The organism is Parvibaculum lavamentivorans DS-1 (assembly GCF_000017565.1).
GTDB classification, from domain to species: domain Bacteria; phylum Pseudomonadota; class Alphaproteobacteria; order Parvibaculales; family Parvibaculaceae; genus Parvibaculum; species Parvibaculum lavamentivorans.
Genome location: NC_009719.1, coordinates 1,808,541 through 1,863,849, shown reverse-complemented (window position 1 = coordinate 1,863,849; position 55,309 = coordinate 1,808,541). Strand labels below are relative to the sequence as shown.

Below are 55,309 nucleotides of genomic sequence, written 5' to 3'. Positions count from 1 at the left end.
GTCTGGGACATCGCGGCGGGGCGCCTGCCGGCCGAACACATCCTGATGGATATGCCCGGCGTCTTCCTTCCCGTCGCCGTTTCGATCTTTCTCGCCTGGTGGTGCGCACCCGCGCGCGCGGCATGATCTGAAGGAGAAACCCTTATGCTGAAAGCCTTTATCGAACGCCTGATCCGCCAGCAGGAAATCGCGACCGGCGAAAGCGCGGATTTCATGCGGGATATTTACGGCGCCGCACCGGGCGGTTTCTGGCGGTTTGTGCTGTTCGTGCCGATGAGCCGCTTCCGGCCCACCCTCCCTCTCGACGCCTACTGCGCGGTGCGGATTGCCGCCGTCCATGCCGAGGATTGCGGTCCTTGCCTTCAAACTGTCATCAATCTGTTACTCGCCGCCGGCGCAACGCCGCAGGTCCTCCGCGCCGCCGTCGCGGGCGACCTCGCGGCGATGGACGAACGCACCCGGACCGCGTTTGAATTTGCCCGCGCGATCGCGGCACGCGACATCCATGCCGACGACCTGAGACCCGTCATCGAACGCTGGTGGGGAAAAGCGGGAATAACCGAGATCGCCCTCGCCGTCGCATCGACACGTGTCTTCCCGACGGTCAAGCGCGCAATGGGATATGCTCAGTCATGCCAGCGCGTCGTGATCGAGGGCGAGGAGACGAACGCGCGCCGGAGGGAGGCGGCAGCCGCATGACCGCAACGACGAAGCCGGCCACGCCGGACGAGACATTCGAGCGCCATCGCGGCCGCGCCTTCGCCGTCGCCTACCGCATTCTCGGCTCGGCGAGCGACGCGGAAGACGCGGTACAGGAAGCCTGGCTGCGCTGGCGCGGCACTGACACGGCGGGCATCCGCAACCCGGAAGCATGGCTCGTGACCGCCGTGGCGCGGCTCGCCATCGACCAGCTCCGCACCGCCCGTGCGCGCCGGGAAACCTATGTCGGACCCTGGTTGCCCGAACCCATCGTAACCGCCGCGCGCGAAAGCGAACCGACACCGGAGGACCGCCTCGCGCTTGCCGACGATATTTCGATCGCGCTTCTCCATGTGCTCGAACGGCTCGCGCCGGAAGAACGCGCCGCCTTCCTGCTGCATGACGCATTCGACTACGACTATGGCGAACTGGCGGCCCTGCTCGGCAAGTCGGAAGCCGCTTGCCGCCAGACGGTAAGCCGGGCGCGCCGCCGTGTGCAGGAAACGCATCCCCGCTTCGACACGAGCGCGCGCGAACATGCGCGCCTCGCGGCCGCCTTCAGCGCCGCGATTTCAAGCGCCGATCCGAAGGCGCTGCTGGATTGCTTTACAGAGGATGTCGTTCTTCTTTCGGATGGCGGCGGCAAGGCGCTCGCGGCCCTCAACCCCATTTACGGCGCCGATCACGTCATGCGCTTCTTGCTCGGCATTCTGAGGAAACGGCCGGACGGCTTCAGGCTGGAACCCGCCATCGTCAATGGCTTGCCTGGCTTCATCGCTTACGACGACACAGGCGTCCATTCGACGCTCGGCTTCGCCGTCATCGACGGAAAAATCTCGGCGCTTTATATGATGCGCAATCCCGACAAGTTGCAGCGGGTCGACCTAAGGCGTTAGGACGCCTTGCCTTTCTTTGCCAGCGGATGATGCGTCTGCACCAGTTCCTTCAGCCGCTCATCCAGCACATGCGTGTAAATCTGCGTGGTTGAAATGTCGGCATGGCCGAGCATCTGCTGCACCGCGCGCAGATCCGCGCCATTGGCGAGAAGATGGCTGGCGAAGGCGTGGCGCAGCGTATGCGGCGAAACGCGGCTCGCATCGAGCCCGGCCGCAACGGCGAGGTCCTTCAGCAATTGCGCGAAGCGGTGACGCGTGAGATGTCCCTGCCTGCCGCGCGACGGGAAAAGCCAGGGCGAAACCTGCTCGCCAAGACGCAACGAGCGAAGCGGCAGATAGGCATCGATTGCGGCGCGCGCGGTTTCCGAAAGAGGCACGAGCCGCTCCCGCCCGCCCTTGCCGCTGACGGCGAGAAAACGCTCCTGCCCGCGCACGGCGGACAGAGGAAGGCCGACCAGCTCCGACACGCGAAGCCCGGTGGCGTAGAGAACTTCCATGAGACAGACAAGACGGGCGCGCTTGTAGGCAAGCACGCTTTCTTCCTGCGTGCGGCCATCCTCCGCGCGCTGGGCGGCCGAGAGAAGCGCGTCCACTTCCTCCACGGTCAACGTCTTCGGCAAGGGCCGTGCCCGGCGCGGACCTTCGATCGAACCGCAAGGATCGTCGGTGCGAACCCCTTCAGCGAACAGGAAGCCGTGAAACTGGCGAATGGCGGAAAGACGCCGAGCCGCCGTCGAAGCGGAAAGGCCCTGGTCCGAGAGGTTTTCGAGATATTGCCGGATGTCGTTCGCGGATGCCTGAACGAGATCGCGGCCGCGCGAAACGAGGAAGCCTGAAAAATCCTTCAGGTCGCGCTCATAGGCGTCGAGCGTGTTGCGCGCGGCGCCACGTTCGGCACTCAACATTTCCAGAAAAGCTTCGAGATGATGCCCGCGCTCCTGAGACTCTTTCGACATGTAACTCACCTCTTTACTCAACCGCGGCCGGCATTGCTCCGTGCTAGCAAAGCTTCAAGCGCGAGAAGCCGGGCCTCGTTTTCCAGATTGACAGCTTTGAGACTGGCGGCTGCCTGTGCCGCCGCCCTCGGATGGACCGCCCCCGGACCGCTTTCGCCCAACGCATCGAGCGCCAGCATTACCGTTTCGCCGACCGCGCCCTTGCGGCCAGCCGCCTGCAACCGATTGAGAAGAGCCTCGGGCGGCACCGTGCCGCCGAGTGCATCGCGCGCATTCAGCAACGCTTCCCACACCGCAGGCATTAACTGAAAGCCGAGCGCATCAAGCAACATTGCCTCGCTCGCGGCATAAACCTTCGTCGACTTCACGCCCGATTTCAGATCGGCAATGATTTCCGCCGAAGCCTGCTCGCTGTTGAAAGCCTGTGGCGAACCGCCTGCGACCCGCATCAGACCCGACAGCTCGCGAACATCGCGACCGATCATCTGGCCTCCTGAAGCCAATAGAGAGAACCATTCCTGCGCCTTGCTGCGCTCGCCGATCGCAAGGAAAGCACGGGTCGCGGCAGGCGCCAGTGGCCGCAACGCGTCGGACGGCGTCAGACTCTCAAGCTCAGGATATAGTGCTTCAACGGTCGGATAGTAGAGGCCTGCCGATTCGGCCGTCGCAAAGGCGAGCTTGAAGAGCTGGATCCGCTCATCGGCCGCAACCGCACCGCCAATTGCCTGATAGATCATCGCACGCCGCAGCGGCGAGGCTTCGGGGATATCCGATGTGAGAAGACCCGCCATCTGTTCCGGCGTGAACTGCGGCTTGCTGTAATAGGCGGCAAGCTCCCGGCCCGGAATGAGGCCATAGGCAGCGGCACGCTCGGCGGCCGCGACCTTCATGTCATCGGAAACGGAGGGATCGGCGAGAAGCTGCGGCAAGAGGGCCGGCTCCGCGATTTCGACCGCGTTGGCGGGAAGCTCGCGCTCCGCGAGCCGGTAGAACGAGGCATCGATGATGCTCAGCCTGTTCGGCTCCGGCGCGCGCAGCATGATGCCGGCATATGCCTGCCCCGCAAGCGAGTAGAAAAGCGCGTCGTCGAGCCCTTCCTCCCGTGCGAGATCGACGGTGAGGCTCGCTATTTCCGGATTGCCCGCCGATATCTGGCAATAGCTGCTGAGCTTGACCGTGAAAGCGGCCATCGCGTCATGGGCGGGATCATTACCCGGCGGAATGTCCTTCAGCGCGTCGCAGGCGAGCCGGGCATCGCCTTGCGCGAGCGCCGCCTGCGCGAGACCGGCCGCGACAGCCGGACTTCTCGGACTTCCGGCCGCCTTGCCGAGTTCAACCGCGGCTTCCGTTTCGCCGGCCGCGACGAGCCGGTTGAGCCTTGTCGCCACAAGCGAGGTGCCCCCGCCGCCTTCAGGCGGCTGGGCGCCGGTGAGAAGAAGCCGCCGTGCCAGGTCGTTCATGACCGGAGAGCGGGTCGCCACCGGCAGGCGCGCGAGATACTGATCGATATCCGCCCGCGAGGCACCCTGCCACATCGAGGGGCCGAAACCGCCTTGCTGCTGGCTGATGAGGCCGGCGCTCGCGGCATCGACGCCCGACAAGGAACCGATTTCGATACCGGAATTGGCGCTGCCGGGAATGGCGCTCAGGACACGGACACTTGGCTCCGTCGCCTGCTGGCCCGTGGGAAAGAATTGCGAGGGTTTGGAAGGCTCCACCTGCTGCTGGACGGAGGACGGACTGGTCGCGCCATAGCCGGAAGGAACGATGCGCTGGGGGCCGCCTGACGAAGAAGCATTGCCGGAGGGCTCCGCCAGAGATTGCGGCACGGGACCGCTCGGCCGTGCGCCCTCAGGCGCCTGCAGCACATTTGCTTCCTGCGCGAAAGCCGGGCCGCCGGGCAGAGAGATCGAAGCGAAAAGCGCAAAGCCCGCGGCGAGCCGCCGGCCGGACTTAACGCGAGAATTGTTCATTGGGGAGAACCTTCTCCACAGTCTGAACCTGAGGCGCGACGGCCTGGTCCAGATAAAAAAGCCCACCCGCGAAAACCGCCAGAATAAGGACGGCGACGACAAGAAAGCTGGTAGCACGGCTCATGATTCTTCCTCTTTTTGGGCCTCCAGGGGCCCTCCGGGTTCATGCCGCCGGGACAGCCCTTCAGCCTTAGGGCCCGCTTGCGGCAAAATTTGGGCGCGACGTAACCGCCGGAAAGCCTTATCTACAGCCCCTACAGGCTGCAACCATGTTAACAATCGTCTAGGATCGCGTGTTTTCGGGCCGGGCAGCCGCCGGAGACTAGACCAGCAGGGTTAAGGCCGTAGAAACGCGGCCGAAAGAGGATGACGAGCGAGAGCGGACAATGGAAAAGGGCTGAGTCGGAAGCGGGCGAAATACTCGCTCCCGTGCCTTTGGCCGAACGCTCCATCGTGCTGGTGGGCCTGATGGGCGCCGGAAAGACCACGGTGGGCCGCCGCCTGGCCCGCCGCCTGGACCTTGCTTTCGTGGACGCCGATGCCGAAATAGAGCAAGCGGCGGGCGAGACCATTCCCGAGATTTTCGAACGCCATGGCGAACCCGCCTTCCGGGCCGGGGAGCGCCGGGTGATCGCCCGGCTTCTCGGCGCCGCGCCGCAGGTGCTGGCGACCGGCGGCGGGGCCTTCATGGACCCGGTAACGCGCGCCAATGTGGCGGCGCGAGGCATTTCGATCTGGCTGAAGGCCGACCTCGACGTCCTCGTCAAACGCGTCGGCAAGCGCGGCGACCGGCCGCTGCTGCAGACGGGCGATACGAGAGCCACGATGAAGCGGCTGATGGACGAGCGCTACCCTGTCTATGCCGAGGCCGACATCATTATCGAAAGCCTCGAAGGCCCGCATGAGGCGGTCGTCGAGGCGATTCTCGAAAAGCTGGAGGAATTCCGCGCGGTGCATGGCGAGCATGCAGATGCCGGAGCCGCAAATGACTGACACCATCAAGAAAGTGAATGTCGCCCTTGGCGACCGCGCCTACGACATTTTCGTCGGACCCGGCCTTATTGCGAATGCAGGCGCCTATCTGAAGCCGCTGCTCCGGCGCAACCGCGTCGCCATCGTGACCGATGAGACGGTGGGCAAGCTGCATCTGCCGGCGCTGGAAAAAAGCCTCGACGCGAACGGCATCCGTCATTCGGCGATCAAACTGCCGGCGGGCGAGAGCACGAAATCTTTCGCGCAACTGGAAAAGCTGACCGACTGGCTGCTCGGCGAAGGGATCGAACGCGGCGACCTCGTGATTGCGCTGGGCGGCGGCGTGATCGGCGACCTGACCGGCTTCGCGGCCTCCATCCTCAGGCGCGGCGTGGACTTCGCGCAGATACCGACCACGCTGTTGTCGCAGGTGGACAGCTCCGTCGGCGGCAAAACCGGCATCAACACGAGACAGGGCAAGAACCTCGCCGGCGCCTTCCACCAGCCGCGTCTCGTGCTCGCGGACACGGACGCGCTGGCGACACTGCCGATGCGGGAGTTTCTCGCGGGCTATGCCGAAGTCGTGAAATACGGGTTGATCGGCGACCGCGATTTCTTCGAATGGCTCGAAGTCAATCTCGACAGGCTGAAGGAAGGCGACGTCGAGGCGCGTATCCATGCGATCGTCAAAAGCTGCGAGGCAAAGGCCGCGATCGTTGCCGCGGATGAACGCGAAGGCGGCGTGCGCGCGCTTCTCAATCTCGGCCACACCTTCGGCCACGCGCTTGAGGCCGCGACCGGCTTTTCAAACCGCCTCGTGCATGGCGAAGGCGTATCCATCGGCATGGCGCTCGCCTTTGAACTTTCGGCGCGGCTCGGCTTCTGCACGGGGCAGGATGCGGCGCGCGTGCGCCAGCATCTGGCACGCGCCGGATTGCCCTCGCGCCTTTCGGACATAGAGGGCCCGCTTCCCGATGCGGACGGCCTGATCGCCCTGATGGGGCAGGACAAGAAGGTTGTGGACGGCACGCTCACCTTCATTCTTGCCCGCGGCATCGGCGATGCCTTCATTACGCGCGACGTCGATCCCGGCCGCTTGCGCGCTCTGCTGCGGGAAAGGGAGCCCGCCTGACATGTCGATGGGACTTGGCGTCATACTTGGCGCGATCATATTGCTGCTGCTTTTTTCGGCTTTCTTTTCAGGTTCGGAGACGGCGCTTACCGCCGCCTCGCGCGCGCGGATGCACCGCCTGGCGGAAGAGGGAAATAAGCGCGCCCGGACGGTGCTCTGGCTGACGGAAGACCGGGAACGCCTGATAGGCGCGGTGCTTCTCGGCAACAATCTCGTGAACATTCTCGCCTCGGCATTGGCCACGAGCCTTTTCCTCGCGCTTTTCGGCGATGCAGGCGTTGTCTATGCGACGCTGGTCATGACCGCGGTGGTTCTGATTTTTGCGGAAGTAGCGCCGAAGACCTTCGCCATCACCAATACCGACCGCGTGGCGCTGGCCGTCTCTCCCGCGTTGCGGATCGTCACGGTTCTCTTCGGCCCCATTACGGCGGCAGTCCAGTTCATCGTGCGGCATTCGCTTGGCGCCTTTGGTCTCAATGTCGACGCGAACCAGCATGTTCTCTCCGCGCACGAAGAACTGCGCGGCGCCATCAACCTCCATCATCACGAAGGCAGCGTGGTGAAGATCGACCGGGACATGCTGGGCGGCATTCTCGATCTGCGCGATCTGGAGGTGAGCGACATCATGGTTCACCGCAAGAACATCGTGATGATCGACGCCGCGCATCCGAACCGCGAAATCATTTCGCAGGCGATGGCGAGCCCGCATACGCGCATACCGCTCTGGCGCGACGAACAGGAAAACATCATCGGCATTCTCCATGCCAAGGACATGTTGCGCGCGCTTGCCGGCGCCGGGTGGCAGCCGGACGACATCGACATCATGTCGATCGCGACAAAGCCGTGGTTCGTGCCCGACACGACGACGCTTCAGGACCAGCTCAACGCCTTCCTGCGCCGCAAGATGCACTTCGCACTGGTGGTCGACGAATATGGCGCGCTGATGGGGCTCATCACGCTGGAGGACATTCTGGAGGAAATTGTCGGCGATATTTCCGACGAGCACGACATCGAGGTGGCGGGCGTGAAGATGCAGCCGGACGGTTCGGTCGTCGTGAACGGCTCGGTGCCGATCCGCGACATCAACCGCGCCTTCGACTGGTCTTTGCCGGACGATGAGGCAACGACCATCGCCGGTCTCGTCATTCACGAGGCGCGCACGATTCCCGAGGTCGGGCAGACCTTCACCTTCCACGGCTTCCGCTTCGAGATATTGCGGCGCCAGCGCAATCAGGTCGCCCAGTTGCGGATCGCGCCGGCGCGGAGCATCAAGGCAGGCGCGGCGGATTGATATCAGGCGCGCGCCGCTTCTTCCGGCGTCATCGTCTTCATGGAGAGGGCGTGGATGGGATTTCCCATCTCCTCCTTCAGCGCCGCGGAGATGAGCCGCTGCCGCTCCACCCGCGACTTGCCGGCGAAACCGGCGGAGACCACCGTCACCTTGAAATGCGTCTCGACGCCCGGGCGGTGACCGGCATGTCCCTTGTGAAGATGCGACTCGTCCACAATCTCCAGCCGCTCGGGCAGAAGGGCGGCTTCCAACTTGCGGCGTATGGTTTCCGCGACGGACATGCAACACTCCGATACGCTATTCGTTAACACTGCGCGCGCCATGCTTCCTTGTTTTGCCGGCGCCGCCAACCCATAATTTGAGCGTGAAGTTGACCTCGAAATATTTCGATTCGATCAGGATCGCCCCGCGCAAGCGGCGTGGCGTGGAACAGCCGCCGCATGTCCGCAGGATGAAGCGGGAGGAGGCGCCGAAGCATTGCGCCTGGGCCGGCTGCCGCGAGACCGGGCTTTTCCGTGCGCCAAAGGACCGCGCGCCGGCCACGCCCACGGAAGCAGGCGCGGCGGGCGCCTATGTCTGGTTCTGCGAAACCCATATCCGCGAGTTCAACCAGAATTACGACTTCTTCAAGGGCATGAGCGACGAGGATGTCGCCACTTTCCAGCGGGACGCCCTGACCGGCCACCGCCCGACCTGGAATTTGGGGGTGAACGCCGCCAATGCCGCCTTCGGAACCCCGTTTGCGGCCCGTATGAGGCGCGCTTCGCCTTTTCGCGATCCCTTTGGCTTTTTTGACGAACCCCCGGGCTCCGCCGAGCGCGAGCAGGCCGAAACGCGACGGAAGCCGCGTGCACTGGAGCAACAGGCGCTCGACACGCTGGACCTCCCGGCATCCGCGTCCTTGAATGAGATCAAGGCACGGTATAAGGAACTGGTAAAAAGGCACCACCCGGACGCCAATGGCGGGGACAGGTCTGCCGAGGAGCGTCTGCGCAAGGTCATCCAGGCCTACGATTACCTCCGGAAAAGCGGCTACTGCTCATAGGCAGCGGCCCGCACAGGCAGGCTAGGAGAGACGTCCATCCGGACGGTTCGCGGCCCGAAACATCGTGCCGCACACATATTTGAATAGCCGGTCCCGATACGGCCGGTCCTGAACATCTTAAGTACGGAAGTAGGCCAAGGATGAGCTTCGAAGCGAGAAACGGCATGTCGGAGAATCTCCCGGACAAGAAAGTGTCCGTCCGCGAGACGTTCAAAATCGATCTGGACATGGAAGTGCCGGCCTTTTCGGAGCCGAACGAGTATGTGCCGGATTTCGACCCGGACTACCTGTTCGACAAGGACACGACGCTCGCGCTGCTGGCCGGCTTCGCCTTCAACCGCCGCGTGATCGTTCAGGGCTATCACGGCACCGGCAAGTCGACCCATATCGAACAGGTCGCCGCCCGCCTCAACTGGCCCTGTATCCGCATCAACCTCGACAGCCATATCAGCCGTATCGACCTTGTCGGCAAGGACGCGATCGTGCTGAAGGAAGGCAAGCAGGTCACTGAATTCCGCGAAGGCATCCTGCCCTGGGCGCTGCAGCACCCGGTCGCGCTCGTGTTCGACGAGTATGACGCCGGCCGCCCGGACGTGATGTTCGTGATCCAGCGCGTGCTCGAAGCCTCGGGCAAGCTGACGCTGCTCGACCAGAACCGCGTCATCCGCCCGCACCCGGCTTTCCGCCTCTTCGCGACGGCAAACACCGTCGGCCTCGGCGACACATCCGGCCTCTATCACGGCACGCAGCAGATCAACCAGGGTCAGATGGACCGCTGGAACATCGTGACCACGCTGAACTATCTGCCGCACGCCGAAGAAGTGAACATCATGCTCTCCAAGATGAAGAGCTATGAGACGGAAGAAGGCCGCAAGCAGATCGACGCCATGGTCCGCGTCGCCGACCTCACGCGCTCCGCCTTCATCAATGGCGACATCTCGACCGTCATGAGCCCGCGCACGGTGCTCACCTGGGCCGAGAACGCGAAGATTTTCGGTGGCGATGTCGGTTTCGCATTCCGCGTGACCTTCCTCAACAAGTGCGACGAACTGGAACGCCCGACTGTCGCGGAGTTCTATCAGCGCTGCTTCGGTCAGGACCTCCCGGACTCCGCAGCGAACATCAAGGTCGCCTGATAAGGCAGCTCGCGACCGCTGAGCGATTGATTACGCCATGAAGTCGAAGGAAAGCCCCGTCGAACCGTTCAAGCGTGCGCTCACGATGACGATGCGCACGATCGCGGAACAGCCGGAGCTCAATGTCAGCTTTGGAACGGAAGCGCCGGGCCTGCGCGGCCTGCGCGCGCGGCTGCCCCTGCCGAGCCGCACCCTGCCGCCCGAAGAAGTGGCGCAGGTACGCGGCGTCTCGGACGCCTATGCTCTCCGCCTCGCCCATCACGACGAGAAACTGAACGCGAATTATCAGCCCGAAGGCGGCAATGCGCTGGCGGTCTTCGACGCTGTCGAGCAGGCACGCTGCGAGGCGATCGGCGCCAACCAGATGGCCGGCGTTTCCCAGAACCTGACCGCCGCCCTCGAACAGCGCTGCGCCGCGCGCGGCTATGATCGCATCACCTCACGCGAGGAAGCGCCGCTTTCCGAAGCCGTCGCGCTGATGGTGCGCGAGAAGCTGACGGGCGAAGCACCGCCGCAATCGGCGCAGAAGCTCCTCGACCAGTGGCGCCCCTGGATCGAGGAGAAGGCGGGCTCCGACCTCGACCGGCTTCAAGACCTGATCGAGGATCAGGCGGCCTTTGCGCGCGCCACACGCGACATCCTCGTCGATCTCGACATGGGCGACGAACTGGGCGAAGCACCCGACCAGTCTTCGGACGATGCCGACGAGCAGGAAGGCGACAGCGAGGACAGCTCCGACCAGAGCCAGTCCGGCGAAGCCGAACAGCCCGAAGGCGCTTCCGCCGACCAGGTCGAATATTCGGAAGGCGAAGGCGAGGAAGGCGACGAGCAGACCGTCGAGGTCGAATCCGACGACGCGCCGATGGACGGCGACACGGACGAGACGAGCGAGGGCAACCAGCCGTGGCGGCCGAACCAGCAGGGCGACGACCGCAACCGGCTCTCCTACAAGATTTTCACGCCGCAATTCGACGAAGTCATCATGGCGGAGGATCTCTGCGACATCGATGAACTGTCGCGGCTGCGGCAATATCTCGATCAGCAATTGCAGCAGATGCAGGGCGTCGTCTCGCGGCTCGCAAACCGCCTGCAGCGCCGCCTTCTCGCGCAGCAGAACCGGACATGGGAGTTCGATCTCGAGGAGGGCATTCTGGATGCAGGGCGCCTGACGCGCGCCGTCGTGGACCCGATGCAGCCGCTTGCCTTCAAGGTCGAACACGATACGAATTTCCGCGACACCGTCGTGACGCTGCTGCTCGACAATTCAGGGTCGATGCGCGGACGGCCGATTACGGTCGCGGCGATGTGTGCCGATATTCTGGCGCGGACGCTCGAACGCTGCGGCGTGAAAGTGGAAATCCTCGGCTTCACCACACGCGCCTGGAAGGGTGGGCAATCCCGCGAGCGGTGGCTCGCCGAAGGAAAACCCGCGCAGCCGGGCCGCCTGAACGATCTCCGGCATATCATCTACAAGGCGGCGGACAGCCCCTGGAGGCGCGCGCGGCGCAACCTCGGCCTGATGATGCGCGAAGGATTGCTGAAGGAGAATATCGACGGCGAGGCGCTGATCTGGGCGCATAACCGGCTGCTCGCGCGGCCGGAGCAGCGCCGCATTCTGATGGTGATTTCGGATGGCGCGCCGGTCGACGATTCGACGCTGTCGGTGAACGCCGGAAACTATCTGGAAAAGCACCTGAGAAGCGTCATCGACCAGATCGAAAACCGCTCGCCGGTCGAACTGATCGCCATCGGCATCGGCCATGACGTGACGCGCTACTATCGCCGCGCCGTGACCATCGTCGATGCCGAGCAGCTCGGCGGCGCGATGACCGAAAAGCTCGCCGAACTTTTCGACGACGAAGCGACATTGCGCCGAGGCGAATTGAAAGCCCGTGGACAACTGGGGCCGAAAAAGGCCGGTGGCGGAGCGCGCGCGGCACGCGCCTTCCGCTAGCTGCCGGACGCTGCCCTGGCGGAAATCCTGTAGCTGCAGCGCCTTCCGCCATCGAGCAGATATTCGTCGCGCTCGACGACAGCATCCGGCCCCAGCACCATGCGGAAAATCGACAGTTCCGACCGGCAGAAGCCCTGACAGGCCGTGGCGGCGGCGCAGATGGGGCAATGATCCTCGATCAGAAGAAGATCGTCGCCGTCTCTCTCGACCCGCGCCATGTACCCGTCGCGCGCCCGCAGCTCCGCCAGCGCCTCGACGCGCTCGGCAAGCAGAGCCTTGCGCGTCGCACCCTCATAGAGAAGCCGCATATCCCGTTCACGCTCGGCGATGAGGCGATCCAACCCCTCCTCGCCGAAGACGCGGCGGATATCGCCGATCATCTTCACCGTGAGATCGGCATGAGCGTCGGGAAACCGGCCATGCCCTTTCGGGGTCAGTTGCCAGAACTTCCGCGGCCGACCCACGCCTTCGATCTGATCGTAATTCTCGATCACGCCGTTCTCCGACAGCGTATCGAGATGCCGCCGGACACCCATGGACGTCATTTCCAGCGCCTCGCCCAGCATGTCCGCTGTCTGGGCGCCATTCCGCTTGAGCAGATGGAGAATCCGGTCCGAGGTAGAATTCATGATGAGATTTTAGCTGATCCTCTCATTTTATCAACAACTATGATTATAAAATAATCAATGAAAATCAATGGGTTACTGGAGGAGAAAAATATCTGTTTAATTTATAATCTATATAGTTTATTTATTTTGAAGTTCCTTTGGAGAAGCTACAGATGTCTCCACTTGTTTCCCTCTCGCCTATCCAGCCACGCCACAAGCGAAGCCTCGGGGCAGCCATCATTTCAATGGGGATGGTCAACCTGTCGATGGGCATCGCCTTTCCGCTGACAGCGCTCATTCTGGCGCGGCAGGGCGTCGAACCCGGCATGATCGGCCTTTCCACCGCCGCGCAGGCCGCACCCGTTTTTCTGATTTCGCCTTTCGCGCCGCGCATCATGCGCCATTTCGGCCCCGCCAATGTGATGATGGCGGGCCTGCTGCTGGCCGGCGTCTCGTTCGCCTTGATGGGCCTCTACGCCAATCTTCTCGCCTGGTTTCCTCTTCGCTTCCTGCTGGGCTCCGCCGGAACGCTTCTCTGGGCGACCAGCGAGGCATGGATAAATTCCCTCGCCAGCGAAGAACGCCGAGGCCGCATCATCGGGCTTTACGGCGCCGCCGCAGCCGCGGGCTTTGCCCTCGGACCGACAACGCTCGTGCTGGTCGGGACCGATGTCGCGCCCTTCTTCATCGGTGCAGGGCTGATGATTGCCGCCGCCGCCATCGTCGCGACCGCCGATAGAAGCCGGAATCATTTTGAAGCAACGGACAAGCCTTCTGCGATGTGGCGTCTCCTGCTGATCGCGCCCGCTGCCTTGCTGGTGAATTTCTTTTTTGCGGCGGCCGAAGAGTCGCTCGTCACCTTCTTCCCGCTCTACGCCATCCGGTCCGGCATGGCGGAAGAAGCAAGCCTCGTCCTTCTGACCGTCGCGGCGCTGGGCGCAATCGTTATGCAGCCGCTCATCGGGGCCGTCGCCGACAGGATCAATCGTCTGAACCTGATGATCGGTCTCGTGATTGCCACGCTGGCCGGCTATCTCATCCTGCCCTTCGCCCTGCCCGGCTTTGTCGCGACCGCCATCGCGCTTTTCGTCGTGGTCGGCTTTGCGAATGGCATCTTCACACTTGGCATGGTGCTGGTCGGCGAACGCTTTCGCGGCTCGGAGCTCGCAGGCGCAAGCGCCTTTACGACCGCCATGTGGGGCACGGGCGCGCTTGTCGGCGCCCCTCTTTCCGGCGCTGCCATGCAGCTATGGGACCCGCATGGCCTGATTGCGGCGATACTGCTGATCTTTCTTGCCTATCTGCCCTTTCCCATCGTGGCGCGCCTGCGCGCGAGAAAATACAACGTGGACTGAAAATACCGCTTGAGCTTCCCGGTAAGGGGAATAATCTGCGCGGCTTTTCTTTTGACAAATGAAGCCGCACATCATGCAAGCCGCGCTCGCCCAATTCAGAACGGACCGGCATCTCTGGAAGACGGAGACAAGGGCGACGCTTGCCCTGGCGCTGCCGCTGATCGCGGCCAATCTGGCACAGGTCGCGATCAACGCCACCGATGTCGTGATGATGGGGTGGCTGGGCCCCAACGCGCTGGCGGCAGGCGCGCTCGGCTCCAACCTCTATTTTGCACTGATGATCTTCGGCATCGGCATCATGACGGCCGCCGCCCCCATGATCGCATCCGAACTCGGCCGCCGCAGCCATTCGGTGCGCGACGTGCGCCGCACCGTGCGCCAGGCCTTCTGGACCGCCGCGACTATCTGCGTGCCCTTCTGGCTGATCCTTTCGCAGACTGAAATTCTTCTCGTGACACTCGGTCAGGAGCCGCATCTCGCCGTGCAGGCCGCGTCCTACACGGGCGCCATGCAATGGGCGTTGTTTCCGACTTTCCTTTTTGTCGTGCTGCGCATTTTTATCTCGACGCTCAACCGTCCGCGCTGGGCCCTTGCGATCGGCATACTCGCCATTCCCTTCAACGCCTTTGCGAACTGGTGCCTGATGTTCGGCAATCTCGGCATGCCGGCGCTCGGTCTTGTCGGCGCCGGCGTGGGCAGCGTCATCACCGGCTTTTTCATGCTGGGCGCACTCGCCACGGTCATCCTCTCCGACCGGCAATTCAGCCGCTACCATCTGTTTGGCCGCTTCTGGCGCGCCGACTGGCCGCGCTATGGCGAGTTGTGGCGGCTTGGCCTGCCCATCGGCATGACGCTTGCCTTCGAGGTGCTCGTCTTCAATGCCGCTGTGCTGCTGATGGGATTATTCGGCACAACGGCGCTGGCCGCCCATTCGATTGCGCTGCAGATCGCCGCGATTTCCTTCATGGTGCCGCTCGGCTTTTCACAAGCCGTGACCGTGCGCGTCGGCAGGGCCTATGGCGCGGGGGACCGCGACGCGGTCATGCGCGCCGGTTGGACGCCCTTTGTCATGGGTGTGACGTTTATGGCGAGCATGGCTTTGCTCATGATCCTCTTTCCGCATGCGCTGATCGGCGTTTTCCTCGATCGCGACGCGCCGGCGAATGCGGAAGTCGTGCGGCTCGCGGTTTCCTTTCTCGCCATAGCGGCCCTTTTTCAGGTCTTCGACGGCGCGCAATCGATTGCGGCCGGGATGTTGCGCGGGCTGCGCGACACGAAGATGCCGATGGTCTATGCCGCGCTTGGCTATTGGGTGATCGGCCTCAGCCTCGGTGTGATCCTCGCCTTTCCTCTCGACCTGAAAGGCGTCGGCATCTGGTTCGGCCTCGCCATCGGCCTCGCTGCCGTCTCGGCCATGATGCTTTATCGCTGGCTCCGCCGCGAAAAGCTGGTGCTCGGTAAATCCTTGCCGCTCCTGCCTGTTTGAGAGCGGGCTTCGTCGCGCTTCTCTTGTGCATGAGACATACGCCGATATGATGCCGCACCGGACAAGCCTTTGCCGCTGAAAGCGGGCGGGGCGGCTTTCCGGAAGCAGAAAGGTATGTCGAATTGCGTACACCCGGCCAGGTTGCCCGCCGTCTTTTCATATGCGCCGCACTTGCGGCCTTGCTGGCGGGCGGACCGCTTGCTGGCGCACAGGCCACGCCCGGGGCTATCGAGCTTTCCACAAAGCCGCTGCTCTGGAACCCCGACGACCGGGCGGAGACCCAAGCCGGCAAGCTGACCTGGGCGGGCGGCATCGCGATAACCTCGCCGCTCAAGGAGTTCGGCGGCTGGTCCGGCCTCGCCGTCAGCGGCGACGGCACGACATTGCTTTCCGTTTCCGATGAAGGCCGCTGGTTCAGCGCGATGCTTCTATACGATGAGCGCGGGCGGCTGTCGGGTATGGCGGAGGGGCGGATCGCGCCCATGCTCGGCCTCGACGGAGAACCTCTGGCCGGAAAGGCGCTGGGCGACGCCGAAAGCCTCGTGCTCGATGTGGGCCCCGGCGATCCGCTGATCGGCGATGCCTATGTCGGCTTCGAGCGGGCTCATCGCATCTGGCGCTACGATCTCGCCAATGAAGGCTTCGCCGCGCGGCCCGAACAATTGCTGACGCAACGGCATTTCGGCCGCCTCAATCCGAATGGCGGCATCGAATCTCTCGAACTCCTGCCTCCCTCGGCGCCGGACCGGGCGCCGCGCATTCTGGCAATCACGGAAGATTCGCTCGATCCGCGCGGCCACATAAAGGCTTTCATCGCGGATGGCAGAAAGATTTCCCGCTTCGCTGTGAAGCAGCGCGAACCCTACAAGCCGACCGACGCGGCGCTTCTGCCGAACGGCGACCTGCTGCTGCTGGAGCGCCGCTTCTCGATGCTCGCGGGCGTGGGCATGCAGTTGCGGCTGATACGCGGCGAGGACATCAAGGAGGATGCCGTGGTCGATGGCGAGGTGCTGATCGATGTCGGCCAGCGCTATTCGATCGACAATATGGAAGGGCTCGCCGTCCGCGAAGACGGGAACGGCGATTTGCTCCTCTACATGATATCGGACGACAACTTCAATCCGCTGCAGCGGACCTTGCTGCTCATGTTCCGGCTGAAGGCGGAGACGCCGAAACTCGCACCGGCAGAGGGAACGCTTACGCTCCCCCAAAGCCCGGCAAAGGACGGATCGTCCGGCGCAGTATCGCCGTCGGCAGGAGCTGCGCCAGCGCCCAACTGAAATGGATGAGACTTTCGACGGCGAGCCGCGCACCGAGCTCGCTGTCCCAGACGAGCGCCGGGCGCGTATTGAAGACAATGGCGAACACCACGCCGCCGGCGAGAGCCGCGAAGAAGGGCGCCTTCCACCAAGGGATGCCGCGCAGCCAGTCGAAGAAGAGAATGTTCACAAGCTGCGCCACGGCCATCGCGCCGACAAACGAGGCCGCGACGGCATAAGGCGCGATCGCTTCCTGAAAGTCGCCGATCAGCCCCTCGCGAAGCGCCCAGAAAAGCGCGCCGCCGAGAGCCAGCCAGGCGAGGAGGGCGGCGGTGAGCGCGAGTGCCGCGCCGTAGCGCCGGCTGGTCAGGTTCAGGATGAAGAACACGACGGGCAGAACGAGAAAGCCCCAGTTCGCCCAATCGGAAGGATCCAGAATCGGATCTATTTCGGAGAGAATGGCGAGTTCCGGCACACGCATGTCGCGCAAGCAGAATGAAAGCGCGAAAGCGGCGCAAAGCGCGATAACGGGCAGGATCAGCCGGACAATCGACGTCACGACACGGGATATAAAGCCCGCACGTCTGACCGGTATCCGGTCGACACCCCTATCAAGCATGATACGCCCCCGACAAAAACTCCACGCAGCTTAGCGGCGCGCCTTCAGGCTCGAAAGCCCGCGGATCGCATTTTTACAAATGGGGTAAATAATCCGCACAAAGAAAAAGGCGGCCCGAAAGACCGCCTTTCCAATCCGTTCCGCAGAAAAGAGCCTCAGGCAGCGACGGCCTGAACCTTTTCGATCGCCCGCTTCAGCTTCAGCGCGCGCGAGGAAAGCTGCGCATCCGACGCCTTGAGCAGGAAGGGATCAAGCCCGCCATTATGCTCGACCGAACGGAGCGCATGGGCCGAGACGCGGAGGCTGAACTGACGGCCAAGGGCGTCGCTGATCAGCGTCACCTGGCACAGGTTCGGCAGGAACCGGCGGCGCGTCTTGCGGTTCGCATGGCTCACATTGTTGCCGGACATCACGGCCTTGCCGGAGAGTTCGCAACGGCGGGACATAGGGACTTCCTTTATAAAATCGGTGGGGCCGCCGCAGTCTCCCGCGCAGCCCTGACAGGCGGGCACGTATAAAAGGCCCATGAGGGCACGTCAAGGGCCGATAAGGGCCCGTCAGGCCCCTTTTTGCCCGCCGACGACAAGGTCGAGGAGCCGCCGCGCGGCTGCCGTCGGGGTGGTCAGGCCTTCGGCCACCTCGCGCTCCAGTTCGGGGAGGAGTTTGGCGGCCTTCGGATCGGCCTTCAGGGCCCCGAGCAGGCCCTCGCGGATCTCCGTCCACATCCAGGCGCGCGCCTGGGCCGCCCGGAGCCGGGTAAGCTCTCCCGCGCCGGAAAGCGCCTCATGATGGCTCTGGGCCGCTTCCCAGACCTCGGAGAGCCCCTCCCCCTTCAGCGCGGAGGCAAGCAGCACATGCGGCTGCCAGGCGGCACTTTTCGGCCGCATCAGATGGAGAGCGGTCTTGTATTCCATTTGCGCGCGGCGGGCGGCTGGAATGAGGTCGCCATCGGCCTTGTTGACGACGATGAGATCGGCAAGCTCCATAATGCCGCGTTTGATGCCCTGCAGCTCGTCGCCGCCGCCGGGCGACAGCAGGAGCACAAACATATCGACCATATCGGCCACCGCCGTCTCCGACTGGCCGACGCCCACCGTCTCAATCATGATCACGTCATAACCGGCGGCTTCCGTGAGAAGCATCGCCTCGCGCGTGCGCCGTGCCACGCCGCCCAGTGTGCCGCCGGAGGGCGAGGGCCGGATAAAGGCGTTGGGATCGCGCGCCAGAAGCTCCATGCGGGTCTTGTCGCCGAGAATCGAACCGCCCGTGCGGGCGGATGAGGGGTCGATTGCAAGTACGGCGACCTTGTGCCCCCTGCCCGTCAGAAACTGGCCGAAAGCCTCGGTAAATGTCGATTTGCCAACGCCGGGCGCGCCCGACAGGCCAAGCCGGATGGCCTTGCCCGTCTCCGGCAGAAGCTCGGCAAGCAATGCCTGGGCAACTTTCTGATGGTCGGGCCGGGAGGACTCCACCAGCGTGATGCCGCGCGCAAGCGCCGTCCTGACGCCCGCGCGAATGCCCTGCGCAAGCGCACCGGCATCCGGTGTGGCGCGATTGAAGGCACGGCGCTCTGCCAGCTTTTTCTCTGTTCCGCTCATCCTACCAGTTGCATACTTGGGCTTATTGGCCTCGTCCAGCCCCGTGCAACCGGAGCCGTTCGGTTCAGATTCAGATTGCGCATCTCAAGATGGAGCGGATTTGGCCCTGCGGAGAAGGAGAGGCGATCCTTGACCGTAACCCGATATGCATCCGGGAGAAAACGACACATCCCGCCAGGAAGGCCGCCATTTCTCGGCGCGGCGCTTGCGCTCGTCTGCGGCATGGTAGCGATTGCCTCCGGCACCGCCGCACCGGCCCCCGCCGCACAAACAGGCCCCGTGCCGGATATCCGCGCCGATTACACGGTCTATGTCGGTGGCTTGATGTTCGCGGAAGGCTCGATGCATGCCACCCTGACCGACAGCGCCTATCTGCTGCGGAATTCGCTCGGCTCTGCCGGCCTGCCGAGCCGCGTCTGGGACGCGCGATGGACCATGACGAGCGAAGGGCGGATTGCGGACGACAAGCTTCAGCCCACACGCTTCACCTTCAGCGCGACGGAAAAGAGCGAAACCAAACGGAGGCTGATGGTCTATGACGCAAGCGGCACGCCCGAGCTGACCTTCGATCCACCGCTGCCGCCGGAGGAGGCCACGACGACCCAGCCCTTCGAAAGAAAAAACACTCTCGATCCGGTCAGTGCTTTCCTGCTTCCCGTTATTGCCGACGGAAATCCGTGCGACCGGAAAATTCCTGTCTTCGATGGCAAGAGGCGCTACGACCTTCAGCTTGTCTTCGACAAGAACGATACCGTCACCACGCGTGATAACGGCTATAGCGGCGAAGCGGTGCGCTGCAAGGTCCGCGTCACGCCACGCGCCGGAATGGAACCGACGAGGTTCACGACAATGATGCGAAGGCGCGACGATACATTGATATGGCTCGCCCGCGTCGATGGCAGGAATATCTATATGCCCGTCCGCGTCCAGCTCAGGACGCCGATCGGAGGAGCGGTTCTCGATGTCGTGAAGCTGCAGCAATATGCGACAGCGGAAGGACCTTCCGAAAACATCGCGGAATAAGCGTTATTTTTCGTTTCCGCCGGAACCGCCGATATGTCCCCGCACTTCTGTATGGAGAGCGCGCAAACGCTGGACGAGATCATCCTCCGGCGAAGTACCCGCGGTTTCGATCTCCTGCAACAACCCTTCCAGCCGCGTTGCAAGCATGCCGTAATAGGCGTTCTGCCTCTCATCCTGGTTCGTCGTCCGGCTATCGACGGCCTCGACCAGGCGGCGCTTTGTGCGCGCCAAACCTTCTTCGGTGCTCATGGCACCTCCGCGGATCTCGCATATGTGAATCTTTTGCGGCAGCCGCGTGTTTCCGGTGTTCCCGATCCGGAAGGGCACAGCTTGCCTGGCAAAGCCCATGGGCGGCAGTTCGGAGATCGTTGAGCGCCGCGTGCAATGCCAACCCGAATCTTTGTCCGGGGTGTGGGGCGCTGAATAATCATGCGTGCAAGCGGTTGCAATAAAAAACGGGCCAAGTGCGCATTTGACGCACACAAAGCCCGTTTTTTAGGCAAAAATCTCGCCGCTATATTTTCCGGCAGATCAGGCCGCCTGCTGCCTTTTTTCGCGGATCAGCGCCAGAATTTCGCGCGCGGCAACCGGAATATTGGTCCCCGGGCCGAAGATAGCCGAGGCGCCTGCCTTTTTAAGAAAGTCGTAATCCTGCTGCGGGATGACACCGCCGCAAATGATGAGGATGTCGTCCGCGCCTTCATCTTTCAGTGCCTTGGCAAGCGCCGGCACCAATGTCTTGTGCCCGGCCGCAAGGCTCGAGATCCCGATGACATGGACGTCGTTTTCGATGGCGTCACGAGCGGCTTCCTCCGGCGTCTGGAACAGCGGCCCGACATCGACGTCGAAGCCGAGATCCGCGAACGCCGTGGCGATAACCTTGGCACCGCGATCATGTCCGTCCTGCCCCATCTTCACGACGAGCATGCGAGGCCGCCTTCCTTCCGCTTCCGCGAACGCATCGATTTCCTTTGAAATCTGCATGAAGCCCTCATCACCTTCATAGGCCTGCGCGTAAACGCCCGAAATCGACTTTATCTCCGCGCGGTGGCGTCCGAAAACCTCTTCCATCGCATCCGAAATCTCGCCGACCGTTGCGCGCGCGCGCGCCGCATCGACCGCAAGCGCCAGAAGATTTCCGTTGCCGCGCGCACCCTCCGTAAGCGCCGCGAGCGCCGCCTTGCATTTGGCTTCATCGCGCGTGGCGCGCACATGCTTCAGCCTCGCGACCTGGGAAGCAAGAACCTTCGCATTGTCGATGTCGAGGATCTCGATCGGATCCTCCTTCGCCGGGCGATACTTGTTAACGCCGACAATGACTTCCTCGCCCTTGTCCACTTTCGCCTGCCGCCGTGCCGCCGCTTCCTCGATCTTGAGCTTCGGCATGCCGGTTCCAACGGCCTTCGTCATACCGCCGAGCTCTTCCACTTCCTCGATGAGCTTCCAAGCTTCGGTGGCAATGGCATGCGTCAGGCTCTCGATGTAATAGGAGCCGCCCAGCGGATCGATCACATTGGTGATGCCGGTTTCATGCTGCAGGACGAGCTGCGTGTTGCGCGCGATACGGGCGGAGAAATCGGTCGGCAGCGCAATCGCTTCATCAAGCGCATTGGTGTGGAGCGACTGTGTGCCGCCCAGCACCGCGGCCATGGCTTCAACGGTCGTGCGGATGACGTTGTTGTATGGGTCCTGTTCGGTAAGCGACACGCCCGAAGTCTGGCAATGCGTGCGCAGCATGGAGGATTTCACATCTTTCGGATTGAACTCGGCCATGATCCGCGCCCAGAGAAAACGCGCCGCCCGCAGCTTCGCGATTTCCATGAAGAAGTTCATGCCGATGGCGAAGAAAAACGAAAGACGCGGTGCGAAATCATCGACATCGAGTCCGGCGGCGAGCGCCGCCCGCACATATTCGCGTCCGTCGGCAAGCGTGAAAGCAAGCTCCTGCACCTGCGTCGCTCCCGCTTCCTGCATGTGATAGCCGGAAATCGAGATCGTGTTGAACCTGGGCATATGCTTCGAGCAAAAGCCGATAATGTCCGCGATGATCCGCATCGAAGGCTCGGGCGGATAGATATAGGTGTTGCGGACCATGAACTCCTTCAGAATGTCGTTCTGAATGGTGCCGGACAGTTCCTCCGGCTTCACGCCCTGCTCTTCGGCCGCCACGACATAATTGGCGAGGATCGGTATCACTGCACCGTTCATCGTCATCGAGACCGACATCTCGTTGAGCGGTATCTGATCGAAAAGGATTTTCATATCCTCGACGCTGTCGATCGCAACGCCCGCCTTGCCGACATCGCCGATAACGCGCGGATGATCGCTGTCATAGCCTCGATGCGTCGCCAGATCGAAGGCGACGGAAAGCCCCTTCTGCCCCGCAGCCAGATTGCGCCGATAGAAAGCGTTGGACTCTTCCGCTGTCGAGAAGCCCGCATATTGGCGAATGGTCCAGGGCCTGCCTGCATACATCGTCGCCTGAGGGCCGCGCGTATAGGGGGCAAGACCCGGAAGCGAGTTCGTGTCATAGCCCTCGCCGGCAATCCGCTCGAGATCTTCCGCCGTGTAGAGCGGTTTGACATCGATGCCCTCGGGCGTGTGCCAGACAAGCGATTCCACACCCGCACCTTTGGTCTGCTTGGCGACCTGTGCTTCCCAGTCCTTGAGCGTCTTCTTGTCAGCCATCTCGTCTCTAACTCGCGGAAGTTTGCCGGAAATTCTGTTGCCGCCATCATAACATAGCGGTGCCTCCGGCCCCAAAACGCGCGGAGTATCCGGGAACGGCGCAGCCCGGTCAAACCACCCGGAGGGAGGGTGGCAGAAGACAGGTTTTCCGCTGCGTCAGTTCGCGCCGGTCTGGCCGCCGCCCTGCCGATGCCTTAGGGTAAGCCCGCTCCGCGCAAATGGGGCCGCGCGGAACGCAGCTGCGAATGCAATCGAGAGAATGGGGAAATGCCTGTGAACAGAGTTCGTCTCACGTCGCCCGCCGGCGCGATCATCATGCTGTGCTTCGCCGCCTTTGCGATTTCCGCCTGTGGCGGCGGCGGAGCCTCCCGCAAGCGCGACGCGGATGGCAATATCGTCCCCACCCTTGCGGAGCAGGACCCGACGGGAACCCTTTACGCCGGTTCGATCGGGAAAGCCGCGCGGGGCGAATGCGACGAGCGCACGCTCGATGTGCTGACCTGCTTTGCCTATCGGGGTCATGGGTACGAAGGCGCACAGACCGCGCTGGGCCAATGCCTGATTGCAACCGGCGACCGCGCAGAAGGTCTCGAATGGGTGCGCCGGGCCGCAAATACAGGCTGGCCGGACGCCCAGAAATTGATGGCGATGTTGCTGATCGACGATGCCGCCCCGGAGCAGGATGTGGTGCAGGCCGCCAAATGGGCGAAGCTGTATGGGCGCAATCCGTCCCTTCTATCCCTGGGTGTCGTGCCGGACCGGTCTGTCGCAGAAGCGATGGCAGGCAAAATCAGCCCGGAACAGATGGCGCTGGCGGATGGGCAGGTGCAGGCATGGCGGCCTGTTTACTGGACGCCGAATACCGCCATTGATGAGTCCATCAAAAAAAGCTGCCAGGTCGAAGGCCGCCGCCCCGCGCCGCGACGCCAGGACATACCGATCATGACGGCGCCGCTCTCGAACTGACACATCCAGGAAGGTTAACGCCACGAGAAAGCCTCCGCCCCCGCAGGGCGGAGGCTTTCTGCTTTCCGGCAACGCAATTCAGGGAAACTTTACCTCCCTCGGATAAACCCGACAGATGGTGGGTTCTAATCTTGGGGGAGGAGACCCCACAGAGATGCCCGGTGCGAGCATCCATAAAGATCGAAGCGCGGAGCACTGGCCCAGTCAGCCGGAGATTCCGCTCGCCGGCACTTCCGAAGACGGACTCTTATCTCCTTCGCGGTCTCAGGATATTCGTCTCGAGCTCTACCGCACCATCATGCGCGCCTACCGGACGCTGCCGGTTTTTTTCCCCACCGTCGCGATGGCGCTCGCCTTTACGTTCAATACCACCTATCCCGAGATGCTGGTCGCGGCATGGTGGTTCGTCCTCCTCGCCGTCCATGTTGAATATGCATTCTTCCAGCGCCGCTTTTTTGCGGAGGACAGTGCCGCTATCGACGTCGATGCCTGGATAAAGGCGACCGCGATCCGCTACTGGATCATGAATGTCGTCTGGCTTGGCCTGCTCCCCCTTTTCTGGCACCCGGGATCGGACGTACAGAACCTTGCCATACTGATGGTTTTCGTCGTGCATGTCGTGATGGCGTCACAGACGGCCTTCCATCTTGTGCCGATCTTTGTCTCCGTCACTCTGCCGCTGATAGCGGTCGTCATCGCGGTAAGCATCTGCACCCTTGAAGCGGCTTATATGGCAATCGGGTTCGGTTGCATCCCGACATATCTCTACCTCGCGCGGATCGCACAACAGCAACGGGCCGCGGCCTACGAGACCTTCAACCTGCGCTTCCGCAATGCGGACCTCATCCGCGACATCGGCAAGGCACGCGACCTGTCGGAAGAGGCGAGGCTGCGGGCGGAAGAAGCAAACGCCCAGCTTCAGCGCCGGGAGCATCATTTTCGCGCGCTGGTCGAAAATGCATTCGACGTCGTTCTCGTGACGGATGAACAGGCGATCATCCGGTACGCTTCTCCCGCAGCAGAAAAAATCGGCCTCTCCATCGACGCCCTTATCGGCATGAACAGCCTCGACTTCCTGACGAAGGAACAGAAAGAAGAGCTTCTGAAAGACGTCGCGCCGGGAAATGGCGCGTCCAGAGTGCTGACTTATGAACTATTGGTCCCCCGTCAGGACGATCGAAGCATATGGATCGAAGCAACGCTTACCAACCTGCTCCACGATGAAAACGTGCGCGGCTATGTCGTAAATCTACGCGATATAACCGAGCGTAAACGCGCCGAGACGGAACAGCGCAGCCAGTTTGGCGTGCTCCGTGCGCTTGCAACCGGCGTGGAGCTCGGCGAGGTCATGTCCCGGCTTGCGCTGGGTTCGGAAGAAGCGCATCCGGGTGCCCGGGCGGCGGTCTTCCTGCTGGACGCGAAAGAAGACTTGATCACTTGCGCCGCGCCGCACCTTCCCGCCGATTTTCCCGAATGGGTGGGGGGCTTCTGGCAAAGCCAGAAAGACCACGACTTCGGCAGAATGGCGCTCGCAGGACATAAGATCGTCGCGACGGACCTGCAGGAAGAACACCATGGTGAATCCATATCGAGCTATATGCGCGGGGCGGGCATCAGCACGGTCTGGTTCAAGCCCATCCTGTCGCGAAGCGGCAAGGTCATCGGCGCCTTCGCCATGTATTTCGCGGAGGCGCGAACGCCCGGCAAATGGGAAGAAGATTATGTAATGGGCGCTGCTCACCTTGCCAGCATCGCCATCGAACGCCGTCGCGCGGAAGAAGGTCTGCGGCAGGCGACGGAAACGGCGGAAATGGCAAACCGCGCGAAAACAAAATTCCTTGCGAACATGAGCCATGAGCTGCGCACGCCGCTCAACGCCATTATCGGCTTTTCCGAAATCATGAGTCAGGAAATGTTCGGCCCGCTCGGCAGCGACCGCTACCGGGAATATACGAACGACATCCATGGCAGTGGCCGCCATCTTCTCAACGTCATCGACGATATCCTCGATATTTCCAAGATCGAGGCCGGCCGCTACGTCCTTGAGGAAGACGAGATCGACATGGCGCATGTGCTCAAGTGGTCGGTCGAGATGATGCGCGCGCGCACGCTCGAGAAACGCCAGAACGTGAATCTGCACTTGCCCGAGGCCATACCGAATGTGCGGGCGGATCAGCGCGCCATGCGCCAGATCATGCTGAACCTTCTTTCCAATGCGTCGAAGTTTACGCCCGCTGAAGGTCGCATCGATCTGAACGTCAGCAGGAATGACGCCGGCGATCTCATGGTTTCAGTTGCGGATAGCGGCATCGGCATTCCCCGCAACAAGCTTGACGAAGTGCTGGAACCCTTCGGGCAAGTCGACGACACAAGCGCACGTCAGCACGGCGGCACCGGCCTCGGCCTTCCGATTACCAAGTCGCTCATCGAAATGCATGGCGGCAGCTTCACCCTCGAAAGCACTCTCGGCGCAGGCACCACGGCAACGATGATATTCCCGGCGCATCGGCTTCTTTCGCTTGAGGGCAAAAGCAAAACCGCCGCGCATTGAGCGCGGCGGTTTCATTTTCGGGAGCCGGCTTATTCGGCCGCTTTTTTCTGCCGCTCGCTCGCGCCGATGAATCCAAAGAGATGCCCACCAACCTTGCGCATCTGAATCTCTTCCGATCCTTCGGTAATGCGGTAGCGGCGGTGGTGCCTGTAGATGTGCTCGAACGGCTTGTGCCGGGAATAACCCATGCCGCCATGGACCTGTATGGCCAGGTCCGCCGCCTGGCAGACGAGACGGTTCGCGCGGTAGTTGCACATTGAAACCTTGTCGGAGAGATGACGGGCGACATCCTTCTTCGACATCTGGTCCATTTGCCATGCGGTCTTGTAGACGAGATTGCGGATCATCTCGCATTCGGTATGAGCTTCGATGAGCGGAAACTGGATTGCCTGATTGGCCGCCAGCGGCTTGCCGAATGGCTTGCGCTGCTTGGCGTATTTCACGCTCTCATTGATGCAGAATTGCGCTGCGCCAACACCCGACGCCGCCTGCCGGATCCGGTTTTCATGCACAAAATGTTGAGCAAGCTCGAGCCCGCGTTCCGGATCGCCAAGGATTGCATCTTCCGGCACCCAGACATTGGTGAAAGAGACGCGCGGATGGTCTGTGGGCATGTTGAAGGTCCACAGATATTCCTCGATCTTCACGCCCGGCGTATCCGTCGGCACGATGAAGCAGGTGATGCCGAGCGGGTCGCCATCCTGTCCGCTGGTCCGCGCGAACACGAAGTCATGCGTCGCCACGTGCATGCCGGTGTTCCACATCTTCATGCCGTTGATGACCCAGCCATCCTTGCCGTCGCGCTTTTCGCGGCGGCCTCTGGTTTCCATCCAGGTCGCATCGGAACCGTGTTCCGGTTCGGTAAGCCCGAAGGCAACGCGGACGGAACCGTCAAGCGATCCCGGAATGAAGACCTTCCGCTGCTCTTCGGTGCCGAAATCGCGGAACATCAGGACGGTGGGAAAATTACCCACGATGGAGGTTTCGTTCTGCAAATCGTTGAACAGGCCGAGCCCCTTGGCGGCAAGGTGCTCGCGGATGACGGCCATGCCGAGATTCGTGCCGTCCTTCCCGCCATATTCCTTTGGCAGCGCATAGCGCAGATGGCCTGCCTTGTCGGCCAGCTTCCGCATCTCGCCCAGAAGCGCCTCCCAGTCGTGGCGCGGCAACCCCTGATTGTCCCAATCGGTGCGCGCATGTTCGCGGCGATGATCGAAGAAACGATCATTGTCATCGCGCGACTGCAGCGGCTTGATTTCCTTCTCGATGAAGTCGTCGAGAACCTTGAGATAGTCGGTAACGTCTTTTGGGATCGTGAAATCCATACCTGGCTCCTCCCTCATACACTGGGCTCTTTCGGCCCGTGCGGTGCGATTTCGATGTCGATGCGGAACACTATAGACCCCGGTCCATTATACTAAAGAGCAGCGGACGGGCGCCCGGACAAAGACCCGCCGCGACGTTGCGGAAGGGCTCGTTAAAAATTTCTGTTAACGTTTTGTCTGCCTAAATCATTGTCGCAGCACAAGATTTAGCCGTGAACGAAGCCGGAAGATCGCTCGGTCACCGATTCGGACCCGGTTCGTTCGCTCAATGGTCCAATCGTTAATCGCATACCGGTTAACGGCGTCCCGGCACTTGCGCCGGTCCTTTTTTACGCGGAAGGTGCGGGTGAAAACATGAGTACCGCGTCCCTCCAGACTGTCATCGGCCGCGCACGCGACGGCCTAGCCGAACGCCGCCGCGTAACCGCGGTGCTTGGCCCCACGAACACCGGGAAGACTCATCTCGCCATCGAACGAATGATGGCGCACCGGACCGGCATGATCGGCCTGCCATTGCGCCTGCTCGCGCGCGAGGTCTATGACCGCGTCGTCAAGGCAAAGGGTGCCCGGGAGGTCGCGCTCATTACCGGCGAGGAAAAGATACTCCCCCCCACCGCGCGCTATTACGTTTGCACCGTCGAGGCGATGCCGCTCGATCTCGAGGTCGACTTTCTGGCAATCGACGAAATCCAGCTCGCGGCCGACCGCGAGCGCGGCCACACATTTACCGACCGGCTGCTCCGCGCCCGCGGTCATTCCGAAACGATGATGCTCGGCTCGGAAACCGTGAGAGGACTGATCCAGAAGCTTCTTCCCGATACGCTGTTCATCAGCCGCCCGCGTTTTTCCGAGCTGTCCTGGACGGGCTCGAAGAAGATCACACGATTGCCCCGCCGGTCGGCCATCGTGGCTTTCTCCGCGGATCAGGTTTATGCAATTGCCGAACTTATCCGCCGTCAGCGGGGCGGCGCTGCCGTCGTCATGGGTGCATTGAGCCCCCGCACCCGCAACGCGCAGGTTGCGCTCTATCAATCGGGCGATGTCGATTTCCTCGTAGCCACCGACGCCATCGGCATGGGCTTGAACATGGATGTCGACCACGTGGCCTTCGCGTCGACGGAAAAATTCGACGGGCGCCTGCACCGGCCGCTGCATGTCGCCGAACTGGCCCAGATCGCCGGGCGCGCGGGCCGCCACATGAACAACGGCACTTTCGGCGTGACGGGCGAGGCTGGACCGCTATCCGACGAAATCGTTTCACGGATCGAAAACCATCAGTTCGAACCGGAGCGAGTATTTCAGTGGCGAAATCCGCACCTGGAATTTGGCAGCGTCGCGGCTCTGATGCGCAGCCTCGAAATGCCGCCAGGAAGACCGGGGCTGGCGCGCGCCCCGATAGCCAACGATCTGGAGGCACTGACGCGCATGAGCCGCGATCAGGATGTTCAGAATCTGGCCCGCTCGCCCGCCGCCATCCGCCGCCTGTGGGAGGTTGCGCAGGTCCCGGACTTCCGGAAGACGCTGGCAAGCGAACATGCGACCCTTCTGACGCGGCTCTATCTTTTCCTTATGGAACCCGGGGGCGGAACCGAAGCGCGCATCCCGGACGACTGGCTCGACCGTCAGATGAAAACGCTGGAGCGCACCGATGGCGACATCGACATGCTTTCGGCCCGCCTCGCTCACATCCGGACTTGGACCTATGTGGCGAACCGCGCCGATTGGCTGCACAATCCTGTGCATTGGCAGGAGCGCACGCGTACGATAGAGGATAGGCTGTCTGACGCTCTGCACGAGCGATTGACGCAGCGGTTCATCGACCGGCGCACAAGCGTATTGATGAAACGGCTGCGCCAGAACGAGGATCTTATGGCGGCAGTGAACGGTGACGGCGAAGTATTGGTAGAAGGCGAGTATGTAGGACGCCTTCAGGGATTTGTATTCGTGCCCGATCCACGGGCCGAGGGAGAACAGGGCCGTGTGCTGCGCGCTGCGGCAAATCAGGCACTGACGGGCGAAATCGCCGACCGGGCACAAAGGCTGACGGTTGCGCCGGATGCCGAAATCACCCTTTCCGAGCATGGCCGCATCCTCTGGGCCGGCCATCCAGTCGCCGAACTGAAAAGCGGGGATGCGCCCCTTGCACCGCGCGTAGAACTTGTCGCGGGCGAAGAACTGAACGGTCCCGCCCGGGAAAGCGTGCAGACGCGCCTGGAAGCCTGGCTCAAGATGCATATAACCAACGTGCTGGCGCCGCTGGTCTCGCTGCGCGACGCCACCGATGTGGAAGGCCTCGCACGTGGCATCGCATTCCGCCTCGTTGAGAACCTTGGCTCTGTGAAGCGCGATCAGGTGGCGGAGGATGTCCGTCTGCTGGACCAGGCCGCGCGCGGCCAGCTGCGCAAGCATGGGGTTCGCTTCGGCGCTTATTCCGTATTCATGCCCGCCCTGCTGAAGCCGGCGCCGGCGCGATTGCTTCTGACGCTGTGGTCCCTGACGCGCAAGGATCTGGACGATCCCTTCTCGGGGCTTCCCCCTTCGCCGGCGCCCGGCCTTACCTCGGTGCCTGCCGACACGGCAGCGCCGCAAGGCTTCTACGAAGCTCTCGGCTTTCGCGTCTGCGGCACCCGCGCCGTCCGCCTCGACATGCTGGAACGTGTTGCCGACATCATTCGCCCCGTCATAGCCGCTCGCAGCTTCAATGGCGGCTTTGTCGTGACGCCCGACATGATGTCGCTCGTAGGCTGTTCCGGCGAAGAATTCGCCGGTTTGCTGCGCGGGCTCGGCTATCGCTCGCAGCTTGAAAAGATAACGCCCCCTGCCCCTCCGGCGCATCCGTCACAGGAGCCGGAAGCGGTTCCCGGGGATCAGGCTTCCGCAGGCACTGTCTCCACGGTTAATGAGACGGCTGCCGCGGCTGAAACGCCCGAACAAGCGGCTGAGTCACAAGAACAGGAAACGGCTCCTTCCCCCGAAGCCGAAGAGATGAAACCGTCCGAAGCCAGCCCCGCTGCCGCGGCGGCCGATAGCTCAGCGGAAGCCGCGCCCCTCGAAGCGGAGGCTCCTGCCGAGCCCTCCGCCACTGCCGAACCGGTGGAAATGGAAATCTGGCGGCCGGCGCGCCGGAAAAGTGGCGGCAGGCCAAAAGAGGATCAGAGGAAGCCGAGGCGCGACAAGCAGAAGCCGGAACATCGAAACGAGCACCGAGGCAAGCCGTCCCGCCGTGAGGGCCGCCAGGAACAGCGCCCGGAAGCGCCGCGCAAGCCGCGTGAGCGGGAACGCCAGCCAGACCCGGATTCGCCCTTCGCAGCCCTTGCTGTTCTCAAAGAACGCGCCCGCGGCAACTGATTGCCATGGACGACCCGGCAGGGCAGCCCGGACAACGCATCGACCGCTGGCTCTGGTATGCGCGGTTTCTGAAAAGCCGCTCACTCGCCGCAACGCTTGTGCAGTCGGGGCGGCTGCGGCTGAGCGGACAGCGAATCTCAAAGGCAAGCCGTCTGGTTCGAGCGGGGGATATTCTTACTTTCCCTCTCGGACCCCATATCAGGGTTATAAAAATCCTTCATTTGGGGACACGGCGCGGCCCGGCGCCGGAGGCAGCCCTTCTATATGAGGATCTTGATCCTCCTTCCCCTCTGCCCCCAAAAGCCGACCGTGAAACGGCGGCGGAAAGTCGCCCGGCCGGAACCGGAAGGCCGACGAAGAAGGAAGGTCGGCGAACGGCCACGCTGAAAAGTGGAAGGTAATTTACATTTTATTGTGTAGTTGAATACGTCTTCCGCATCCGGTAGGTGAAATACCCATGCTTGGAACGCTAAAATCTTTTCTGCTCGGCGCCACAACCGAAAGCGAAGCGCCAGGACCGGACGATCTGCAGATCGCGGTGGTGGCACTGTTGATCCGCGCCGCCACGTCTGACGCGAATTTCGGCGACGAGGAGCGCGCTGCGATCCGGCGGATATCCGCCGATTCTTTCGGCCTCCCGCCCGAGGAAGTTACGGAACTGATTGCGGCTGCAGAGGGAGAAGAAGCGGAGACGCTCGATCTTCATCGCTGGACGCAGGCGATCAAGGCCTCTTATAGCGAGGAAGACCGCGTCGGATTGATCGAAAAGATGTGGGAAGTGGTCTATGCGGATGGCGTGCTGGACGATTACGAAGCCAATTTGTTGCGGCGCGTCGCGGGGTTGATATACGTTCCCGACCGCACATGCGGGCAGGCGCGCCAGCGTGTCATGGCGCGGCTGGGGATAGCGCCAAAGCAGTGACAGAATAAGGGGCAAGTCCCCGAGAGATGCCGGCGTTCAGCCCGCCGTGCAATGGAGAGTGCGATGACCTATATCGTGACCGATGCCTGCATCCGCTGCAAATATATGGATTGCGTGGAGGTCTGCCCCGTCGACTGCTTTTACGAGGGCGAGAACATGCTGGTCATCCATCCCGACGAATGCATCGATTGCGGCGTCTGCGAGCCTGAATGCCCGGCGGAAGCGATCAAACCCGACACCGAGCCGGGCCTTGAAAAATGGCTGGAACTCAACACTGAATACGCCAGTAAATGGCCGAATATCACCATAAAGCGCGATCCGCCGGCTGATGCTGACGATTGGCAGGGCGTAAGCGGCAAATTTGAAGAACACTTCAGCGCGGAGCCTGGCGAGGGCGACTGAGCCCGGCAAAAGGCGCAGGAATCTGCGAAGAACGCCGCCTATCCTACTGTGTTAACTATCCTTTTGCGGCCCTGCCTTCCAAAGCGGGGTATTCTGTGCTATATATATCGCATTGAGAATTCCTGCGAACGCGGAGCTTGGTCCGAGACGTGTTGCTCATCTGAACTGTGTAGCCGGTGTTCCACGTGTCGTTTGCCTTTTGATAACGAACCGCTTTCCGGCAGTCATTCAACATGGCGAATTGGTTTAATCGGACCCCGATGGGAACCCTCGTATTTCACGGCTGAACGTCAGAACCGGAACAGGGTTTCGGCTCGGAATCTTCGTCGGGCAGAGCACCGGCCTGGAAATCGTTCGCGGAAGCAGAAAATACGGTCGGCAAGGAAGACAAGGCGTCTTCCAACCGGCCTTCAGGAATGAGAAAGGCTGGGTAAAGGAAAGACGATGGCGAGCACAAAGAAGAAAGCACCCAAGTCCAAACCCGCGCCTGCGAAGTCCAAAGCGGCGGTAAAGCCCGTTAAAGTTCGCGCCAAGGCGGCGAGCGCCAAGACCAACGCGACCAAGAAATCGGCGCCTGCAAAGGCAAAGGCTGCGGCAAAGCCCGCCGCCAAGGCGAAGGCAGCCACGAAGCCCGCAAAGGCGAAAGCGGCTCCGAAGACAGCTGCCAAGCCGGCCGCGAAAGCCGCCCCCGCGAAACCCGCAAAGGCAAAGGCTGCGCCCGCAAAACCGGCTGCAAAGAAAAAGGCGACCGCGAAAAAGCCGGAACTGAAGGCTCCGCCGCCGAAAGCTGCCGGAACGAAGCCCACCAATGCCGCGAGCAAATTGATGGCGGCGGCGAAAAGCCGCGCGGAGAAGGCACGGACGGAAGAAACGGCGGCCGCCAAGGAATTGGCGGCAAAGCAGGCTGCGACTGAAGCTGCCGCGAAAGCGAAAGCCGAAGCAACGAAACCCGCCGCCCCGCGCGCAAATTTCAAGGCGAAGGAATTCGTCGTTTACCCCGCTCACGGCGTCGGCCAGATCCTCGATATCGAGGAACAGGAAGTCGCCGGCCACAAGCTGGAACTTTTCGTCATCAACTTCGACAAGGAGAAGATGACGTTGCGCGTCCCCACCAACAAGGCCGGGGCCGTCGGCATGCGCAAGCTTTCCGACGCAGGCGTGGTCGACTCCGCGATTGAAACCTTGCGTGGCCGCGCCCGCATCAAGCGCACCATGTGGAGCCGCCGTGCACAGGAATACGAGGCCAAGATCAACTCCGGCGATCTGATTTCGATCGCGGAAGTGGTCCGGGACCTCTACCGCTCGGAGCGGCAACCGGAACAGTCTTATTCCGAACGTCAGCTCTATGAAGCCGCCCTTGACCGGATGGCGCGCGAAGTGGCCGCCGTCGAGCGGATCGGCGAGGACGCCGCGATCGAGCGAGTCGAGCAGGCTTTGCAGGGAGCCGCAAAGACGGACAAGGCGCCAAAATCGGATGAGGCGAGCGAAGCCGCCTGAGCGAAGTTCCATCGAAGATTGACTGAAAGGCCCGGCTTACCCGCCGGGCCTTTTTCTTTTCGCACCCCGACAAGCCGCTGGAAACCCGCCGTTTGTGGAACCTATTCGCCGGCTCTGGAGTTGATGAGGAAACCTCTGTGGGGCGTAGCTAAGCCGGCCGGAGCATGACGCGTCCCCCGCACATGATACCGAGGAGCAGGTGGTAAAGATGGCCCACATGGACACCCCTGAAACGCAGCGCGCCAATCGCCGCTATATGAAGCAGGCAATGACGGTGCCTCTTCTGGACGAGCAGCATGAGTTCGACCTCGCGCGCCGCTGGAAAGACCACGGCGATGAACAAGCACTTCACGAGCTCACCTGCGCCTATATGCGCCTGGTGATTTCGCTCGCCACGCGCTTCCGCAACTACGGCCTGCCTTATGGTGACCTGATTCAGGAAGGCAATGTCGGACTGATGCAAGCGGCCGCGCGCTTCGAACCGGAACGGGGGGTGCGCTTTTCGACTTATGCCAGCTGGTGGATTCGTGCAGCCATCCAGGACTACATCCTTCGTAACTGGTCGATTGTGCGTACCGGTACGACGGCGGCACACAAATCTCTCTTTTTCAATCTGCGCCGGCTGCGCGCCCTCATTGCCAACGGAACACGTCAGAACCTCACCGAGGATGACCGCATCTTCATCGCGAAACGGCTGGGCGTCGGCGCCTCGGACGTCGCCACGATCGATGCTCGCCTCATGACGGGCGACCGCTCGCTCAATGCGACGGTGAGCGACAGCACTTCTTCCGAGAACCTCACCGAGTGGCAGGACCTTCTACCTTGTGAGCGGCCGCTGCCGGAAGAGGAGGTCATGGAGAACCATGACAGCAAACAGCGCTCGCGCTGGATCGAAGGAGCGCTTGAAAGCCTGAACGAACGCGAACTCACGATCATTCGTGAGCGCCGCTTGCGCGACGACGTGGCAACGCTCGAAACGCTCGGTGTCCGCCTCGGGATTTCCAAGGAGCGCGTTCGTCAGATCGAACACATGGCACTCAAGAAGCTACGCACGGCACTTCTTGACAAGGTCCCCGATCCCGAAGCCGCCGGCCTTCTTGCATAAACCCGCTATTCGGTGACCAGTTTGACCTGCGCGCCGGGCCTCGGCTCCTCATTGGGCTCGAGCCCGTTCAGCACACGAAAGCGTTCCGCCTGAAAATCGGAATAGACCATGCGGCGGCCAAGGCTTGCCGCAGTATCTCCGGGCTTTACGGTTACAATCCTTATGCGCAGCGGTTTGACGGCGCGCGCTTCCGCCGCCGATATCTTGCGGAAGCTCATGACAAGTTCACGCAGTGCCGCGTCATAACGTGTCCCGGCTTGCGGCAGCGTTCCCGTTAGAAACCGGTAAACGCGGTCCGGCGCGAACTCGATTGCAACCAGCCGTCCATTATATTCGCCGACCTTGGCGGTGGCCGTAGCGGCCTTCATTCCATTCACGGTAAAGCGTTCGAGCGCGGAGAGACTGACCCCCTTGCCCCATTCGCCTGCAAGATATTGTCCGATCTCTGTGCCCGCCGCTTTCCGGCCCATGTCGAATTGAGCGATCGTTCGGTCGGGCCCCTGAACGATAACAGCCGACGAAGTATTGGTGAGCGTGAAGCCGGGCGGCGCCTTGAAGGAAAAGCCCAGCTCCGGATGCACAAACTCCCGGTCTCGCACGATGCCTTCTTTCGGATCGTCGCCATAGAGCATGCCGTCGATGGCCTTCAGATAGGCATCCCGCCCACGCTCGCGCTGCCCCGCCGGAATTTGTGTTTGCCCGGCATGCGTGTTCGCGGCGGCAACCCGCGCAGGCGTCGCCGGATGGCTTGCCAGCCAGTCATTCCGGGAGGCATCGTGTTGCGCGTTCCTCATTTTTGCGTTGAGCGCTTCTTGCGCGCCCATCGAATTGAGAAAGCCGGCCGCCGCATAGGGATCGTAACCCGCGGCGGCCAGATACCGGACGCCGAGCATGTCGGCCTCATATTCCTGGTCACGTGAATAGCTGGCAAGAAAGCCCTGCCCGCCCAGACCGAAAGCCTGATTGACCACGTTGCTTCCGACGACCGCGCCGAGGACGGCGCCAAGTAGCGATGTGCCCATCGCCGCGGTCTGTCGCTGCGCGGAATGGCGCGCCGCAACATGCCCGATCTCGTGGCCGATCACGCCTGCGAGTTCGGCTTCATCATTGACAAGCGCCATCAAGCCGCGCGTGACATAGACATAACCACCAGGCAAGGCAAAGGCGTTGACCACCGGGCTATCGAGCACCGTGACCCTGTATGGGCCATCCGGTTGATTGGTTGCGCGCGCAATGCGCGCTGTCACACCGGCAACATAGCCGCCGATTTTCTCGTTCTCATAGGCGCCGCCATAGGCCGCCAGAATCTTCGGATGCGCTTCGGCTCCCGCCCGCGCCTCCTGCTCGGTGGACATCAGCGGCGTGATCTGGCTTTTGCCTGTCGCCGGATTGGTGCTGCAGGCGCCAACGGCCAGCATGCCGGCCGCGACGAGAATCGCAGTCAGGCCTTTCGTTCCGCCCGCAAGGCTCTGCCGTTCTTGTGATGCCTCTTGCCGCCTCATGGAAATGCGCTCAGCCATTCTATCTGTTCGGGGTGGGTTACTGTGATTTCAGGCCCGTTATGCTTCTCGATCCACCCTCGTACACGGAGCTTTTTGCCGGCGATTGAAGCGATACTTCCTGCTTCCGCCGTATCCGTCAGCGATAGCCATGGTTCGGCAGCGAGGAAAAGCTTAGCGTCCCGCTCTTCGACTGTCACCGTGAAGTCTTTCCGGTAGTCCTCGCCAAAATTCAGATAGATCCGCCCGCGAACCAGCGCGGCGGAAATGACCTCGCCCTCAACCAGTTCAAAGCGTCCGGCTCTCTTTTCGAGCGCGCTCTCGTCGGCGGCATCACGAACCCGGTAAAAGGCATCGGCCCAGATTTCTCTCCCTGCCTCGCGCGCATCGCGTTCCGCTCTCAAAAGCTCCTCTGCACATGCCCGGTTGTCGCTGAATGTGTAGACGCGAGCCAAACCGCGCCGCAGCATTTCCTGCTGCAGCCATAGCGGCTCCTTCTTATCCACCGTATAAGCCTGCGCCAAAACCCGTCCGTGCCGGTCGATTGTCGCGCCACCGTAATGGAGGGTCACCGCTTTATTTGCGACGAGTTCAACCAGCGCATCCCGTGCCTCCTCCGCCAGAGGCCAAGCCTCGAAGCTAGATCTTCCGAGCGGTAACTTGGGCGCCTGGATGCCCGTCAGCCGGACTTCGCGGCCATCATCGAGGAGAACAGTATCGCCGTCGATCACCTCCACGACGCGATGCGTTTCGCTGGGCTCCAGTTCGCAGGCGGCGCGAGCCGACACAGAGAATCCGAACAGCGTCAGCGCTGCCATTCCCGCACCGAGGCACAGGGCTCCGCTCCGCGCAGACCATGATCGGGGATTTATCAGGCCGATTCCTCACTTGAAGCCTCGGCGCGCAGCGCAATGATCGCCGCTTCCGTCCGGTTGCGCACGCCGAGCGTTTGAAGGATCGCATTCACATGCAGTTTGACCGTCGCGATCGAGATTCCCAGGACATGCGCTATCTCCTGGTTGGAACGGCCCTTGCCCAGCTCCAGAAGAACTTCGCGCTGGCGCGGTGTGAGCTTTTCATGTCCGGCGCCGAGGAAAGAATCCGTTGTTTCGGCGAACCCCTCCGCGTGCGCAGTCAACAATATGTCCGGAATGTACCGCCCACCCAGCTCGATGAGGCGAAGCGCGCTCTCTACCAGCGTCACGCCGATCGTCTTCGGTACGAAGCCGGCAACACCGAGATCCATCACCTGACGGATGTAACCAGGCGCGCTGCGGTCGCTGAAGACGACGACCTTTGCCTCGGTCCGCGAGACGAAGTCGCTCAGCAAATCGGCGCCTGATGGCGCCTGCCCCGCGCCGATATCCAGCAGGACCAGCTCGGCCGTGCCCACATCAAGCCCCGAAAGAGAGCGGGGTCCCGCCACCACCCTGACGGTCGCTCCGGCGTAAAGCCGGTTCACTATGGATGAAAGCCCCTCGCAGAAAATCGGCTGCTCTCCGGTCACGAGTATGCGCATTGGGCTTCTCCCTGCGAGTTCTTGCCGATCGGCGCTGGCGACGTTGCGGCCTTGGAAGTGCTGCAATTAAAACTTGTCCCCAATGGAGGAATACAACTCGCATCAACCTTAAAGCGTACTGCTAAATGTGTAGACCCTTTGCCCTGCTCGGGCAAAGAAACAAACGCAGCCCTGCGGTAAGTGAAGATGCTGGGAACGGCGTGTTCGCTTGAAAAAAATCGACGGCGCAAGGCCGCATAGTCAGTGCCGCCGATTGCGGCGGCGCGACGGCTGACGTAGGTTTCCGCTCTCGGAACTACCCTTCCGTGGCCCCGTAGCTCAGCTGGATAGAGCATCAGATTCCTAATCTGAGGGTCGTGCGTTCGAATCGCGCCGGGGTCACCACTTCGCTCATCGGAGGCCGGAAATGGCATTGCGATGCGCCGCTTCCATTCGGAGCGGAGCAAACTTTCTTGCGCGCGCACATCGACTGATTGGCGTAGGGCGAGCCCGGCTGGTATAACTTTGTTGGTAGTCATTCCGACAAGGTACAAAGATATCTTGGTGTACGTCAACAAGAAAACTTGGTTCTCGCGATCCAGACCCTTCTCATACTCCGCCAACGGAGCACCCGGGAAGGCGCCTTCGCCCGAAAAAATGCCGCTTTCGCGCCGGAAATCCGTATAATGACGGTAGCGACCCGCCTTGGGCACATACGCAAGTTTCTTGGTCTTTCGCAGAAGGATATGGCCAGGCGATTCGGTGTGTCGGGCACGACCTGGCAGAATTACGAACTGGAGAACGCAGCACCGAACGCGCATGTGCTCGGGCGTCTTTCCGGCGAGGGCTTCAATATCAACTGGGTGCTGACGGGCATGGGCGAGATGCGCGCCGGCGAGCGGAAGATGATGGAGAAGCCGACCGGCTTTGCCGAACTCGAACCGCTGGAGCTGGAAGGCATCGCCGCATCGAGAAAGCATGTCCTTATCCCGCGCTATGCGCTGCGGACGCTGCCACGCGAGGGCGGCGAGGCGGCCATGACGATGGAGGAGGTCTCACTTCTCGACACCATCGCCTTCCGCCGCGATTTCATCGAGAGCGACCTGAAGGCGGACCCTGCCAGCCTCATCGCCATAGAGGCCGCCGATAATTCCATGTCGCCAACGTTCGGGCCCGGCGACATCCTGCTTGCGGATACGTCCGAACCGCGCCTGCGCGGCAGCGGCATCTATGTCTTTGCGAGCGGCGGCGCGCTGCTCGTGAAGCGCCTGCAGGTGAAACTCGACGGCGGCTTCATCGTCTCCAGCGACAATGCCGAACTTTATCCGGCCGAAGAGATTGAGCGGACCGCCCTCGAAAGGGTAAAGATCGTCGGCCGCGTGATCTGGCGCGGCGGACGCCTGTAACGAAGCGAGCGCGCATGCCTCCCGACGCAAGACGTATTCTCGTCATCAAGCATGGCGCCTTCGGCGATGTGATCCAGGCGGAAGGCGCCTTGCGCGACATTCGCGAAAACCACCCGGACGCCCGCATCACCATATTGACGATGCCCGCCTACCGCGCCCTGCTCGCGCGTTCGCCCTTCATCGATGAGGTGATCGTCGACGAGCGCGCACCGCGCTGGCGGCTTGACCGGATGCTGGCGCTGAGGAAGCGCCTGCGCGAAGCGGATTTCGACATGGTCTACGACCTGCAGAATTCCAGCCGGACGAATTTCTACTATCGCTTCATGCTGAGGGACCGCCGCTGGTCCGGCACGGCGAAAGGCTGCAGCCACCCGCACCGCGCGAAAGACCCAAAGAAAATCCGCACGCTCGACCGGCTCGCCGGACAGCTGGCCGATGCGGGGCTCACCATCCGCCACACGCGAAAGCCCGACATCTCATGGCTTGCAGACGATGTGACGGCGCTGCTGGCGGCGGCGCATGTGGCGCGGCCCTATATCGTTCTGGTGCCCGGCTGTTCGGCCCGGCATCCGCAAAAACGCTGGCCGCATTACGACAAGCTCGCCGAAGCGCTGATCTCCGCCGGACATACGGTCGTGATGGCGCCGGGGCCGGACGAGATGGAGCTTGCGAAAACCATTCCCGGCATCCGCCTTACCGACACGCATGGCCTGCTGAACTGGAACGAACTTGCCGGCGTCTTCCGCAATGCCCTCTTCGTCGTCGGCAACGACACGGGACCGAGCCACCTTGCGGCGCATATCGGAACGGAAGGGCTCGCCCTTTTCGGCAGCTATTCGCCGGCCGAGCGGACGGGCATCATCCGCGACAATTTCGGCGTGATCGAGGTCGAGGACCTCGAAGCCCTTTCGGTAGAGCGCGTCTTCAACGAAGTGACGCGCCGCCTCGAAGCTCACTCGAATTCGGTATAGGACTTTTCCTCGACGATGGCCGAGCCGGTGAGGAGGTTGATCTCCTTCTTCAGCGCGGCGCGCTTGTCGTTCTGCTTGTAGACCGAGCGCGCGAGGTCGATGAATTTCGGACCGAAATCCTTTTCCGCCTCGCATTGCCTTATGTCGTCCTCGATCACCCAGAGCGCCTCGTTAACCGCTTTCAGCTCGCCTTCGAGACGGCGCAGCTCCGCGCTGTCCTGCAGATTGGCGCGGCGGCCTTCTTCCAGGACATCAAGCTCGTGACGCACATTGGCAAGCTTCGCGGCATCGCTCATCCGCTCGGATTTGATGCGCAGAATGGTGATCTTGTCGATAAGCTCGCCCGGGCCGACTTCGATCAGGACGGGCTTTGCTTCTTTCTGCTGTGACATCGGAACTCCGGCGTGTCGCTGTGAGACAGATGCTATAGCGCAAAGCGGCAATAGCTGTCATCCGCTCGTATGAGGGGTATTCTTTGCTTGCAGGAGGGGCGCCGGGCCACGAAGATTGCGCCTGGCCGAAACCAACGCGGATGCAGGGATGTCGCTGATATCGAGACTGCTCGACCATTTGCGCAGTGGCGACATGCCTGAAGAACGCCAGGCGGCCCGCGCCTCGCGGCCCGTGCTTGAAGTGGAGATCGGCGGCTACACGCACAGGGCGCGCGACTGGTCGGCGGGCGGCGCCTGCATCGAAGGCTTCGCGGAAGCCATCGCCATCGGCAATATTCTGAGCGGACGGCTCTCCTGGGCGAATGACAGGCGCAAGCTCGCCTTCACCGCCGAAGTGATGCGGCTCGATCCCGGCGGCGCGGTGGCGCTGCGCTGGCTCGACTTGCCGCTCGCCTTCCAGCAGGAAATGGAAGCGCATATCGGATAAGCCGCCGCTGCGTCAGTTGCGCGAGCCCGCGCAGGCGCTACGCTCTCCCGAAACGAAACGGGAGAGAGACGCCATGACCGACTACAAGACGCTCATCATCGAAAAGAAAGACGGCGTCGACTGGGTGACGATGAACCGCCCGGACGCACTGAACGCGATGAACCGCCAGCTCGTCGACGATCTGCAGGATTATTTCGGCAAGCTTTACACGGATCATTCGGTGCGCGTCGTCGTGCTGCGCGGCGCGGGGCGCGCCTTCTGCGCCGGGCTCGACCTCAAGGAACGCTCGAACACACCGGACGCCGCAAACGGCGCCAGCCCGCAGGCAGGGCTTGTCTCGCAGCGCCGGATCAGCGAGATCGTGATGCGGATGCGCCGCTGCCCGCAGCCGATCATCTCTCTGGTGCATGGACCGGCCTGCGGCGGCGGCTTCGCGCTGGCGCTCGCATCCGATATCCGCATCGCGGGAAAAAGCGCGCGCATGAACGCCGCCTTCATCCGCATCGGCCTTTCCGCTTGCGACATCGGCGTGAGCTATTTCCTGCCGCGCCTTGTCGGCGTGTCGGTGGCGAGCGAATTGATGATGACGGGCCGCTTCATCAACGCCGCCCGCGCCGAGCGCGTGGGCCTCGTCTCCGAGGTGGTGGAGGACGACGCGCTGGAAGAAGCGGTAAAACCCTATCTCGAGGAAATGCTGACGACATCGCCGCTCGGCCTGCGCCTCACCAAGGAATGCCTCAACATGTCGGTCGATGCGGGGAGCCTCGAAGCGGCAGTGGCAATGGAAGACCGCAACCAGATCCTCTGCGCGCAGACGAACGATTTCCGCGAAGGCATCGGCGCCTTCCTCGGCAAGCGCAAACCGGCTTTCACGAACAGCTAGAAGCGAAGAATCGCTGCGGCGCAAGGAACTCCTGAAAGCGAAAGAGGCCGCTCCACATGACGCGGAGCGGCCTCTCGCCCACCCGTTTCCCCCCGCAGGGAACCGATAAGCTTCCGTTAGAAGCCGAACACGATCTGCACGCTCGCCTCGTCGACATCGTCGCTGTCGAGATCGTAATGCGTCCATTCGGTGCGGAGCGACATGTTGTCCGACAAGGCGAAGTCCACGCCCGCGCCGGCAAGCCAGCTGGTGTCGCGGCCGGAGCCCACTTCATCGTAATTGTGCAGACCACCCTTGCCGTAGATCGCCATCGTGTCCGAAACCGGGAACGAGGCAAGCAGCTCGGCGCCGAACGTGTCGACATCGCTGCTGACGCCGGCGACCGTGATGTCGGTCAGATCGGCGTAAAAGCCCTGCACCGCAAGGTACTGATTGAGACGCCAGCCGGCGATGCCCTTCCAGGTCCAGTCGTCGTCATCGTCCGACCAGCCCCAGCCGAGACCGCCACCGACATAAAGGCCGGGCTGGAAATGCGTCTGGTTGTAGATGTTTCCGCGGGTCTCGGTTTCCTGCGCGGAAGCGGCGCTGGCAAAGCCGGCGAGACCCAGTGCTACGCCAGCGGCGCAAATTGTGCGAAGTGCGGTTTTCATTTTATTCAGAGCCTCGATCATTGACACGAGCGCCCCGCAAGCCCGCCGCGACAATTGCCCGGCACAGCCCGCCGGCGCAAGACCCCTGTTGCGCCGATACCCTGCCCGATTGTCGCCACAATCAAACAAAGCCTTGCAGCACAAGCACTTTTCACGCTGAAAGATTATGGAGAGCACCAAAACGCTGCATATTTTCAAGGCAGCGTGACCACACGGCAACAGTTTCGTGACATCAAATCCGCGCGAGGGCGGCGCGCGAGAATCGGCCCCCGCACTCTCCATATTATCCGTTTACGGATTTATCGCGCGGCTTGCTCATGTCGATCAGCGGCATCATGCGTACGGTGGAGGTGCCCTTTGCGAGCACTTCGCCGGAGGCATCCAGTAGATGGCCTTCGAGGAACATGGTGGAGCGGCCACGCCGCTCGATCCAGGCTTCCGCCTTCAAGAGCCCCGGCTGCGCGGGACGGAAGAAGCTGATCTTGATTTCGAGCGACATCGGCGTCTGCTTGAATTCCGTCGCGCACATGGCGGCGCGCGCCATCGCCGCGTCGATCCAGCCGGTGACGAAGCCGCCCTGCACCACGCCGCCCGAATGGCACATGCGCATTTCAGCGCGGCATTCTATGGCGGCACGGCCCTTTTCGGCGTCCATATACAGTGTACGGACGATGCCGAGAGCGCCGCCGAGCCCGTCTTCCGGATTGGCGTCGTCGAAGTTTCGCGGCGGCTGGACGGTCTCGCTCATGGGGTTTCTCCGGCAGGTTCGGGAATGGCGTTTGGCCGCATCATAGGGATTTCGGCCGCCCGCGCACGGTTCAAAAACAGGCGGCGCGATGCTCGCAGATGGACCGCACCCCGGGGATAAGGGCCCGACTGTCACCGAACTGTCATCAAACCGTCACGAACCGCTTTCGGCCACCTCCCGGCCCCCCGCCAGCGGCACTTGTCCCCGCCCTTTGCCCCCTCGCGGGACGCCCGGACGGCACTTTATCCCCTCCCCCTCCGGCTGCCCCATGCGAGGATAAACCGCCGGCGGGACGGGCGGGCGGCACGGGCCCGAACCGGCCCGATTCGGAAAGCCGCCCGGGAGGATAAATGGACGGGGACAAGTTTCGGCGGAGGGCGAAGGCGGGCGGCGGACGGCGCGCGAGACGGCTTTTTCTTGTCCCCGCCCTCTTGGCCTGTGCGCTGGGGATTTCTTCCGGCGCAACGACAGGCGCGGAGGCGCGGGCGATGAGCGCCGCCGACCATGAGGCCGCGATGAGCGAACTCACGGAGACGGAGGCCGCGATGGCGGCGGCGGAGGCGGCGCTGGATGACGAGGCGACGCGCGAGGCGGCGGCGGCGCGGCGCGACGAGCTGGCGGCGCGGCTCGACCGCTTGCGCGCCCTGATGGTGGAGGCGGCAAAGCGCGACCGGATCGGCGCGAAGGGAAGCGTGGTGACACCGGAGCGGGAACGGGCGCGCGCGATCGTCGCGGAAGCGGGCGCGCTGGAGGACAGGCTTCAGGACCTGTGGGTGCTCTGGTCGATGCGGGCGCGGGGCGAGACGGAAGCGGCGGGCTTCACGCTCGCGCCGATAGCACGCTGAAAACCCGCATACGGATTATCAGGTGCGGGCCGCTTCTTCCTCGCTGAGGAATTCGGCGCAGCAGAGGATCTTGTCGACGGCATCGTCGCTCTCGCCGAAGGGGAGGAGCAGCGCGGTGTAGAAGACATAGGTGCGATCGCGATAGAGCCAGCTCGCGGACGCCGTATGCATATAGGGCGCTCGGCCATCGCGGCAGATGCGCAGCGGCGACAGCGCGACCTCGGCATTGGCGCCGAAGACATCTTCCGGCGTCATGCCGGAGGGATTGCCGACGCCGAAAAATTCCGAAATGAGCGAGCCGACGACGCGGTAGCGGAAACTGCCATCGGGCGCCGCATCGAGCAGGAAGATGTTGGGCAGATAGCGGCGCATCGCCATCGGATTGAACTGCCCGCGCGAGGGAAAGGGACGCGTGCCGCGAAGCTCCAGCCAGTAATCGAGAACGGCGAGCGGCGCCTGCGCGGTCAGATGCGGCCGGATCGTCTCCGGCTCACCCCAATATTCCGCCTGAACCGCCGCCGAAGGCGGCACCCGAGGCGCGGCGCCCCCAGCCGGCGCGGATCGCTCGTCATTGCTCATTATTGCCCTCCGGGTCCGGAGTATAGCCGAAACCCTCGTCCCACGGAGGAGTTTGAGGCAGGGGGGCTTAAGGGGAGGTTTATGGGGGTGGTGGTCTTAGGTAAGAAGATAAGGCGCAGTTACTGCAGAATCCTATCTTGAGCGGTGGTACGAGTAGGCAAATTGAGTGCCCCCTGCAACATGGCAACCAGCTTTTTTAATTGATCTCCTTCTTCTTTGCTAATTTTGTGCTCAGCTCCCAGCAACGCATGTGCGTAGTCCCTAGCAATCCCGACTTTTGACGGCGCCTCATCAAGCTTAGCGGCTTTCTTTATTGCGCCAAGAACCACATCTACACGCTTCTCGTCCTTACCCGCCTCTTTCAGCGCCGCTGTAATTTCGGCAATAATTTCCTTTTTATCGCCCCCAAAAACTCGAGCGCCATAGGCAGCCGCTATTGGAACAAAGAGATCTTCAAACCCGGGAAGGTAGTCTTCTATCGTCTTTTGTTTTTCCAAAACTACGTGTGCGTCCTTCTCCAGAACTTTATCTAGCTTTGCCTTCCTCCTCTTCCCGCCATCATCCCCATCATATAACGCTGCTACCCGCGGGCGCATGGATGCCTCCATAAGAATGCGTGCCACAGCATCTGCTTCTTTGGAGTCACCAGCAGGCATGATTGACAATGGGTTTATATCGAGATCGTGCATTCCCTCCTCCGCCATTCGCTGAAGAAGAGCATTCAAAAATATCGCGTCCGACGCCCCCTCCACCAAGAGGACGTGGGTTGCAAACAAGATCGTGCCCGGAAGCGCGAGCCCCAAAGCATCAATAGCTGCTCGCCAATTCCCTAGAAAAGGTTTTCCATCCACCCGAGTCCCTTCATTAGCCTTGGCAAGAAGGCGATGCCGCGCAGGGTAATTTTTATCAATCATAAACAGAGAGTGAGTCGTGTAGATCACTTGGTTTTGCTTGGAAATTGTATCAAGCGCTTGAAGCAAATCGTGCTGACCATCCGGATGCAAAGACATGCCTGGCTCATCAAACATCCAAATGTAAGAAGCTGACGGAGCCTCTTGTTCGTAAGCGTGCAGCATGGTCTTTAGACCAAAGAAGTGGGCGAACCCGGAACTACGTCTTGAGACGCGCACATATCTTCTTTTCACCTTAGGGTCGCTGATTACGAGATTGATTTTGGCGTTGCCGCGATGCTGAAGCTTGAATTCCAATTCGCGTCCTTGCCGCCAATCTCGCCTGAGGACTTCATTGAGAGAAACACTAGCGTCTTCTAACTGCTTACTGGTGTGATCATTCTGGGAAAATGCTTTTGCCCAATGATTTTTCTCAAGGCCCGCGTAGTAAAAAATTCCGCGCATAAAGAGGTTTTCATCGCTGAGGATGGAATCTTTGTTGACCTCGTCGGGAAGACGCTCAACGGAGGAGAAAATTTGAACCTTTGGCAAGAACGGCTTCAAAAACTGCGGCAGAGGTTCCGTTACAACCCCTTGGACGAATTCCAGCTTTCCACCGACACCGCTTCTCACGAGATCAAAGGTCTCTGGACAGTCAGCCTTTAGCAAGCCGATCTGGTTGATGATTTCCAGGTATTCCTTGTTGGTTTTAGACTTTTGGCTCTCCACGTGTTTCTCAAGTCGGCTGATAGACTGTCTAAGTCTGGCGCTCTCCTTCAACCAGCGCGAGATGTGTGCGTCTATGTCTCTAAGAGTTTTCTTTGCTTGATCGACGCCGGTAGCGCTACCGTTGGATTGGGCCGCTGCTAGAGCATCAGACGTGGAGGCCTTCCTCTCATTCGCCTTCTTCAGTTCCGCATCTGATGACACTAAGCTTCGCTTCAGGTTCGCAATTGCTGTATCTGCTACTTTTTGTGAAAGATCGCCCTTTGACGCAACAGACAGCACCTCTCTTGCTCTCTCCCAGAGTTCGATCATTTCTTCGAGCGTAGCAAGCTCAACTTTCTTGCTTTGGTGCAACTTCGACACAGCAGCGTCTGGAGGAATTTGTTTTGTTTCCCCTTCGCCGCCATTCGAAGTTTCTTCAGGTTCTTCGGCTTCGGCCGATTCTAGGGCTGCCTTGAGGTGTTGGATTTCACTTTCAATGCCGTTCCTTTGATCATTCAGGGCGGAGAGTTTGTCCATGACAACGTCAATCCGTCGCTGGAACGTCAGCGCGACGGAGATACCCGCTTTCTCGCCACTCTCAGGCTTCAGCGTATATGTAATACTGGGAAACTCGCCGGAGTCTGCGTCCTCGTCCCAGTTTAAATCCCGCTCTTCTTCAAATGGGTGGTCAACATTCAGATGCTCAAGCGCTGACAAAAAATTGGTCTTGCCGTGATCATTTGCGCCAAGCAGCACCGTAATGTGATTATCTAAAAGAATAGTCGTCTTTGCCTTGAACGAGCGATATCCTTTTATTTGAACTTTAGTAAGACGCATCGTATCCCCCCTGACTCTTTAAGCAGCATACGTATCAATTCATTTGCTGCCAAATGGGCTACGCCCCCTCGACTCCCGCGCCCTTTTCCTCCATATTTCGCGCCGCTTACTGACAAAATTGAAGGCAGTAGGGGAGACACCCTAGGGGCCGGTGGCTGGCCGGGGTGGGCGGCGTTGACGCTGCGTCCCGGGGGGCTTAAGCCTTCTTCCGCCCCGTCATGACCCGGCTTGTCCGGGTCATCCACGTCTTTTTTGCTTTGAAGAAAAAAGACGTGGATGGCCCGCCTGAAGCGGGCCATGACGAATAGAGAGCGAACCGTGCCGGAGCCCGAAGGGCGGAGAGTGCGGCGATGCCCATGGGCCCCGGCTTTCCCCGGGGTGACACTGAGTTTTTAGAGACACCTCGAGTTCAGAAACCAAAGCCCCAGCGAAGGAGCGCGACCATGCCGAGTTACAAGGCCCCCGTGGATGATTTTCTTTTCCTGTTCCACGAGCTTCTGGAAATCGACAAGCGGAGCGATGTGCCGGGCTTCGGCGATCTGACGCCCGACATGACGGGCGCGATCCTCGAAGGCGGCGCGAAATTCTGCGAGGAGGTTCTGCAGCCGCTGAACCAGGTGGGCGACGAACATGGCTGCGTGCTCGAGAACGGCGTTGTCCGCACGCCGCCCGGCTTCAAGGAAGCGTTCCAGAAATATTGCGAGGATGGCTGGAACCGGCTCGGCGCGCCGGAAGCGGCGGGCGGCGCGGGGCTCCCCTCCGTCGTCACCTTCGCCTTCGCCGAAATGGGCATGTCCGCGAACCAGGCTTTCGCGATGTATCCCGGCCTGACCAATGCCGCCTATTCGGCGCTGTGGGCGACGGGCGAGCCCTGGATGCGCGAGCATGTGGCGAAGAAGATGATCGCCGGCGAATGGACCGGCACCATGTGCCTGACGGAGCCCCACTGCGGCACCGACCTGAAGCTGATGAAGACCAAGGCCGTGGAGCAGGAAGACGGCACCTACCGCATCACCGGCACGAAGATCTTCATCTCCGGCGGCGACCACGACATGACGGACAACATCATCCACATGGTGATCGCGAAAATTCCGGGCGAGGACGGCAAGCTCGCCAATGATCTTTCGACCGTGAACTTCTTCATGGTGCCGAAGATGCTGGTGAACAAGGAGACGGGCGAAATCACCGGGCGGAACGGCGTCTCCTGCGGCTCCATCGAAAAGAAGATGGGCATCAAAGGGAACGCGACCGCGGTGCTGAACTTCGACGACGCGGTGGCCTATCGCCTCGGCGGCGCGCCGAAGGAGAAGAAGACCGAGACCGGCGAAGTGAAGAAGTCGAAATCGGCGGGCATGGCCGGCATGTTCGGCATGATGAACGGCGCGCGCATGGGCGTCGGCATCCAGGGCATCGCCATCGGCGAAGTGGCCTATCAGAACGGCGTGACCTATGCGAATGAACGCCTCGCGGGACGCTCGCTCACCGGCGCGAAAAACCCGGACGGCCCGGCGGACCCGATCATGGTGTTCCCGGATGTGCGGCGCCTGCTGATCTCGTCGCGCGCTTTCGTGGAAGGGGCGCGCGCGCTCGCCATGTATGTCTCGATGCTGTTCACGCTGCAGGTTTTCGGCAAGGACGAGAAGGAACGCGAAGAGGCCGCCGACATGGCGCAGCTGATGACGCCGGTCATCAAGGCGTTCTTCACGGACCGCGGCTTCCAGGCGGCGAATGATGCGATGCAGGTGTTCGGCGGGCACGGCTATGTGCGCGACCACGGCATGGAGCAGTTCGTGCGCGATGCGCGCATCAACCAGGTTTACGAAGGCGCGAACGGCATTCAGGCGCTCGACCTTGTGGGCCGCAAGATGACGGCAAAGGGCGGCCGCGCGACCATGACCTTCTTCGCGAAGCTCGAGGAATTCATCAAGGAGAACGAGAACGACCCCGAGATGAAGCCCTATGTCGAACCGCTCCGCGCCGGCTACAAGCGGCTCGGCGAGGCGGCGGGTTGGCTGATGGAGAACGCGCCGAAGAATTACGACAATGCGGGCGCGGCCTCCTACGACCTGCTGAATATTTTCGGCACGGTGGCGCTTGGCTGGATGTGGGCGCAGATGGCGAAAGTGTCGCTTGCCAAGCTGAAAGCAGGCGAAGGCAACAAGGCGTTCTACGAGCGCAAGCTGACGCTCGCGCGCTACTGGATGGAACGCGAAATCCCGATGACCGCCGCCTGGGTCGAACGCGCGAAGCAGGGCGCGGACGGGCTGATGGAGCTCGACGCGGCGGCCTTCTGAGGCTTTCGAGATTGATGCAGGAAGGGCGCTTCGCGAGAGGCGCCCTTTTTGTTTGAGGAAAGCGTCGCACTAAAAAACAGTGTCACCCTGGCGCCTGTCCCGGCGAAAGCCGGGAACACCGGGATCCATGGGCGGCGCGTCACATGCCGCGCGTCAGATGGACCCCGGCTTTCGTCGGGGTGACACTTATATTTTTGTCTTCCGCCGGGATGACACATTTGCTTCGGCCATTTGCCCATTTCCCCTGCGTCCGCTAGCTTCGCGGCCATCGAAAAATTAATCCATCAGGGGGAACGCCCAATGAAGAATCTTTTCAGCGTCGAGGGCAAGACCGTGCTCATCACCGGCGGCTCGCGCGGCATCGGCGAGATGATCGCGACCGGCTTCGTGGAGAACGGCGCCAAAGTCTATATCACCGCGCGCAAGGCACAGGCCTGCAACGAGCTGGCGGAAGAACTGTCAAAGAAGGGCACCTGCATCTCGCTCCCCTTCGACCTCGGCACGCAGGAAGGCATTGCCGGCATCGCCGCCGAACTCGGCAAGCGCGAGCCTAAGCTCGACGTGCTCATCAACAATGCGGGCGCGGCCTGGGGCGAGCCGATCGACGAATATTCCGAGAGCGGCTGGGACAAGGTGCAGAACATCAACCTCAAGGGCGTGTTCTTCCTGACGCAGAAAATGCTGCCGCTGCTCAGGAAATCCGCGAGCGCCGACAACCCGGCCCGCGTCATCAACACGGCCTCCGTCAACGGCATCGAGCCGCCGGACCTCGAGACCTATGCATACTCGTCGTCGAAGGCCGGCGTCATCATGCTGACGCGGCATCTGGCGAAGCGGCTGGCGCGCGAGCACATCCTCGTCAACGCCATCGCGCCCGGACCCTTCCCGAGCCAGATGATGAAGGCGACACTGGAAACCTTCGGCGACGCGATCAAGGCGGGCAATCCCTTGGGCCGCATCGGCACGCCGGAAGACGCCGCCGGCGTGGCGATCTTCCTCGCCTCGCGGGCGAGCGCCTATACGACCGGCGCGACCATTCCTGTGGATGGCGGCTCGGCGGAAGTTTGAGGATTTAGCGACACGACCCTCAACAACACCTGTCACCCCCGGGCTTGACCCGGGGGTCCAGGGATCGAGCCAAGGCAGCCAATAAAGAAAGAGTCTCGCGAAGAGAGACGCCGCTGATGCGGCTACTGGATTGCCGGGTCAAGCCCGGCAATGACACTGATATTTTTAGTTCCAGAAATTCAGCAGACGCCGCCACCACGAGGCCACGCGGAGCTTCAGCCGCAGCATGAGCGGCGCGGGCGGCGGGGTGCCGGGGTCGGGGATGATGCATTCGGCGGGCCTGGACGGCGGCCCGGTAAGTGCTGGCGCGAGTTCGATGCGCTCCTCGGGCGCGATGGTCTTCACGCCCGTCGCGCGCTCTGCCGCCGAGACGATGGCATCCGCGATGGCGGGGAGGAGCGCCAGCGGCATGTCGTGGCCCATGCCCTCGACGATGCGAAGATCCGCCCACGGAATATTTTCCGCCGTGTCGACACCCGCCGCGACCGGCACCAGCGGATCGTCGGCGCCGTGGAGCACGACGGCGGGCGCGCGGATGGCGCGGAGTTTCGGGCGGCGGTCGCCATCGGTCATCACGGCGGCCATCTGCCGCACCACGCCCGCCGGATAATAGGCGCGCGTCGCATCGCGCATCACCCAGTCGCGCAGCGTCACCTCGTCGGTCGGGAAGCCGGGGCTGCCGATGGTCTCATAGGTCCTGACGCCGCGTGCGACGATGGCATCCGTGTCGTGCGGGGCGGGCGACGGCGAAAGGAAGAGGCCCAGCACGCGCGGCTTCGCGGGCGGCAGCATCGGATTGCCGGAAGAGGACATGATCGAGGTGAGGGAGTGCGTACGCTCGGGATATTCGGCGGCGACATGCTGCGCGATCATGCCGCCCATCGAGGCGCCGGCGATATGCGCCTTCTCGATGCCGAGCGCATCGAGCAACCCGACGGCATCCGCCGCCATGTCGGAGAGCGAATAGGCGACGAAGGCGGGCTTGCCGGACATGAGCGAGAAGAGCGCATCGGACCAGACAAAGGCGCGGTCGCGCTCGATGCGGGAGGAAAGGCCGGTATCGCGATTGTCGAAGCGGATGACGCGGTAGCCGCGCGCGACCAGCGCCTCGCAAAGCTCGACCGGCCATTGGGTGAGCTGCGCGCCGAGACCCATGATGAGGAGGATGGTCTCGTCGTCTTCCGAACCGAAACTCTCATATTCGAGCTCGATCCCGTTCGCTTGGGCTTTCGGCATTCAGGCTGACGCTCCGGTTGCCTCCTCCGATATGAATATGGTGCGGTGCAGCATGAAATGGAAGGGGGCTTTTCCGCCCTTTTCCAGCCTCAATACAACCTGTCATCCCGGCGCCTGTCCCGGCGAAAGCCGGGAACACCGGGATCCATGGGCCTTGCCACATCGCAAATCTTTATACGCCGTTCCGCTCATGGACCCCGGCTTTCGCCGGGGTGACACAGTTTTTTGATTTTGGAAAAATTCGGCCCTCCCCGGAAAGGAGGGCCGAAGAATGTGACCTACTCCGCCGCCTGCTGCTTGAGCGCGTGCAGCGCCATCAGCATGCCGTGGCCGACGCCTTCGGCGGAAGCCGGGTTCTGGCCGGTGACGACGCGGCCTTCGCGGCAGACGTGACGCTCGAAGGGCTTGCCGCCTTCGAAGCGCGCGCCGAGGCCGCGCAGCTGCGTTTCGAGCAGGAAGGGCACGGCCTTGTCCTTGCCAACCTTGCGCTCCTCCTCATCGGTGAAGGAATTGATGAGCCGGTCCTTCACGAAGGGCGTACCGTCGGACAGACGCGCGCCGAGAAGCCCGGCCGGCCCATGACAGACCGCGCCGACGACGCCGCCTTTTTCATAGACTTCCGAGATGAGGCGCGACAGCGCGTCGTTGTCCGGCATGTCCCACATGCAGCCATGGCCGCCGGGGAGATAGACCGCGTCGAAATCCTTCGCGTTGAGTTCCGAAACCGGCACCGTTGCTTTGAGCGCCTTCACGGCATTCTTGTCCTTCAGGAAGCGGCGCACGGATTCCGCCCGCTTCTCCTCATCATCCGGCAGGCTCGACGGATCGGCGGGCGGCTCGCCGCCCTGGATGGAACCGAGCGTCACCTCGCAGCCATCGTCGAGAAAGATGTAGTAAGGCGTCGTCATTTCCTCGTAGTGGAAGCCGGTATCGTCGCCGGTATTGCCGAGCTTCCCGTGGGAGGTGACGACGATTGCTATCCGTTGCTTCGCCATCTCGCTCTCCTTTCAAATATGGAAAGCGCCTTGCGGGCCAGCCGCCAAGGCGCCAGCCCCCCTTGAGGAGTAAGATAGGTTTCATGTGATGAGAGGAAAGCGGAATGCGCCCTTGCGCGCATGTTTCGCATAATGCCCTCTTCCTCCCACCCTCCCCTTGGGGAAGGGTGGGAGGAAGAGGGAGAAGGCTCTTCTTCTTCGCGCCCTATTCCGCCGCCGCCTTTTGTTCCGCAGCGCGGGCATGCGTGGCGATGAGGTCGACATATTGGGGGCAGAGTTCGACGGGGAGGTCGTGGCCCATGCCGTCGATGGAGACGAGCTTCGCGCCCGGCACCGACTTCGCCGTATCCTCGCCGCCCGCATGCGGCACCAGCGGATCGGCGTGGCCATGCACGACAAGGAAGGGCACTCGGACCTTGCCCAGTTCCGCGACGCGGCTGCCATCGCCCATGATGGCCGCATATTGGCGGATGCCGCCTTCGGGGTAATACATGTGGTCGTATTCCCGCGCGACGAAGGTGTAGAGGTCTTCCTCCGACTTTGGATAAGCGGGGCTCTGATAGACGCGGCGGCCCTTCATGCGGTGACGGATCACGTCTTCGCGTTCTTCCGACGGCGGCATGGCCTGCAATGCCTTCATCGCCTCGTCGCTCGCCTTGGGCAGATCGGGATTGCCGGTGGAGGACATGATGGAGGTGACGGAGAGGAGACGCTCCGGGTGATGGATCGCCATGCGCTGCACGATCATGCCGCCCATGGAAATGCCCATGACGTGAGCGCGCTTGATGCCGAGCGCATCGAGCACGCCGATACCATCCGCCGCCATGTCGGCCAGCGTGTAGGGCATGTCGGGTTTCCGCCCTTCGCGCACCGCCGCGACGACATCGGCGATTTTCGGCAGGCCGGAGAATTTCTCCGACTTGCCGACATCGCGATTGTCGTAACGGATGACGCGAAAGCCCTTGTCGCGCAGGCCATCCATCAATTCATCCGGCCAGCTCATCATGGTCGAGGTATAGCCATTGACGAAGAGGATCGGCGTGCCGTCCGCGGGCCCGCGATCCTCGCAATTGATGGAGATGCCGTTCGCCTTCACGAGTTTCTGGGTCATGGGATCAATCCGCCGCCCGCGAGACGCCGGACGCGCGCTTCGCCGCCGCCTCGATGGCATCCGCGAAGGTTTCGACAAGCGCCAGCGGGAAATCGTGGCCCATGCCGGGGATGACGCGAAGCTCCGCACCCGGAATATTCGCCGCCGTATCCTTGCCGCCTTCGACAGGCACCAGCGGATCGTCCGCGCCGTGGAGGACAACGGCGGGCAGGTTGAGCTTCTTCAGCTTTTCGCGACGGTCGCCATTTGCGACGATGGCGGCCATCTGGCGGGCAACGCCGACCGGATAAAGCGAGCGGTTGACGTCGCGCGTGACCCACTGGCGGAGCGTCGCGTCGTCCGTCTTGTAGCCGGGGCTGCCGATCGTGTTCCAGGCGAGCATGCCGCGCTCGATGGCGGCCGGAATGTCGCCTTCGGGCGCCGGCGTCATCAGCACCGCCATGGCTTCGGGCTTGCCCTGGGGGAGGCCCGGATTGCCGGTGGTGGACATGATGGAGGTGAGCGAGAGCGCGCGCTCCGGATGGTTGATTGCGACGAGCTGCGCAATCATGCCGCCCATCGAGGCGCCGGCGATATGCGCCTGCTTCACGCCCAGCGCATCGAGCAGGCCGACGGCATCCTTCGCCATCTCGTCGAGCGCGTAAGGAGAGGTGGCGGGCTTGCCGGCCATCAGCGCACCGAAGATCGCCGCCATGTCGGGCATGCCGAGATCGTCGAACTTGTGCGAGAGGCCCACATCGCGATTGTCGTAACGGATGACGCGGTAGCGGCGCGAGACCAGTTCCTCGCAAAGCTCGGTCGGCCACATGGTGAGCTGTGCGCCAAGGCCCATGATGAGCAGGACCGTCTCGCGATCCTCCGGGCCGAAGCTTTCATATTCGAGCGTGATGCCGTTCGCTTTTGCCTGCGGCATGGGTGGTCCTCCTCTGTGACGGATTTCTTTTGCTTTGGTGAAAATCTAGCAGCACCCTTGCGCCGGGCGCATCCGAAACGATACTAATGCGGATCATTAAATCCTGCCCATAGCGGCAGGCAAAGAAATTTTCCGGGGGGAAGCCACATCATGACGCTCGAATACGATCTCTTCTGGTCGTTCCGTTCGCCCTATTCCTATCTCGTGACGCCGCGCCTTCTCGCCTTCGAGCGCGAGTATGACGTGAAATGCAATGTCCGGCCGGTCTATCCGATTGCGGTGCGCATTGACGGCTTCTTCAAACAGGTGAACCCGATGTGGCCGCCCTACCTGCTGAAGGACACGATGCGCGTCGCCGAGATGGAGGGCCTGCCCTATGCCTGGCCCTCGCCCGACCCTGTGCGCATGGACATGAAATCCGGCGAGGTGCCGAAGGAACAGCCCTATATCCACCGGCTGACCCGCGCGGGCGTCGCGGCGGCCGAAACCGGCC

The 55,309-nt window shown here is 62.1% G+C and carries 53 protein-coding genes and 1 tRNA gene (2 of these 54 only partly in view); 30 read left to right on the top strand and 24 right to left on the bottom strand.

Going from position 1 to position 55,309, the window contains the following annotated elements; all coding sequences use genetic code 11:
- The 3 genes in view from PLAV_RS08720 to sigJ are tightly spaced (at most 18 nt apart) and all read left to right on the top strand, a layout consistent with a single transcriptional unit that may run on beyond the window.
- Positions 1-126, top strand: partial view of a hypothetical protein gene (locus tag PLAV_RS08720; RefSeq protein ID WP_012110635.1) — the 3' end only. Its footprint begins 300 nt before the window's first position; the window shows 126 of its 426 coding nt (coding positions 301-426); the start codon falls outside the window, past its left edge; its stop codon occupies positions 124-126.
- Positions 127-144: 18 nt separating this feature from the next.
- On the top strand, positions 145-699 hold the full coding sequence (locus PLAV_RS18885; RefSeq protein WP_012110634.1) for a carboxymuconolactone decarboxylase family protein: 555 nt from the start codon (positions 145-147) through the stop codon (positions 697-699).
- Positions 696-1,595, top strand: coding sequence for an RNA polymerase sigma factor SigJ (gene sigJ / locus PLAV_RS08710; protein WP_012110633.1), 900 nt, complete (start codon positions 696-698; stop codon positions 1,593-1,595). The genes PLAV_RS18885 and sigJ overlap by 4 nt, the downstream gene beginning before the upstream one ends.
- On the opposite strand, the gene xerD is transcribed toward sigJ, so the two are convergent.
- Genes xerD through PLAV_RS19650 form a run of 3 tightly spaced genes read right to left on the bottom strand, consistent with a single transcriptional unit; the run spans position 1,592 to position 4,648 of the window.
- A complete protein-coding gene (gene xerD, locus PLAV_RS08705) occupies positions 1,592-2,551 on the bottom strand; it encodes a site-specific tyrosine recombinase XerD (RefSeq protein ID WP_012110632.1) in 960 nt (319 codons plus the stop codon). The genes sigJ and xerD overlap by 4 nt on opposite strands.
- Positions 2,552-2,568: 17 nt before the next feature.
- Positions 2,569-4,524, bottom strand: coding sequence for a hypothetical protein (locus PLAV_RS08700; RefSeq protein ID WP_012110631.1), 1,956 nt, complete (start codon positions 4,522-4,524; stop codon positions 2,569-2,571).
- The gene (locus PLAV_RS19650) at positions 4,505-4,648 is read right to left on the bottom strand and encodes a hypothetical protein (protein WP_168713184.1); all 144 of its coding nucleotides are present in this window, start codon (positions 4,646-4,648) and stop codon (positions 4,505-4,507) included. Before PLAV_RS19650 ends, PLAV_RS08700 begins: the two co-directional genes overlap by 20 nt.
- Before the next feature lie 242 nt (positions 4,649-4,890).
- Here PLAV_RS19650 and PLAV_RS08695 point away from each other — a divergent pair, with 242 nt between their 5' ends.
- The 3 genes from PLAV_RS08695 to PLAV_RS08685 are packed head-to-tail and all read left to right on the top strand — an operon-like array spanning position 4,891 to position 7,919.
- Positions 4,891-5,517 (top strand): shikimate kinase, encoded by a 627-nt coding sequence (locus tag PLAV_RS08695; protein WP_012110630.1) that lies wholly within the window; start codon positions 4,891-4,893, stop codon positions 5,515-5,517.
- Entirely contained in the window at positions 5,510-6,628 is a 1,119-nt protein-coding gene (aroB, locus tag PLAV_RS08690; protein ID WP_012110629.1) for a 3-dehydroquinate synthase, read from the top strand. Before PLAV_RS08695 ends, aroB begins: the two co-directional genes overlap by 8 nt.
- Position 6,629: 1 nt before the next feature.
- Positions 6,630-7,919 carry an HlyC/CorC family transporter gene (locus PLAV_RS08685; protein ID WP_012110628.1) on the top strand — a complete coding sequence of 430 codons (1,290 nt, stop codon included), beginning with the start codon at positions 6,630-6,632 and terminating at the stop codon, positions 7,917-7,919.
- A 2-nt stretch (positions 7,920-7,921) separates the two neighbouring features.
- On the opposite strand, the gene PLAV_RS08680 is transcribed toward PLAV_RS08685, so the two are convergent.
- A complete protein-coding gene (locus PLAV_RS08680) occupies positions 7,922-8,200 on the bottom strand; it encodes a BolA family protein (RefSeq protein WP_012110627.1) in 279 nt (92 codons plus the stop codon).
- Between the two features lie 83 nt (positions 8,201-8,283).
- Between PLAV_RS08680 and PLAV_RS08675 the strand changes: the two genes are divergently transcribed.
- The 3 genes from PLAV_RS08675 (at position 8,284) to cobT (ending at position 12,054) form a co-directional block, all read left to right on the top strand.
- Entirely contained in the window at positions 8,284-8,964 is a 681-nt protein-coding gene (locus PLAV_RS08675; protein ID WP_041536523.1) for a J domain-containing protein, read from the top strand.
- A gap of 164 nt (positions 8,965-9,128) precedes the next feature.
- Positions 9,129-10,100 (top strand): cobaltochelatase subunit CobS, encoded by a 972-nt coding sequence (gene cobS, locus PLAV_RS08670; RefSeq protein WP_193343228.1) that lies wholly within the window; start codon positions 9,129-9,131, stop codon positions 10,098-10,100.
- A gap of 37 nt (positions 10,101-10,137) precedes the next feature.
- Positions 10,138-12,054, top strand: coding sequence for a cobaltochelatase subunit CobT (gene cobT / locus PLAV_RS08665; protein WP_012110623.1), 1,917 nt, complete (start codon positions 10,138-10,140; stop codon positions 12,052-12,054).
- Here cobT and PLAV_RS08660 read toward each other — a convergent pair.
- Positions 12,051-12,683: a helix-turn-helix transcriptional regulator gene (locus PLAV_RS08660; protein WP_012110622.1), complete on the bottom strand. Its 633-nt coding sequence runs from the start codon at positions 12,681-12,683 to the stop codon at positions 12,051-12,053. The genes cobT and PLAV_RS08660 overlap by 4 nt on opposite strands.
- A 152-nt stretch (positions 12,684-12,835) precedes the next feature.
- On the opposite strand from PLAV_RS08660, the gene PLAV_RS08655 reads away from it, so the two are divergent.
- The 3 genes from PLAV_RS08655 (at position 12,836) to PLAV_RS08645 (ending at position 16,783) form a co-directional block, all read left to right on the top strand.
- On the top strand, positions 12,836-14,017 hold the full coding sequence (locus PLAV_RS08655) for an MFS transporter (protein WP_012110621.1): 1,182 nt from the start codon (positions 12,836-12,838) through the stop codon (positions 14,015-14,017).
- Between the two features lie 73 nt (positions 14,018-14,090).
- Complete coding sequence (locus PLAV_RS08650; RefSeq protein ID WP_012110620.1) at positions 14,091-15,503, top strand: MATE family efflux transporter; 1,413 nt, start codon at positions 14,091-14,093, stop codon at positions 15,501-15,503.
- A gap of 122 nt (positions 15,504-15,625) precedes the next feature.
- The gene (locus tag PLAV_RS08645) at positions 15,626-16,783 is read left to right on the top strand and encodes an esterase-like activity of phytase family protein (protein ID WP_012110619.1); all 1,158 of its coding nucleotides are present in this window, start codon (positions 15,626-15,628) and stop codon (positions 16,781-16,783) included.
- Here the strand turns inward: PLAV_RS08645 and PLAV_RS08640 are convergent.
- The 3 genes from PLAV_RS08640 to meaB form a co-directional block, all read right to left on the bottom strand.
- On the bottom strand, positions 16,701-17,381 hold the full coding sequence (locus PLAV_RS08640) for a hypothetical protein (protein ID WP_012110618.1): 681 nt from the start codon (positions 17,379-17,381) through the stop codon (positions 16,701-16,703). The genes PLAV_RS08645 and PLAV_RS08640 overlap by 83 nt on opposite strands.
- A 155-nt stretch (positions 17,382-17,536) precedes the next feature.
- Entirely contained in the window at positions 17,537-17,827 is a 291-nt protein-coding gene (rpmB, locus tag PLAV_RS08635) for a 50S ribosomal protein L28 (RefSeq protein ID WP_012110617.1), read from the bottom strand.
- Between the two features lie 111 nt (positions 17,828-17,938).
- Positions 17,939-18,979, bottom strand: coding sequence for a methylmalonyl Co-A mutase-associated GTPase MeaB (gene meaB, locus PLAV_RS08630; protein ID WP_012110616.1), 1,041 nt, complete (start codon positions 18,977-18,979; stop codon positions 17,939-17,941).
- Between the two features lie 129 nt (positions 18,980-19,108).
- Between meaB and PLAV_RS18880 the strand changes: the two genes are divergently transcribed.
- The gene (locus PLAV_RS18880) at positions 19,109-20,002 is read left to right on the top strand and encodes a DUF3108 domain-containing protein (RefSeq protein ID WP_012110615.1); all 894 of its coding nucleotides are present in this window, start codon (positions 19,109-19,111) and stop codon (positions 20,000-20,002) included.
- A gap of 3 nt (positions 20,003-20,005) precedes the next feature.
- On the opposite strand, the gene PLAV_RS08620 is transcribed toward PLAV_RS18880, so the two are convergent.
- Positions 20,006-20,251, bottom strand: a complete 246-nt coding sequence (locus PLAV_RS08620) for a hypothetical protein (RefSeq protein WP_143710192.1) — start codon at positions 20,249-20,251, stop codon at positions 20,006-20,008.
- Positions 20,252-20,533: 282 nt separating this feature from the next.
- The gene (scpA, locus tag PLAV_RS08615) at positions 20,534-22,690 is read right to left on the bottom strand and encodes a methylmalonyl-CoA mutase (RefSeq protein WP_012110613.1); all 2,157 of its coding nucleotides are present in this window, start codon (positions 22,688-22,690) and stop codon (positions 20,534-20,536) included.
- A gap of 267 nt (positions 22,691-22,957) precedes the next feature.
- Here scpA and PLAV_RS08610 point away from each other — a divergent pair, with 267 nt between their 5' ends.
- Both PLAV_RS08610 and PLAV_RS18875 read left to right on the top strand, forming a co-directional pair.
- Entirely contained in the window at positions 22,958-23,656 is a 699-nt protein-coding gene (locus tag PLAV_RS08610) for an SEL1-like repeat protein (protein ID WP_041535917.1), read from the top strand.
- A gap of 154 nt (positions 23,657-23,810) precedes the next feature.
- On the top strand, positions 23,811-26,207 hold the full coding sequence (locus tag PLAV_RS18875) for an ATP-binding protein (protein ID WP_012110611.1): 2,397 nt from the start codon (positions 23,811-23,813) through the stop codon (positions 26,205-26,207).
- 29 nt (positions 26,208-26,236) lie between these two features.
- Here PLAV_RS18875 and PLAV_RS08600 read toward each other — a convergent pair whose 3' ends face one another.
- Positions 26,237-27,532 carry an acyl-CoA dehydrogenase family protein gene (locus tag PLAV_RS08600; RefSeq protein WP_012110610.1) on the bottom strand — a complete coding sequence of 432 codons (1,296 nt, stop codon included), beginning with the start codon at positions 27,530-27,532 and terminating at the stop codon, positions 26,237-26,239.
- Positions 27,533-27,886: 354 nt separating this feature from the next.
- Between PLAV_RS08600 and PLAV_RS08595 the strand changes: the two genes are divergently transcribed.
- The 4 genes from PLAV_RS08595 to fdxA all read left to right on the top strand — a co-directional run bounded on the left by PLAV_RS08595 (position 27,887) and on the right by fdxA (position 32,204).
- On the top strand, positions 27,887-30,880 hold the full coding sequence (locus PLAV_RS08595; protein ID WP_012110608.1) for a helicase-related protein: 2,994 nt from the start codon (positions 27,887-27,889) through the stop codon (positions 30,878-30,880).
- 5 nt (positions 30,881-30,885) lie between these two features.
- On the top strand, positions 30,886-31,281 hold the full coding sequence (locus PLAV_RS19310; RefSeq protein WP_012110607.1) for an RNA-binding S4 domain-containing protein: 396 nt from the start codon (positions 30,886-30,888) through the stop codon (positions 31,279-31,281).
- Between the two features lie 56 nt (positions 31,282-31,337).
- A complete protein-coding gene (locus tag PLAV_RS08590) occupies positions 31,338-31,802 on the top strand; it encodes a tellurite resistance TerB family protein (RefSeq protein ID WP_012110606.1) in 465 nt (154 codons plus the stop codon).
- 63 nt (positions 31,803-31,865) lie between these two features.
- A complete protein-coding gene (fdxA, locus tag PLAV_RS08585; RefSeq protein WP_012110605.1) occupies positions 31,866-32,204 on the top strand; it encodes a ferredoxin FdxA in 339 nt (112 codons plus the stop codon).
- A 410-nt stretch (positions 32,205-32,614) separates the two neighbouring features.
- Here fdxA and PLAV_RS19875 read toward each other — a convergent pair whose 3' ends face one another.
- Positions 32,615-33,025 (bottom strand): hypothetical protein, encoded by a 411-nt coding sequence (locus PLAV_RS19875; protein WP_245545255.1) that lies wholly within the window; start codon positions 33,023-33,025, stop codon positions 32,615-32,617.
- Positions 33,026-33,029: 4 nt separating this feature from the next.
- Here PLAV_RS19875 and PLAV_RS19870 point away from each other — a divergent pair, with 4 nt between their 5' ends.
- Both PLAV_RS19870 and PLAV_RS08575 read left to right on the top strand, forming a co-directional pair.
- Positions 33,030-33,701, top strand: a complete 672-nt coding sequence (locus PLAV_RS19870) for a CarD family transcriptional regulator (RefSeq protein ID WP_245545253.1) — start codon at positions 33,030-33,032, stop codon at positions 33,699-33,701.
- A 208-nt stretch (positions 33,702-33,909) separates the two neighbouring features.
- A complete protein-coding gene (locus PLAV_RS08575; RefSeq protein WP_012110603.1) occupies positions 33,910-34,806 on the top strand; it encodes an RNA polymerase factor sigma-32 in 897 nt (298 codons plus the stop codon).
- A 5-nt stretch (positions 34,807-34,811) separates the two neighbouring features.
- On the opposite strand, the gene PLAV_RS08570 is transcribed toward PLAV_RS08575, so the two are convergent.
- Genes PLAV_RS08570 through PLAV_RS18870 form a run of 3 tightly spaced genes read right to left on the bottom strand, consistent with a single transcriptional unit; the run spans position 34,812 to position 37,824 of the window.
- The gene (locus PLAV_RS08570; protein WP_012110602.1) at positions 34,812-36,326 is read right to left on the bottom strand and encodes a M48 family metalloprotease; all 1,515 of its coding nucleotides are present in this window, start codon (positions 36,324-36,326) and stop codon (positions 34,812-34,814) included.
- Positions 36,305-37,123: a thermonuclease family protein gene (locus PLAV_RS08565; RefSeq protein ID WP_012110601.1), complete on the bottom strand. Its 819-nt coding sequence runs from the start codon at positions 37,121-37,123 to the stop codon at positions 36,305-36,307. Before PLAV_RS08565 ends, PLAV_RS08570 begins: the two co-directional genes overlap by 22 nt.
- Before the next feature lie 53 nt (positions 37,124-37,176).
- On the bottom strand, positions 37,177-37,824 hold the full coding sequence (locus tag PLAV_RS18870; protein WP_012110600.1) for a response regulator transcription factor: 648 nt from the start codon (positions 37,822-37,824) through the stop codon (positions 37,177-37,179).
- Between the two features lie 307 nt (positions 37,825-38,131).
- On the opposite strand from PLAV_RS18870, the gene PLAV_RS08555 reads away from it, so the two are divergent.
- The 3 genes from PLAV_RS08555 (at position 38,132) to PLAV_RS08545 (ending at position 40,180) form a co-directional block, all read left to right on the top strand.
- Positions 38,132-38,208, top strand: a tRNA-Arg gene (locus tag PLAV_RS08555).
- Between the two features lie 281 nt (positions 38,209-38,489).
- On the top strand, positions 38,490-39,209 hold the full coding sequence (locus PLAV_RS18865) for an XRE family transcriptional regulator (protein WP_012110599.1): 720 nt from the start codon (positions 38,490-38,492) through the stop codon (positions 39,207-39,209).
- Between the two features lie 14 nt (positions 39,210-39,223).
- Positions 39,224-40,180, top strand: a complete 957-nt coding sequence (locus PLAV_RS08545) for a glycosyltransferase family 9 protein (RefSeq protein ID WP_012110598.1) — start codon at positions 39,224-39,226, stop codon at positions 40,178-40,180.
- On the opposite strand, the gene PLAV_RS08540 is transcribed toward PLAV_RS08545, so the two are convergent.
- Entirely contained in the window at positions 40,162-40,572 is a 411-nt protein-coding gene (locus PLAV_RS08540; RefSeq protein ID WP_012110597.1) for a DUF6165 family protein, read from the bottom strand. The genes PLAV_RS08545 and PLAV_RS08540 overlap by 19 nt on opposite strands.
- A gap of 148 nt (positions 40,573-40,720) precedes the next feature.
- On the opposite strand from PLAV_RS08540, the gene PLAV_RS08535 reads away from it, so the two are divergent.
- Positions 40,721-41,059 carry a PilZ domain-containing protein gene (locus PLAV_RS08535; RefSeq protein WP_012110596.1) on the top strand — a complete coding sequence of 113 codons (339 nt, stop codon included), beginning with the start codon at positions 40,721-40,723 and terminating at the stop codon, positions 41,057-41,059.
- Positions 41,060-41,132: 73 nt separating this feature from the next.
- A complete protein-coding gene (locus PLAV_RS08530) occupies positions 41,133-41,942 on the top strand; it encodes an enoyl-CoA hydratase/isomerase family protein (protein ID WP_012110595.1) in 810 nt (269 codons plus the stop codon).
- Between the two features lie 116 nt (positions 41,943-42,058).
- Here the strand turns inward: PLAV_RS08530 and PLAV_RS08525 are convergent, their stop codons facing one another.
- Together PLAV_RS08525 and PLAV_RS08520 are read right to left on the bottom strand one after the other, a co-directional pair.
- The gene (locus PLAV_RS08525) at positions 42,059-42,592 is read right to left on the bottom strand and encodes a porin family protein (RefSeq protein WP_168713182.1); all 534 of its coding nucleotides are present in this window, start codon (positions 42,590-42,592) and stop codon (positions 42,059-42,061) included.
- A gap of 283 nt (positions 42,593-42,875) precedes the next feature.
- The gene (locus PLAV_RS08520) at positions 42,876-43,340 is read right to left on the bottom strand and encodes a PaaI family thioesterase (RefSeq protein WP_012110593.1); all 465 of its coding nucleotides are present in this window, start codon (positions 43,338-43,340) and stop codon (positions 42,876-42,878) included.
- A 350-nt stretch (positions 43,341-43,690) separates the two neighbouring features.
- On the opposite strand from PLAV_RS08520, the gene PLAV_RS08515 reads away from it, so the two are divergent.
- Positions 43,691-44,185, top strand: a complete 495-nt coding sequence (locus PLAV_RS08515; RefSeq protein WP_012110592.1) for a hypothetical protein — start codon at positions 43,691-43,693, stop codon at positions 44,183-44,185.
- 18 nt (positions 44,186-44,203) lie between these two features.
- Here PLAV_RS08515 and PLAV_RS08510 read toward each other — a convergent pair whose 3' ends face one another.
- Both PLAV_RS08510 and PLAV_RS08505 read right to left on the bottom strand, forming a co-directional pair.
- Positions 44,204-44,764: a PAS domain-containing protein gene (locus PLAV_RS08510; RefSeq protein ID WP_012110591.1), complete on the bottom strand. Its 561-nt coding sequence runs from the start codon at positions 44,762-44,764 to the stop codon at positions 44,204-44,206.
- Between the two features lie 119 nt (positions 44,765-44,883).
- A complete protein-coding gene (locus tag PLAV_RS08505; protein WP_012110590.1) occupies positions 44,884-47,199 on the bottom strand; it encodes an AAA family ATPase in 2,316 nt (771 codons plus the stop codon).
- 443 nt (positions 47,200-47,642) lie between these two features.
- Here PLAV_RS08505 and PLAV_RS08500 point away from each other — a divergent pair, with 443 nt between their 5' ends.
- Together PLAV_RS08500 and PLAV_RS08495 are read left to right on the top strand one after the other, a co-directional pair.
- On the top strand, positions 47,643-49,493 hold the full coding sequence (locus PLAV_RS08500; RefSeq protein WP_012110589.1) for an acyl-CoA dehydrogenase C-terminal domain-containing protein: 1,851 nt from the start codon (positions 47,643-47,645) through the stop codon (positions 49,491-49,493).
- A 300-nt stretch (positions 49,494-49,793) separates the two neighbouring features.
- Positions 49,794-50,561 (top strand): SDR family oxidoreductase, encoded by a 768-nt coding sequence (locus PLAV_RS08495; protein ID WP_012110588.1) that lies wholly within the window; start codon positions 49,794-49,796, stop codon positions 50,559-50,561.
- Between the two features lie 165 nt (positions 50,562-50,726).
- On the opposite strand, the gene PLAV_RS08490 is transcribed toward PLAV_RS08495, so the two are convergent.
- From PLAV_RS08490 to PLAV_RS08475, 4 genes are all read right to left on the bottom strand, one after another.
- Positions 50,727-51,797, bottom strand: a complete 1,071-nt coding sequence (locus PLAV_RS08490; protein ID WP_012110587.1) for an alpha/beta fold hydrolase — start codon at positions 51,795-51,797, stop codon at positions 50,727-50,729.
- Positions 51,798-52,075: 278 nt separating this feature from the next.
- Positions 52,076-52,792 carry a type 1 glutamine amidotransferase domain-containing protein gene (locus tag PLAV_RS08485; protein WP_012110586.1) on the bottom strand — a complete coding sequence of 239 codons (717 nt, stop codon included), beginning with the start codon at positions 52,790-52,792 and terminating at the stop codon, positions 52,076-52,078.
- Positions 52,793-52,997: 205 nt separating this feature from the next.
- The gene (locus PLAV_RS08480) at positions 52,998-53,903 is read right to left on the bottom strand and encodes an alpha/beta fold hydrolase (protein WP_012110585.1); all 906 of its coding nucleotides are present in this window, start codon (positions 53,901-53,903) and stop codon (positions 52,998-53,000) included.
- Positions 53,904-53,907: 4 nt separating this feature from the next.
- Entirely contained in the window at positions 53,908-54,816 is a 909-nt protein-coding gene (locus tag PLAV_RS08475; protein ID WP_012110584.1) for an alpha/beta fold hydrolase, read from the bottom strand.
- A gap of 150 nt (positions 54,817-54,966) precedes the next feature.
- Between PLAV_RS08475 and PLAV_RS08470 the strand changes: the two genes are divergently transcribed.
- Positions 54,967-55,309, top strand: partial view of a 2-hydroxychromene-2-carboxylate isomerase gene (locus PLAV_RS08470; protein ID WP_012110583.1) — the 5' portion only. The gene runs 305 nt beyond the window's last position; 343 of the gene's 648 nt are visible here — the first part of the coding sequence; the start codon lies at positions 54,967-54,969; its stop codon lies off the right edge, out of view.

What these genes read in the sequence shown, in the direction of transcription:
- meaB (WP_012110616.1), bottom strand. Translation starts at nt 18,979, where the DNA reads ATGAGCGGAACAGAGAAAAAGCTGGCAGAGCGCCGTGCCTTCAATCGC.
- PLAV_RS08510 (WP_012110591.1), bottom strand. Translation starts at nt 44,764, where the DNA reads ATGAGCAATGACGAGCGATCCGCGCCGGCTGGGGGCGCCGCGCCTCGG.
- PLAV_RS08545 (WP_012110598.1), top strand. Translation starts at nt 39,224, where the DNA reads ATGCCTCCCGACGCAAGACGTATTCTCGTCATCAAGCATGGCGCCTTC.
- PLAV_RS18885 (WP_012110634.1), top strand. Translation starts at nt 145, where the DNA reads ATGCTGAAAGCCTTTATCGAACGCCTGATCCGCCAGCAGGAAATCGCG.
- PLAV_RS08595 (WP_012110608.1), top strand. Translation starts at nt 27,887, where the DNA reads ATGAGTACCGCGTCCCTCCAGACTGTCATCGGCCGCGCACGCGACGGC.
- PLAV_RS08660 (WP_012110622.1), bottom strand. Translation starts at nt 12,683, where the DNA reads ATGAATTCTACCTCGGACCGGATTCTCCATCTGCTCAAGCGGAATGGC.
- fdxA (WP_012110605.1), top strand. Translation starts at nt 31,866, where the DNA reads ATGACCTATATCGTGACCGATGCCTGCATCCGCTGCAAATATATGGAT.
- rpmB (WP_012110617.1), bottom strand. Translation starts at nt 17,827, where the DNA reads ATGTCCCGCCGTTGCGAACTCTCCGGCAAGGCCGTGATGTCCGGCAAC.
- PLAV_RS08495 (WP_012110588.1), top strand. Translation starts at nt 49,794, where the DNA reads ATGAAGAATCTTTTCAGCGTCGAGGGCAAGACCGTGCTCATCACCGGC.
- cobS (WP_193343228.1), top strand. Translation starts at nt 9,129, where the DNA reads ATGTCGGAGAATCTCCCGGACAAGAAAGTGTCCGTCCGCGAGACGTTC.
- PLAV_RS08540 (WP_012110597.1), bottom strand. Translation starts at nt 40,572, where the DNA reads ATGTCACAGCAGAAAGAAGCAAAGCCCGTCCTGATCGAAGTCGGCCCG.
- PLAV_RS08640 (WP_012110618.1), bottom strand. Translation starts at nt 17,381, where the DNA reads ATGCTTGATAGGGGTGTCGACCGGATACCGGTCAGACGTGCGGGCTTT.
- sigJ (WP_012110633.1), top strand. Translation starts at nt 696, where the DNA reads ATGACCGCAACGACGAAGCCGGCCACGCCGGACGAGACATTCGAGCGC.
- PLAV_RS08685 (WP_012110628.1), top strand. Translation starts at nt 6,630, where the DNA reads ATGTCGATGGGACTTGGCGTCATACTTGGCGCGATCATATTGCTGCTG.
- PLAV_RS08565 (WP_012110601.1), bottom strand. Translation starts at nt 37,123, where the DNA reads ATGGCAGCGCTGACGCTGTTCGGATTCTCTGTGTCGGCTCGCGCCGCC.
- PLAV_RS08530 (WP_012110595.1), top strand. Translation starts at nt 41,133, where the DNA reads ATGACCGACTACAAGACGCTCATCATCGAAAAGAAAGACGGCGTCGAC.
- PLAV_RS18865 (WP_012110599.1), top strand. Translation starts at nt 38,490, where the DNA reads ATGACGGTAGCGACCCGCCTTGGGCACATACGCAAGTTTCTTGGTCTT.
- PLAV_RS08535 (WP_012110596.1), top strand. Translation starts at nt 40,721, where the DNA reads ATGTCGCTGATATCGAGACTGCTCGACCATTTGCGCAGTGGCGACATG.
- PLAV_RS18875 (WP_012110611.1), top strand. Translation starts at nt 23,811, where the DNA reads ATGCCCGGTGCGAGCATCCATAAAGATCGAAGCGCGGAGCACTGGCCC.
- PLAV_RS08575 (WP_012110603.1), top strand. Translation starts at nt 33,910, where the DNA reads ATGGCCCACATGGACACCCCTGAAACGCAGCGCGCCAATCGCCGCTAT.
- PLAV_RS08700 (WP_012110631.1), bottom strand. Translation starts at nt 4,524, where the DNA reads ATGAACAATTCTCGCGTTAAGTCCGGCCGGCGGCTCGCCGCGGGCTTT.
- PLAV_RS19870 (WP_245545253.1), top strand. Translation starts at nt 33,030, where the DNA reads ATGGCGGCGGCGAAAAGCCGCGCGGAGAAGGCACGGACGGAAGAAACG.
- PLAV_RS08480 (WP_012110585.1), bottom strand. Translation starts at nt 53,903, where the DNA reads ATGACCCAGAAACTCGTGAAGGCGAACGGCATCTCCATCAATTGCGAG.
- PLAV_RS08620 (WP_143710192.1), bottom strand. Translation starts at nt 20,251, where the DNA reads ATGAGCACCGAAGAAGGTTTGGCGCGCACAAAGCGCCGCCTGGTCGAG.
- PLAV_RS08525 (WP_168713182.1), bottom strand. Translation starts at nt 42,592, where the DNA reads ATGAAAACCGCACTTCGCACAATTTGCGCCGCTGGCGTAGCACTGGGT.
- cobT (WP_012110623.1), top strand. Translation starts at nt 10,138, where the DNA reads ATGAAGTCGAAGGAAAGCCCCGTCGAACCGTTCAAGCGTGCGCTCACG.
- scpA (WP_012110613.1), bottom strand. Translation starts at nt 22,690, where the DNA reads ATGGCTGACAAGAAGACGCTCAAGGACTGGGAAGCACAGGTCGCCAAG.
- PLAV_RS08570 (WP_012110602.1), bottom strand. Translation starts at nt 36,326, where the DNA reads ATGGCTGAGCGCATTTCCATGAGGCGGCAAGAGGCATCACAAGAACGG.
- xerD (WP_012110632.1), bottom strand. Translation starts at nt 2,551, where the DNA reads ATGTCGAAAGAGTCTCAGGAGCGCGGGCATCATCTCGAAGCTTTTCTG.
- PLAV_RS08590 (WP_012110606.1), top strand. Translation starts at nt 31,338, where the DNA reads ATGCTTGGAACGCTAAAATCTTTTCTGCTCGGCGCCACAACCGAAAGC.
- PLAV_RS08485 (WP_012110586.1), bottom strand. Translation starts at nt 52,792, where the DNA reads ATGGCGAAGCAACGGATAGCAATCGTCGTCACCTCCCACGGGAAGCTC.
- PLAV_RS08650 (WP_012110620.1), top strand. Translation starts at nt 14,091, where the DNA reads ATGCAAGCCGCGCTCGCCCAATTCAGAACGGACCGGCATCTCTGGAAG.
- PLAV_RS08500 (WP_012110589.1), top strand. Translation starts at nt 47,643, where the DNA reads ATGCCGAGTTACAAGGCCCCCGTGGATGATTTTCTTTTCCTGTTCCAC.
- PLAV_RS08490 (WP_012110587.1), bottom strand. Translation starts at nt 51,797, where the DNA reads ATGCCGAAAGCCCAAGCGAACGGGATCGAGCTCGAATATGAGAGTTTC.
- PLAV_RS19310 (WP_012110607.1), top strand. Translation starts at nt 30,886, where the DNA reads ATGGACGACCCGGCAGGGCAGCCCGGACAACGCATCGACCGCTGGCTC.
- PLAV_RS08680 (WP_012110627.1), bottom strand. Translation starts at nt 8,200, where the DNA reads ATGTCCGTCGCGGAAACCATACGCCGCAAGTTGGAAGCCGCCCTTCTG.
- aroB (WP_012110629.1), top strand. Translation starts at nt 5,510, where the DNA reads ATGACTGACACCATCAAGAAAGTGAATGTCGCCCTTGGCGACCGCGCC.
- PLAV_RS08515 (WP_012110592.1), top strand. Translation starts at nt 43,691, where the DNA reads ATGGACGGGGACAAGTTTCGGCGGAGGGCGAAGGCGGGCGGCGGACGG.
- PLAV_RS08520 (WP_012110593.1), bottom strand. Translation starts at nt 43,340, where the DNA reads ATGAGCGAGACCGTCCAGCCGCCGCGAAACTTCGACGACGCCAATCCG.
- PLAV_RS08475 (WP_012110584.1), bottom strand. Translation starts at nt 54,816, where the DNA reads ATGCCGCAGGCAAAAGCGAACGGCATCACGCTCGAATATGAAAGCTTC.
- PLAV_RS08600 (WP_012110610.1), bottom strand. Translation starts at nt 27,532, where the DNA reads ATGGATTTCACGATCCCAAAAGACGTTACCGACTATCTCAAGGTTCTC.
- PLAV_RS08695 (WP_012110630.1), top strand. Translation starts at nt 4,891, where the DNA reads ATGACGAGCGAGAGCGGACAATGGAAAAGGGCTGAGTCGGAAGCGGGC.
- PLAV_RS08610 (WP_041535917.1), top strand. Translation starts at nt 22,958, where the DNA reads ATGCCTGTGAACAGAGTTCGTCTCACGTCGCCCGCCGGCGCGATCATC.
- PLAV_RS18870 (WP_012110600.1), bottom strand. Translation starts at nt 37,824, where the DNA reads ATGCGCATACTCGTGACCGGAGAGCAGCCGATTTTCTGCGAGGGGCTT.
- PLAV_RS19650 (WP_168713184.1), bottom strand. Translation starts at nt 4,648, where the DNA reads ATGAGCCGTGCTACCAGCTTTCTTGTCGTCGCCGTCCTTATTCTGGCG.
- PLAV_RS08655 (WP_012110621.1), top strand. Translation starts at nt 12,836, where the DNA reads ATGTCTCCACTTGTTTCCCTCTCGCCTATCCAGCCACGCCACAAGCGA.
- PLAV_RS08505 (WP_012110590.1), bottom strand. Translation starts at nt 47,199, where the DNA reads ATGCGTCTTACTAAAGTTCAAATAAAAGGATATCGCTCGTTCAAGGCA.